Annotated in this window: 38 protein-coding genes (2 of these 38 cut by a window edge); 5 read left to right on the forward strand and 33 right to left on the reverse strand. The window is 50.2% G+C overall.

Going from position 1 to position 57,671, the window contains the following annotated elements; genetic code table 11:
- From EV294_RS11940 to EV294_RS11970, 7 genes are all read right to left on the reverse strand, one after another.
- Window positions 1–592, reverse strand: the start of a protein-coding gene (locus tag EV294_RS11940; RefSeq protein WP_132307012.1) for a DUF5696 domain-containing protein. It extends 1,958 nt beyond the left edge of the window; the window shows 592 of its 2,550 coding nt (coding positions 1–592); its start codon is at window positions 590–592; its stop codon lies off the left edge, out of view.
- Window positions 593–712: 120 nt separating this feature from the next.
- Window positions 713–1,348, reverse strand: coding sequence for a YIP1 family protein (locus EV294_RS11945; protein ID WP_132307014.1), 636 nt, complete (start codon window positions 1,346–1,348; stop codon window positions 713–715).
- Complete coding sequence (locus EV294_RS11950) at window positions 1,320–2,792, reverse strand: hypothetical protein (protein ID WP_132307016.1); 1,473 nt, start codon at window positions 2,790–2,792, stop codon at window positions 1,320–1,322. The genes EV294_RS11945 and EV294_RS11950 overlap by 29 nt, the downstream gene beginning before the upstream one ends.
- Before the next feature lie 14 nt (window positions 2,793–2,806).
- A complete protein-coding gene (locus EV294_RS11955; RefSeq protein WP_132307018.1) occupies window positions 2,807–3,679 on the reverse strand; it encodes a carbohydrate ABC transporter permease in 873 nt (290 codons plus the stop codon).
- Window positions 3,680–3,681: 2 nt separating this feature from the next.
- Window positions 3,682–4,647 (reverse strand): carbohydrate ABC transporter permease, encoded by a 966-nt coding sequence (locus tag EV294_RS11960; protein ID WP_132307020.1) that lies wholly within the window; start codon window positions 4,645–4,647, stop codon window positions 3,682–3,684.
- A 17-nt stretch (window positions 4,648–4,664) separates the two neighbouring features.
- Window positions 4,665–7,559, reverse strand: a complete 2,895-nt coding sequence (locus tag EV294_RS11965; protein ID WP_207918131.1) for an extracellular solute-binding protein — start codon at window positions 7,557–7,559, stop codon at window positions 4,665–4,667.
- 91 nt (window positions 7,560–7,650) lie between these two features.
- Window positions 7,651–9,057 carry an extracellular solute-binding protein gene (locus EV294_RS11970; protein ID WP_207918132.1) on the reverse strand — a complete coding sequence of 469 codons (1,407 nt, stop codon included), beginning with the start codon at window positions 9,055–9,057 and terminating at the stop codon, window positions 7,651–7,653.
- Between the two features lie 259 nt (window positions 9,058–9,316).
- Between EV294_RS11970 and EV294_RS11975 the strand changes: the two genes are divergently transcribed.
- Entirely contained in the window at window positions 9,317–10,081 is a 765-nt protein-coding gene (locus EV294_RS11975; RefSeq protein WP_132307022.1) for a helix-turn-helix transcriptional regulator, read from the forward strand.
- Window positions 10,082–10,245: 164 nt separating this feature from the next.
- On the opposite strand, the gene EV294_RS11980 is transcribed toward EV294_RS11975, so the two are convergent.
- The 9 genes from EV294_RS11980 to EV294_RS12020 form a co-directional block, all read right to left on the reverse strand.
- On the reverse strand, window positions 10,246–12,924 hold the full coding sequence (locus EV294_RS11980; RefSeq protein ID WP_132307024.1) for an endo-1,4-beta-xylanase: 2,679 nt from the start codon (window positions 12,922–12,924) through the stop codon (window positions 10,246–10,248).
- Between the two features lie 61 nt (window positions 12,925–12,985).
- Complete coding sequence (locus EV294_RS11985; protein ID WP_132307026.1) at window positions 12,986–13,873, reverse strand: ABC transporter ATP-binding protein; 888 nt, start codon at window positions 13,871–13,873, stop codon at window positions 12,986–12,988.
- Window positions 13,874–13,876: 3 nt separating this feature from the next.
- Window positions 13,877–16,744, reverse strand: coding sequence for an ABC transporter permease (locus tag EV294_RS11990; RefSeq protein ID WP_132307028.1), 2,868 nt, complete (start codon window positions 16,742–16,744; stop codon window positions 13,877–13,879).
- Window positions 16,745–16,791: 47 nt separating this feature from the next.
- A complete protein-coding gene (locus tag EV294_RS11995; protein WP_243711629.1) occupies window positions 16,792–17,802 on the reverse strand; it encodes an efflux RND transporter periplasmic adaptor subunit in 1,011 nt (336 codons plus the stop codon).
- 4 nt (window positions 17,803–17,806) lie between these two features.
- Entirely contained in the window at window positions 17,807–18,544 is a 738-nt protein-coding gene (locus EV294_RS12000) for an ABC transporter ATP-binding protein (RefSeq protein ID WP_132307032.1), read from the reverse strand.
- A gap of 187 nt (window positions 18,545–18,731) precedes the next feature.
- Window positions 18,732–19,742, reverse strand: a complete 1,011-nt coding sequence (locus EV294_RS12005; RefSeq protein ID WP_132307034.1) for an endo-1,4-beta-xylanase — start codon at window positions 19,740–19,742, stop codon at window positions 18,732–18,734.
- Window positions 19,743–19,784: 42 nt separating this feature from the next.
- Entirely contained in the window at window positions 19,785–21,296 is a 1,512-nt protein-coding gene (locus tag EV294_RS12010; RefSeq protein ID WP_132307036.1) for a glycoside hydrolase family 43 protein, read from the reverse strand.
- Window positions 21,297–21,330: 34 nt separating this feature from the next.
- On the reverse strand, window positions 21,331–21,828 hold the full coding sequence (locus EV294_RS12015) for a DUF1854 domain-containing protein (protein ID WP_132307038.1): 498 nt from the start codon (window positions 21,826–21,828) through the stop codon (window positions 21,331–21,333).
- On the reverse strand, window positions 21,828–24,020 hold the full coding sequence (locus EV294_RS12020; RefSeq protein ID WP_132307040.1) for an ABC transporter ATP-binding protein: 2,193 nt from the start codon (window positions 24,018–24,020) through the stop codon (window positions 21,828–21,830). Before EV294_RS12020 ends, EV294_RS12015 begins: the two co-directional genes overlap by 1 nt.
- 284 nt (window positions 24,021–24,304) lie before the next feature.
- On the opposite strand from EV294_RS12020, the gene EV294_RS12025 reads away from it, so the two are divergent.
- Window positions 24,305–25,468 carry a glycoside hydrolase family 27 protein gene (locus EV294_RS12025; protein WP_132307042.1) on the forward strand — a complete coding sequence of 388 codons (1,164 nt, stop codon included), beginning with the start codon at window positions 24,305–24,307 and terminating at the stop codon, window positions 25,466–25,468.
- Window positions 25,469–25,664: 196 nt separating this feature from the next.
- Here EV294_RS12025 and EV294_RS12035 read toward each other — a convergent pair whose 3' ends face one another.
- The 5 genes from EV294_RS12035 to EV294_RS12055 form a co-directional block, all read right to left on the reverse strand.
- On the reverse strand, window positions 25,665–26,477 hold the full coding sequence (locus EV294_RS12035) for a helix-turn-helix domain-containing protein (protein WP_132307044.1): 813 nt from the start codon (window positions 26,475–26,477) through the stop codon (window positions 25,665–25,667).
- Window positions 26,478–26,553: 76 nt separating this feature from the next.
- Window positions 26,554–27,984 (reverse strand): glycoside hydrolase family 43 protein, encoded by a 1,431-nt coding sequence (locus tag EV294_RS12040; RefSeq protein ID WP_243711630.1) that lies wholly within the window; start codon window positions 27,982–27,984, stop codon window positions 26,554–26,556.
- Between the two features lie 112 nt (window positions 27,985–28,096).
- Complete coding sequence (locus tag EV294_RS12045) at window positions 28,097–29,740, reverse strand: response regulator transcription factor (RefSeq protein WP_132307048.1); 1,644 nt, start codon at window positions 29,738–29,740, stop codon at window positions 28,097–28,099.
- Window positions 29,733–31,481, reverse strand: coding sequence for a sensor histidine kinase (locus EV294_RS12050; protein WP_132307050.1), 1,749 nt, complete (start codon window positions 31,479–31,481; stop codon window positions 29,733–29,735). The genes EV294_RS12045 and EV294_RS12050 overlap by 8 nt, the downstream gene beginning before the upstream one ends.
- A gap of 4 nt (window positions 31,482–31,485) precedes the next feature.
- Window positions 31,486–33,123 (reverse strand): extracellular solute-binding protein, encoded by a 1,638-nt coding sequence (locus tag EV294_RS12055; RefSeq protein WP_243711631.1) that lies wholly within the window; start codon window positions 33,121–33,123, stop codon window positions 31,486–31,488.
- A gap of 291 nt (window positions 33,124–33,414) precedes the next feature.
- Here EV294_RS12055 and EV294_RS12060 point away from each other — a divergent pair, with 291 nt between their 5' ends.
- Together EV294_RS12060 and EV294_RS12065 are read left to right on the forward strand one after the other, a co-directional pair.
- Window positions 33,415–35,121, forward strand: a complete 1,707-nt coding sequence (locus EV294_RS12060; protein WP_132307054.1) for an RICIN domain-containing protein — start codon at window positions 33,415–33,417, stop codon at window positions 35,119–35,121.
- A 194-nt stretch (window positions 35,122–35,315) separates the two neighbouring features.
- Window positions 35,316–36,137 carry a helix-turn-helix transcriptional regulator gene (locus EV294_RS12065; RefSeq protein ID WP_132307056.1) on the forward strand — a complete coding sequence of 274 codons (822 nt, stop codon included), beginning with the start codon at window positions 35,316–35,318 and terminating at the stop codon, window positions 36,135–36,137.
- Here EV294_RS12065 and EV294_RS12070 read toward each other — a convergent pair.
- From EV294_RS12070 to EV294_RS12090, 5 genes are all read right to left on the reverse strand, one after another.
- Complete coding sequence (locus EV294_RS12070) at window positions 36,106–37,644, reverse strand: carboxylesterase/lipase family protein (protein WP_132307058.1); 1,539 nt, start codon at window positions 37,642–37,644, stop codon at window positions 36,106–36,108. The two genes, EV294_RS12065 and EV294_RS12070, sit on opposite strands and share 32 nt — an antisense overlap.
- Window positions 37,645–37,671: 27 nt before the next feature.
- Entirely contained in the window at window positions 37,672–39,453 is a 1,782-nt protein-coding gene (locus tag EV294_RS12075) for a type 2 periplasmic-binding domain-containing protein (RefSeq protein ID WP_132307060.1), read from the reverse strand.
- A gap of 42 nt (window positions 39,454–39,495) precedes the next feature.
- Window positions 39,496–40,407 (reverse strand): carbohydrate ABC transporter permease, encoded by a 912-nt coding sequence (locus tag EV294_RS12080; RefSeq protein ID WP_132307062.1) that lies wholly within the window; start codon window positions 40,405–40,407, stop codon window positions 39,496–39,498.
- Complete coding sequence (locus EV294_RS12085; RefSeq protein ID WP_243711632.1) at window positions 40,404–41,135, reverse strand: ABC transporter permease subunit; 732 nt, start codon at window positions 41,133–41,135, stop codon at window positions 40,404–40,406. The genes EV294_RS12080 and EV294_RS12085 overlap by 4 nt, the downstream gene beginning before the upstream one ends.
- 551 nt (window positions 41,136–41,686) lie before the next feature.
- Window positions 41,687–42,532 carry an AraC family transcriptional regulator gene (locus tag EV294_RS12090; RefSeq protein WP_132307064.1) on the reverse strand — a complete coding sequence of 282 codons (846 nt, stop codon included), beginning with the start codon at window positions 42,530–42,532 and terminating at the stop codon, window positions 41,687–41,689.
- 171 nt (window positions 42,533–42,703) lie between these two features.
- Between EV294_RS12090 and EV294_RS12095 the strand changes: the two genes are divergently transcribed.
- A complete protein-coding gene (locus EV294_RS12095) occupies window positions 42,704–44,974 on the forward strand; it encodes a glycoside hydrolase family 127 protein (protein ID WP_132307066.1) in 2,271 nt (756 codons plus the stop codon).
- A gap of 68 nt (window positions 44,975–45,042) precedes the next feature.
- Here EV294_RS12095 and EV294_RS12100 read toward each other — a convergent pair whose 3' ends face one another.
- The 7 genes from EV294_RS12100 to EV294_RS12130 form a co-directional block, all read right to left on the reverse strand.
- Window positions 45,043–49,968, reverse strand: coding sequence for an Ig-like domain-containing protein (locus EV294_RS12100; protein WP_243711633.1), 4,926 nt, complete (start codon window positions 49,966–49,968; stop codon window positions 45,043–45,045).
- Between the two features lie 61 nt (window positions 49,969–50,029).
- Window positions 50,030–50,767, reverse strand: a complete 738-nt coding sequence (locus EV294_RS12105; RefSeq protein WP_243711634.1) for a carbohydrate ABC transporter permease — start codon at window positions 50,765–50,767, stop codon at window positions 50,030–50,032.
- A gap of 91 nt (window positions 50,768–50,858) precedes the next feature.
- Entirely contained in the window at window positions 50,859–51,743 is an 885-nt protein-coding gene (locus tag EV294_RS12110; protein WP_132307070.1) for a carbohydrate ABC transporter permease, read from the reverse strand.
- Window positions 51,744–51,822: 79 nt separating this feature from the next.
- Window positions 51,823–53,190 carry an ABC transporter substrate-binding protein gene (locus tag EV294_RS12115; protein WP_132307072.1) on the reverse strand — a complete coding sequence of 456 codons (1,368 nt, stop codon included), beginning with the start codon at window positions 53,188–53,190 and terminating at the stop codon, window positions 51,823–51,825.
- Window positions 53,191–53,390: 200 nt separating this feature from the next.
- Entirely contained in the window at window positions 53,391–54,998 is a 1,608-nt protein-coding gene (locus tag EV294_RS12120; protein WP_132307074.1) for a response regulator, read from the reverse strand.
- Window positions 54,999–55,053: 55 nt separating this feature from the next.
- Window positions 55,054–56,868: a cache domain-containing sensor histidine kinase gene (locus tag EV294_RS12125; RefSeq protein ID WP_132307076.1), complete on the reverse strand. Its 1,815-nt coding sequence runs from the start codon at window positions 56,866–56,868 to the stop codon at window positions 55,054–55,056.
- Window positions 56,869–57,031: 163 nt separating this feature from the next.
- Window positions 57,032–57,671: the 3' portion of an alpha/beta hydrolase gene (locus tag EV294_RS12130; RefSeq protein ID WP_132307078.1), read on the reverse strand. Its footprint extends 431 nt past the window's final position; only the last 640 of its 1,071 coding nucleotides appear in the window; its start codon lies beyond the right edge, outside the window; the stop codon is at window positions 57,032–57,034.

Genomic DNA, 57,671 nt, shown 5'->3' on the forward strand with positions numbered 1-57,671 from the left:
TATTTTCTTTATAAGCAATCTTCAACGCGCGCTGTCCGGTTTTATCCAGCTTCTTGTTTAAAGCCTCAAAGCGCTCTTTGCTCATCATCTTCGGCATATCTTCCAGCGTTTTCTCCACCTTGCCGAATTGATAGGTAACGCTAAGCCCATTCGGGAGCTTCTCCATGCTAATCTGTTTATTCGCAACGCTGTCCGTATAGGAATTAATCGAGTTGAGCTGACCGAAATCATTGTAGAAATCCAGCTTAATCTGGGACGATAATAAATCCTTGTTCACGCCGGCGGCAATGGTGTCTTCGCTGCTCCCCGGCGGGTTGCTGCGCCAAACGGCTCCGCTTTGCTTATTAAGAACGGCTATGGCGCCCGTCTGATCATCGGCGAATAAGCGGAGCTGATCATTCTCGGCAACCCCCTTCATGTCAGCAATTAGGGGATCCGTGAAGGATGCGCTCAAAGCCTTTCCCTGCGTGAATGTCATCGCGGCCTGATCAGCTTCTCCCGCCTGCTTGCCCGAAGCGGAATCCGAGCATCCGGCAAGCAGGATCCCAACCAGAGCGCATGCGGTCAGCATGGCCATTCTGGCTTTATTCATCTTCTTGCCCCCTTAAAATGAATGGTGAAGCCATTCATGCTTCGTAAGCACCGGCAAAAGAATGGCCTCGCAATTAGCCGTTTACCGGCAATCGTGGAGATTCTTGCTTCGAAAGCGCCGCTAGCGCCTGAGTACGATTTCTTGGTGTATGACCTGCACAAACGCAACCATCTGCTGAATCAAACTAAAGAACAATAAACATAAGAAAGCCATAAATGCCATTGCCGCAATGGTGAGAATGATGGTTCCGATGGTCTTTGACGGCGAATATTGCTGTACCGTCATATTGCCGACAAACAGCAGGTAGGCGCACCAGAGCACCGACACATTATTGAAGAAATGGTAGAAGGACACCTCATCCAGCGAAATGAGGTTACTCAATCCTATCCACGGAAATTGAATAACGAGAAGCGGTACTAACGCAAAGCAAGTCGAGGTGAAAATATCGGCAAATTTGCCTTCCCCGTCCATTAAGGTAGTCAGCGACCAATTGGCTATGCACCAGAACAAGACGGGCACAACCACGTACAAGCTCTCCATCAGGCTGTTTATGCTGTCCGGATAAACAATGTTGACGAGAAATCCGCTGTACTGCGTCTGCATAATCTTCATGATAATCAGCAGGAACAAAATCGCGAAGGAAATGATCAGGTTCAGCTTCCGGCTGCGTTCATATTTCAATTCCCAGAAGCCGTTGAAGGGATGCAAAATCAGATATAACGGATATTTATACAGCTCTCTGTTTAATGAAGGCAACCTTTTTTCCTCCTCTCCATTTCCGGTATCTGCTTATTCCAAACCAACAAACAAGGAGTAACAGTAACCCTGACATAATGCCGGGGAAATACTCGCGGAGCACTTCCTTCCGATAAAGCAGGAAGGCCTTGGAATATCCTTTTTGGTCCATGCTTTTCTTGAAATATTTCATGGCTTCGCGATAATCGCCTTGACGAAGCAGGGCTTTGCCAATCCCCGCATAGGCAAATTCCAGATTGGCGTTCATGCTGATGGTCTCTTGGTACAAGGTAAAGGCTTTATCCTCGTCGCCATCGTAATAAGCTCTGACAGCGTCGTTTAGCGTGCGGCCGTATTCGGTCGACTGGAAGACGGTAATCTCGCCAAGCGCTTTATCCAGTACGAGGAATTCGTCGCCAAGCCGCTCAATGGCTACCGGCGTATTGAATTGTCCTAATTGATTACCCAGCCCGCCAAACACGTACAGCAAATGGCCGTCTCCGTCATAGGTGAAAATTCTTCCCCGCTTGCCGTCAAGTATGGAGTACATCTCGCTGTCGCCAACATCGATATCGATCAGTCGGGATGGTCCGGTTGCGTTCGTGTAACGGATATCGCCTTCGGGGGCAAAGTAGCCTTCCCGCCGCAATATGTCGTTGCCCTGGGCGTTCAGCTTTTTGACATTCCCGCTGTCCTGTCCGTTCGTGGCGTAAATAAAGCCTTCCCGGTCAATGTCCAGATTGGTGAACTCCGTTGGCGTAAACATAACCATCTGGCTGCGCTGCGCTTTGGTCGACAGCATCTTCCATAAATAATCCGTTGGATTAAAGGAGACCCGGTTCGCGCCAACAAACGAAGTAAACGTGCCGTCCGGACTAAATTCCATAAAGCCGTCATAAACGCCGGTGGACATGACATAAACCCGCTGCGCCTTATCGACAACAACCCGTACCGGCTGAAAATCAAATTTCTCGGACAGCATATCCGATTTGGGCGCCTCGATAACTTTTACCAGATTGCCGTTCCGATCCAGTTGAACAATCCGTTTATTGCCGGTGTCCGCGATCACAAGCTGTTTGGCGTCGGTTACGAACAGCCCCTGGGGATTATTGAAGGTCTCCTCTTTGCCGTCTCGGACAAACGAGCTGACCGTCCGTACCGGATGAAATTTGTCGTCCAGCACAACAACCCGGTTGTTGCCCGAATCAAGAACATAGATTTGTTGATCCTCGGTTACTTGGAAGTCGCTTGGCTCTTTAAAAGCGCCCGCCCCCATGCTTTCCCCGTTCCACAAAACGTTTGCCTGATACGCTGCCGGTGCCGCGGTCGTTAGCCCCCAATAAGAATAATTATAGGATTCTGCCCCGTCCGCAGCCTGAACCCTTGTGCCGCCTGCGCCTACGCCTATGCCCAAAAGAAAAGTTAAGGCAAGGAGGAGGTATATGTTTTTCTGTATTCGCAACATGCTTTGGCTCCCTTCTACTCTTTCATCCCGGAAGTTGCCATCGTCTGGATGACACTGCTCTGGGACAGGATGAAGAGCGTGATGGGAACGACCATCAGAATAAGCGCTACCGCCGCGCCAACGCCTGCCCTGGCAATGCCCCCAAGCGCGATTTGACCTAATGCATAATGAAGGGTCTTCAGGTTCTCGCTATAAATAAAATTGCCTCCGTCGGAGCCCCACAGCATAGGGAATTGCAGAATCATAAGGGTGAGCCAGGCCGGCTTTACGTTCGGCATGACGATTTGCCAATAGATCCGGTACTCGCTTGCTCCATCAATCTTGGCCGCTTCCACGAGCGCGTCCGGAATCTGTTCCATGAACTGCTTCATCAGGAATAGTCCAAGCGGGAAAGCGAGGGATGGAATAATAATCGATAAATGCGTATTGATCCAGCCAAGCCATGACATCATCATATAGTTCGGAATGGCCGTAACCGTACCGGAAAACATCAGCGACAGAACGACTGTCGAGAAAATAATCTGGGAGCCCGGAAATTTATGCTTGGCTAGCGGATAGGCCGCAGCCGAGGCGAGCAGGATATGCCCGAACGTTCCTACAAGCGTAATAACGAGCGTATTGGCAATATAGCGCGAAAGCGGAACCCAGGAATTGCCCATTAACGAGAACAAGTCGAAGAAGTTATCCAGCGTCGGGTTATTGACCATAATCCGCGGTGGGAAAATAAACAGCTCGTCAAGCGGTTTGAACGCATTGTTAACCGCGTACACAAGCGGGATGGCCATAAACAGGCCAAATACGGCAAGGAGCAGAAATAATAAAAAGCTGACGGTAAAGGAGCGGTTAAGCTTTCTCTGAATCTGGAAAACCGCTGTCCAACTGTTCAACGTTACTCACCGACCTTTCTAAGCAGCTTCTGGGTCAGCTTGTTGGCGCCCACCATGATCAGGAAGAGAACGGTTGCGATGGCCGATGCATAGCCCATTTCAAAGCGGATCGTGCCGTAATCCATCAGATGCGTGACGATCGTATGCGCCGCGTAGTTCACGCTCGGGAAGCCCGCCAGGGCAATGGAAACATCCGCAACGGCGAAGGACGCCGTAATTTGAAGGACTGCGCCGAACAACAGCTGCGGTCTCATCGACGGAAGCGTAATGAACCACAGCTCCTGCCACCGGTTGCGGATCCCGTCTACCGTACCTGCTTCTACCAGAGACCGGTCAATGGTCTGTAGCCCGGCGATAAAAGCAAGGAAGCTGGTACCGAGGCTCAGCCATAACTGAACGATAATGACGATGGTCAGAATATACTGCTCATTCGTAAGCCATTGGATCGGCTCCAGAATAAAGCCGAATTTGATCAGAAAGCCATTCAAATAACCATACCGGTCACCGGAAAAGACAATCAGCCATATGAAATACACGTTTCCCGAGATCGACGGCGCGTAAAAAATTAAGGTCATGACAGCCCGGATCTTCGGAGACAGCTCATTTATAATCCACGCGAACAGGAAGCAGGCGAAATAGCTGATCGGCCCTGTAATAACGGCGAACATGAATGTATTTCGCAAGGCTATCATAAAGACGTCGTCATTCAGAAACAGCCTGGAATAGTTATCCCAGCCAACAAACCTCGGAAATTCGAGCATATTGAAATAGAAGAAACTAAGACAGATCGAGAATACAACCGGAATGATCGTAAACAGGGTGAAAATAATCATGTACGGGCTCATCAAGATATAATTATGCTTGTTTCTCTTGATCTCTTTGAACAGTTGCGCCCATCTGGATACCTTGGCCGGCTGCCGGATAAGATCCGGCGCGGGCACGGGTACGGATACGGTTTGTTCAGGCATCGGCATTCACCCCCAAGCTAGTTCGGTAATTTAAATTCTTTACGCTTAATCGCGATTTCGTCATTGATATACAACAGATAATCCGATAACGCCTCGCGGGGATTCTCATTGCCGTTGACGACTTTGCGGAAGGCATTGTCCAAATGGCGACCCGTGAAATAGCCGCCTGGAACCTGAGGAATTCCCTCTACCCATTGCCACTGGCTTTCAAGGTTTTTATAATCCTTCACCGGCCAAGGAAGCTCCTCTAACGCTTCTATATTGGCAGTCGGATAACGGGCGGCTTCCCCGAGCAGCCCTTCCATCTCGCGTCCGTAAGCAATTTGCGTCTCCTTGCTGGTCCACCATTTCATGAACGCCCATGACGCATCCTTATCCTTGGCATTCTCCAGCATCATTACCGCGGTTGTATGGCTGGCCACTTCATGATTCACCGTGCCGTCCGGCAATTCCGTCCCGGGCACCATCGTAAAGTCCCATAACCCCTTAATTTCGGGCGCCATTACCGTCAAGTTGTTGTAAGTCGTGTAGTCCGCAATCCCAATCGGCATCTCTCCGGTACGGAAGCGGTTCGGGAAATCCGCCATCAGCGGGAACTTATAGTTGGTATAGAACTGCGTCCATTTCTTAAAGACCTCCATCGAGATATCCGAATCGAGCGCGCTTCTCTTGTCATCATCCGTATAGAACTTGCCGTTATTCTGATAGAGAAGCATCGAGAACGTAGCATTCGGAATGAGATTCGCATTGTTCGTTACCGTGTCGATCGGCAGATAAAACTCCATGTTGTGCTTCTGAAGCACCGAGATCATGTTGTACACGTCCTGCCAGGTTTTTGGCGGGGTCAACCCGATTTCCGCCAGAACGTCTTTCCGGTAAAACAGCATCGGAAAGGTCTGCTGCTCCGGCAAGGCGTATGCGCCATTGCCGTATTCATAAGGAACCAAAGCGCTTTCGTTGAACCTGGAAGCCACTTCCTTAAAGTCGGGGAATGCGGACAAATCCGCTGCCGCCTTCCTCATCGCATAGTTGACCGGTACGTCTTCCCCAATCTGCATGGCAACATCCGGTCCTTCATCGGCCAGCGTCGCAGGAAGCAGAATATTGGCCGGAACAAGCCTCAGCTTCACGGATATATTCGACTCCGGCGTAAAGCTTTCATCGATCATGCTCTTTAATACCTGGGCCTGGTCCCGGCCGGTCGTAATCCATACCGTAATCGACTTGTCGCTTTGCTTGGTATTGCCAATGCTGTCATAGTCCTCCGTATAAGAAGCGACCAGGCCACCAAGCTCATGCCTAATCTTTTGGAACAAGGTAGCGCTTGCCCGCGGAAGCTTGGCTTCCGGAGAAGAGACGACTAAATAATCCAGCGTAAGCGGCTGTACTCTTACGTTTAATATCCACGTGCCAAGTCCGCCGACATTGGTCTTGAAAGCGGTCAGCCGCTTCGCAACCGTCTCGGGCTTTGCAGCCATCTCTTCCAGCTGATTGACCATCGTATGGAGAACCGCTACTTTATCGCTTTGCTCGCCTGTCGATTGTTCGAGATAATCGGCCACGCTCTTGATCGTGGCAGCCTGCGTCTTGAACACCTCCGTCATCTCCGGAATCCGCTTCTCCAGCTGGTAATCGCGGTAAGGATCGGGCGAGTTGGAGGTAATGATCAGAATCTTTCTGTATATCTCATTAAGCTGCAGGACGCTTGATTCAATCGTCTGGAGCAGCGGAGCGATCTCGCCCAGGGATACGGACAGACGGAGCGTATGCTTGCCTTTGCTCAAATGGAACTGGTAGGGCTCATCGCCGCCCATGACGTCCATCTTCCAGTCCATATCGAAATTAAACGGAATCTGCTTCATTTCTTTAAACGGATATTCTCCGTCGATCATCAGGCTGCGCGTGCTGTAAACGCCGCGAAGCTGATCCTGCTTTCTTTTTAATGCGATCTGATACAATCCATCCTCTTGAACATCCACTTCCCACTCCAGCCACTGCCCCGGCAGCTTCCAGTTCACGCCGCCGATTGCGTTAACCCTGATTTTGGACACATCATACGGAATAACGGAAGGACTTGATTTGTCGGACAACGGATATAGGGTCGGAGACGATTTCAGCACCGCGTCCTCCGCCTGAATCATCATATATTGATCCTTCGCGGGCTTTAAGCCTGCCGCTTCATAATCCTTCTTAAGATCCTCATAGGACTTGACGGTCTGATCCTGATACAGCTCGATATAGTCGATGGCCATCGGCTCCCGGGAAGCCGTCAGCGTAAGCTTCTGCGTCCCCTTGTCGAAGTGGAACAGATAGGGCTCCGCAAAATAGCCTTCGCTGTCCATGAATGATTTGAGCTGCCAAGCCGGTTTCTCGATCTGCCTTGGACGAAGATCATTTCCCCGGTCGTCTCTCTGAATTCCGGCATCGCGATTGCCCCAAAGCCGGTCAAACAATAAATCTTCAGCCCCCGTAAACGGCTGCTCGTCATTAATCGTGAGCTTGCGTTCAATGGCGGAGCTTTTCCCCTCCAGCGGATAGTAATGAATCCGGATATTGTAAAGTCCGGCTTCTTGAACGGGAACGTTCCAGCTGATCGAGCCGGCATCCGGCGTCATGACGGCTTTTCCGTCCAGCCCCTCCGGACGATCGGCCACCTCAAAGCCTTCCCCGACGGTACCGGCGAAGCTTTCGCCTTCGATGCGGATCACTTGAGACGGTCTGTCGTCGGCGGAATAGCTTTTCAAATACTCGTTATAGCCGCCTTTGTCATCGGAGTCGGTAACCGCCTGAAATCCGCCCATTGCCTGAGCGCGTCCGTTATTCGGCTGACCCGAAGGGTAGAAAGCCCATATGGACAAAAAAAATACAAGTAGAACCAGTATGGCAATTCCGTAGCGCTTTTTGCTGCTCAACTTTTCTCCCCTCCTGCGGCAAGAGATTACGCTTTAGCAACAGTCCCCCTTGTAATGGTTCGAATGGGGACTGTCGCTAAAGCTTTGCTTGTTACTTTTTGTAAACCTCATCAATAGCGGATTGAGCTTGCGCTTTATACTTGTCGATTACGGTTGATACCGAATTGCCCGAGGTCAGCTCGCCGATCATTTCGTAGTAAGGGAATTTCGGGAATGTACCGCTGTCAAGCACCAGCATGCCTGCGCCTGCATCGCGGGCGTTCTGGATATCATTCTCGTCGGTGAAGTTGCTCTCAAGCGATGCTTGGTCGGCATAGTCGTAGATCGAATCGATATCGTTGATTTTTTCCCAGATGTACACCAGCTGATCCGGATTCTCGACACTCTTCGGAATGGTCAGCGCCTGGAATGCCCCTTCGGCGGAATGGTATGCGGTTGCGCTTGGACCTTTCGGGAACGGCACAAAGCCGATATCGTAGTCCTCCATATCCGTCTTCAAGCCGCCGATCTCATACATGGCTCCGGCATACATAAGCGTATTGCCTTGACGGAAGAACTGCCCCGGTTCCGTCCAGTCCCCGCCTTCGGTTGGGCGTGCCACTTTCTCGGTTGCCAGCTTGGAGAGGAAATTAAAGACCTCAACGGTTTTCGGATCATCCAGATTTTGCTTATCGCCGCTCGTCAGGCTCGTTTCATTGGAGACGAGAGCAGGATCCATAAACCCGGCGGACGCAAGTCCCCAAGTATCCAGCTTGCCGTCGTTATTCGTATCTTTGTTCGCTTCCTTGGCCACTTGAGTAAAGGTATCCCAGTTCCAGTTATCCTCGCTTACGTAATCTTGCGGAGACTTGATACCAAGCTTGTTAAGAAGAGTACGGTTATAGAAAATGCCGGTAATCAGGTTGCCCTGACCTTCTGAGAAGGCGTAACCGCGGCCGTTGTACGACATGAATTCGGTAGCCTTTGGATTGAATACCTTTGTGTTTTTCGTGTATTCGTCAACCGGCCATAACAGGTCTTGCTGAACCAGGGAAGGAATCGTGTAGTTTTTGCCAAGTCTCACAATATCGCCAAGCGGTTCGCCCGCAAGGAGGGACGCGACGACCTTTTGCTGGTATTCGCCATAGTCAACCGCTACGAACTCCATCTTGAAGTTATGCTTCTTCTCAAGCTCCTCCAGGTTTTTCTTGCGCTGGATATTGTCCGGGTTGTCCTCTCCGATTGTCATATCCCACCAGGAGACGACCTTGATCGTTCTGCCCCCCATGTCGAAATCCATCTCCGGCGATGAAGCATCCTCTTCCGCATTGCCGGCATTATTCGAGGCCGCGGCATTGTTGGAGGCTGTCGCATTATTGCTTGCAGGCGCATCCGTATTGTTGCTTTGGCCGTTCCCGCTTTCATTGCCTTTGCTGCCGCCGCTTCCCCCGCTGCATGCCGTTAATGAAGCCGCTAACATCAAAGTCGAAAGCATCATAACCGTCTTTCTCACTCTCACATTGGTCCCCCCTAAATTGGTTTACAGGAAAAAGTGTAGCGCTTACATTTCTGGCCAACAACCTGCCTGCAAATAGGTCAATGACCTGTCAATTTATAGGTTTCCAGGAATAGCGCGGATTGTCACGCAGCTGCTAACCCAAGAGGTAAACAAATGGATGATGGATAAAGAAATGCACATTGTCACCCGCCCGAGTCATGAACAATAATAAAAACCATATCCGTCAGAGACAATCCTACAGAAAGTGAGGTTCAGCTTTATGTATAAAGCATTACTTGTTCATCCCGACATGATTTCGAGAGAAGAAACCAGATTGCTGCTTCCATGGGAGCAGCATGGCTTCCAGCTTCATGCCTATGCGGATTCTCTCTCTGACGCTCAAGCTCTACTTCGCACGCAGATGTTCGACCTCATTCTTATAGATCTTAAACCTTCGCAGGCTGCCGGAATGCAGATCTGTGAACAAATCAGAGAACTTAGCCGCGTTTCTATCATTCTTTTGGGAGGCAGTCATGATTTCCAGCTGCTGCGGAAAGCAATGGCCCTTCAAGTAAGCGATTACATTGCGGATCCGGTGCATCCCGGGGATCTGGCTGCCAGCCTCTGCAAGATAAAGAAGGAGCTGGACGTTCAATCCGTACATTCCAAACGGTTAACCCTAAGCTACGAGAATAAAAAAAGTCAGAATCCGTCCATCATTGATCTGGTCAAGCAATACGTCCAGGAGCATATGCATGAGAATATAACCTTGAAAAAAATCTCAACCATGCTGCACTTCAACTGCGCCTATCTTGGCCAGAAATTCAAAGACCAGGAGAACATGTCGTTTAACGAATATCTTCTTCAACAGCGAATGGAGAAATCAAAGCTCCTTCTGGAGAAAACGGATATGAGGATCTACGAGATTGCAAATGAAGTAGGCTATACGGAAATTGACTGGTTCTACAAGAAATTCAAGGAATACACGGGCGCGAGCGCTAATGAGTACCGCAAGCAAAGTACGATTTACATCATGAACGGATGAGGATTGTCATTTTCGTAAGCGCTTGCAAACGAAAAGAAGCCGGCAGCGTCTTGGGACTCTTGCTTAATTCCCGGGACTTTGACCGGCTTTTCCCACATGTCTCCTTGAAGTCGCAAGCGAAAAAGCTTTCCGGATTAACGGAAAGCTTTCTCGCTTGTGCTCGTCTACTTTGTATCCGACAGCTTCAGTAATCCGAAGCCGGAGGTGTTCGTGTAGGACAGCCCCGATCGGTCATTCCAAATCGCTACGCTGTCACGATCCCCATCGCCGTCTTCATCGTTGTTCACCTGAACGTCAAAGCCAATAACGTCTCCGGCTGCAGGTGGCGTGCCATTCCATTTCAAGGAGGCTTCAACCAGATAACCAGTGGCGGTACGTTTTACCGCGGATACCAGATTTCCGCTTAAAGAGCCCGGATTCACGCTTTGCTCGTTGTCGAAGTTAATCCTGTACTGCCCGTCGTCTGCTTGATAGCTCGCCGTTCCGGCTTGGTTCTGATCGACGAATAGTTCTACCGAATCCTGCTCCCACGCATTAGGGCTTTGCTTCGATAACAACGAATCCGTCACTTCCGCGAGTACGTATAAACGTCCTGCATCCCACAGCGTTCTAACCTTCGCTTTTGCTCCGTTTGTCCCTTGCACCCAGCGGTCTGTCGTAATAATGTTTGCGCTGCTCCAGAGGGAATCCATATTGCCGTCTATAACCGGCGAACCCGCCCGAGCTTCCGCAAATTGCGGACCTTCTATTAAGGTTAAAACGCCATATTTGGACGTATCGGTATCTTGCGATCCCGTTCTGTCATTCCAGGAGGTTCTCGTTACCGCGCTGCCCGCTTTGTCTGCAATGCGCACATCAAATCCAAGCTTGTTATTCAGCGATAAGCCATCAAGCGGAATGGCCGCTTCGATCCGATAACCGTCTGTAAGCTTAACCGCTTTGTAGGCAGCCGGTTTACCCGGATTAGCACCGCTCCGACGGAACGTGTATTTCTTGTCATCCGATTCGTATGCGGCAGTTTTTCCGTTATTGCCGTCGATAAATACTTCCACCGCATCATTTCCGTTCGTGCTTGGATCCGTCACGTCAACCGTAAGATAAAGGTTATGCGCATCCCATAGCGACTTGAACTTGGCGACAGCCGTTCCTTCGCTCTTAACGGAGACGTAAGGCGACCTGTTCCAAGCATCCTCCAGCTTCCCGTCAATGGCCGCGCCGGCATTCGCCGCCGTTGCGTTCTGAATATCCACCGGAAGCTTGCTTGGATCCACTAATGCCCAATAGGCATATTTCGCCTGCAGCCGTTCATCGAACAGGAGCGGCCAGTTATTGCGGTCGACCGGGAAGGTGCGAAGCCACGTATTCAAATCATCCTTGCCCCAGAAAATAACGGCGGTCAGCTGATCCGCGTGCTTCCTGAATACATCGAACAGTTCCTTATACCGCTTCGCCTGCTTCACTTGAAGCTCCGGAGGAAATGTCTCGTAAGCATCATTGTCATTGGTATAGACGCTCATATCCAGCTCTGTTACCTGCTGCTCAATATTCAAATCCGTGAAAGCTTGAATCATGTCGTCGAGCTCTTGAATCTGCGGATATTCAATGCCAATATGCGTCTGATGGCCAACGCCGTCGACGGGAATGCCTTTATCCTTCAGGCGTTTGATTAAGTCATGCAGATCCTGCCGTTTTTCCGGCATATTCGTATTGTAATCGTTGATGAACAGCTTCGCATTGGGATCGGCTTCATGCGCGTATTCGAATGCCTTCTCAATAAATTCTTCTCCAGCGATCTTATACCATAAGCTGTTGCGGAGACCGCCCGGCTGATTATCGCCTGGCTCAAGCACCTCGTTCACAACATCCCATGCATAAATTTTGCCTTTGTATCGGCCGACGACCGTATCGATATGACGCTTCATCCGTGCAAACAGAAGTTCTTTGCTTGCAAGATTCCCGTTCTCATCGTAAAACACCCAGTTCGGGGTTTGGGAATGCCAGATCAACGTATGACCGCGCATCGCGATACCGTTATCCACCGCAAAATTAACAATCTTGTCCGAGCGCGTGAAGTTGAACTGTCCCTCCTGCGGCTCCGTAGCATCCCACTTCAGCTCGTTGCCGGCAGTCAAGCTGTTGAAATGCTTCTTGATCAACTGCGCATCGGGACCGCTTGGATCCTCGATTTCATTAACCAATACCGCTGCTCCCAGCTTGAAATCATCGGCAAAGACATCCTTCAACGAAGGAATATCCTGCTGTATGACAATCGGTTCCGGATCAGGAAGCTGTTCAATGGAAAAATCATCTACATAGAAATCCAGCGTTGGGCTAGAGGATGCTTCAAAATAGACGGAGAGACTTTGGATCGGCTGCTTTAATTGATACTGACCGCTAAGCTTCACCCAACCGTCCGCTGTAACATTTCCGGAAGCAACCCCTTCATAATTCGTTGTCCCGTCCGTCGTTCGCTGAACCGTCATCGATACCGATGAGGCCGCTGTGCCTGCCGGGAGCTTGACCCACGCGGCAAGCCCATAGGTTTTCCCTTCCGTCATCATGGAGGTTACATCGAGCTGCGGGCCATTCCAGCCTTGCGTTCTTCCCGTTACCTGCAGACCGTATGTCCCTGTGTGGGCAGCGACTTCCGAGGCTGACAGCACTTCATTGCCTCCGCGGCCATGCCAGCCTTGAACCGTGCCATCCTCAAAATCCGTTGCCAATTTCACTGTGCTTGCTTCCGCTTCCGCCTGTTTGGGCAGCACGCTTAGCGACAATGACGTCAGCATCAAAGCGATGGCCAGCACGCCCGAAAAAGAGCGCTTCAAACCTTGTTTCTTCATCCGTACACCTCACCTTTCGTTTTTCTTGTATATTCCATTAAACCGCCCCTTGAGGGGCGGATTATGGCGTCATTTCCTGCGGATAAAGGATGATGCGCCCTTCCTCCAGCTCAACGCGTACCTTGTTGCTGTCCTTGAAGCCTTCGGCATCCAGATAACCGGCGGGAATCTGGAGACGCCCTGCCTTATCGAGAACCGCATATTCGATATGGCTTTGCCGCTCGGCCTGCAGGTGCTCGGCATCCAGCCGTGCCAGCTCGTCGGCATACGATTCTCTGCGGATCATCTCCGCGGAGGTTTTGCCGTCCCGGATCTGCACGACCCGGTTGACCTTGCGGGCCAGCAGCGGGTCATGCGTAACGATTACAACGGTAATGCCAAGGGTATGGTTGAGGTTCCGGAACAGATCCAGCACCTGATCCGAGGTCTTCGTGTCCAGCGAGCCGGTTGGTTCGTCCGCGAGAAGCAGCCTGGGCTCATTGGCCAGTGCGATGGCAATCGCCACCCGCTGCTGCTCGCCTCCGGACAGCTCGCTGAGCTTGTTTCTCAGGCGATGACCAAGCCCAACCGCTTCCAGCAGCTCGATAGCACGCGCTCTGCGCCGCCTTCCCTTCAAAAGAATGGGCAGCTCTACGTTCTCCAAAGCCGTTAGATAGGGAATGAGGTTGCGGGCGTTATTCTGCCATACGAAACCAACGGTCTCCCGCTTATACTTCACAAGCTCCTTCTCGCCAAACGCAAGCAGATCCTTGCCGTCTACAAACAGCTTGCCTGCGGACGGCTTATCCAGGCCCCCCAGCATATTCAGCAGCGTCGACTTCCCGCTTCCGGAATTGCCGATGATCGCCATTAACTCTCCGTCCTCCACCCGCATATCCAGCCCTTGCAAAGCAACCACCTCCAGATCGGCGGTTTTGTAGATTTTGACGAGCTCCTCGCATCTGATCATGGTTTATTCCTCCCCCAGCTTCAGCGCCTGCGCAATCCGCGTCCGGGACAGCCGGTATCCAAGTATTAGCAGACCAACGGTGAGAGTAAGGCCTACGATACTGTAAAGCTGCAAATAATCGCTGAGCTTATAGACGATCTGAAATGGCGGAACCTGCTCGGCCGTTGCAAACGACATTTCGAACAGCGGGACGAACAGCTCGCTGATCCTATTGCCGATTAACACGCCGATGATGACGGCTGCACCGGAGGTAAGAAGCTGCTCGCTGAGCAGCATGCCGATAATTTGCGGGAAAGGAATACCCATCGCCCGCAAAACCCCGTACTGCAGCGTTCGGCCGGATAAAGCAAGCACCCAGAACAACAGGAAGCCAAAGAAGCTGATCAGCATCGATATAACAAAGCCTAGCGTCATGACTCCGTTAATGGCCAGCCGGAACGGATCATTTTTGGAAGCGATCAGCTCCTGCTTCGCGTCGTGCAGACCGGTCACGTTGATTTTCGCTGCGGTCAGCTGATCATAGATGGACTGGCTGGAAACGCCGTCCTTCAGCTTAAGCCACACTTCATAAGGCTCAACTGCCAGCCGGTTCTGAATCGTGCTCAAATTGCCGACGATAAGATTCGGCTTTGTTGGTCTCTCTTCGCCGCCCGCAGCAGGCAGCGGATTCCAGCCCGGCCAATAATCGATAATGCCGTAGACGGTGAACAACGCTTCATCCAGTCCGTCCCAATAAAGGCTTATCGGATCCCCGGGCTTGACCTTCGCGGCGTCGGCTAGCGATCGCGAGATAAGAACGGCCTTCGGATTGGTCGCCATAAGATTCAAGTAACTGTTAATTGGATAATCGAGAAGTCCGTCCTTCATCCAGGCGGTTTCACCGAAATCCTTCGTATCGATACCAACCAGCGTGGCTGCGCCGTTTGTTTTCTTCGCGCCGCCCGCGCTGAATCTGGCCCCTTCCTTCCGGAATACCTTGGCCGATGCTTCTAACCCGCTAAGCTCCCGGAAAGGCTGGAATGGCGGTTCCGTATATTGCACCCGCTTCTCGCCGGACTCTTGCGCAGTCTGATTCGGAGGCTCGGCTCCCTGCTGGATTGGCGGAGGAGCGTCGCTTTCCCAACGGGTAGTCAGTGTCATATCCGCGCCAATGTTATATTGGATCTTGCTTTCCATATTATCGTTGATGGTCCTTGCTGCGTTGGCACTGAACAATCCGGTTGATACCGTCAAAATCAGGAACACTTTAATCGTCAAATACTGGCCAGACGAACGGCTGATCTGTATAAGCGTGTTGTATAGCGCCGGCGGCCACCACTTGCGCCCGGCCCAGTAAACAAGCCGAATAAACCATGGATAAATCCGAAGCACCAATAGCCCGGCTCCCAGCGCAAACAGCGCGGGCATCAGAAACAGCAGCGGATCCACCTGCAGGGCATCCGAATCCAGGGCCAGACGCTTTAAATCCTGCTGCCGGTTATTGAAATTGTAGAGAAGATACAGAGCCAGACCGACTAGCAAAATATCGATGCCCGTCTTGTGCCAGAAGGACATCCTGGTCATTCTTGCCGCCTGCTGCTTATGATTCACGATCGATACCCGGGTCGCCAGAAACGCCGGAATCAGGATCAGCACGATCGCTCCGGCAACTGCGGCGGCCGCTACCTTATACGCATTGCTGGTCAAGCTGACCTCGAGAGCCGAGCGCTGCACGAATTCAAGAAATCCGCCCGATGCCCCCAGTATTTTCGTAAAGGTAACGCCAAGAAAAGGACCAACCGCAAGCGCGCTTATTCCAAGCATCAGGCTTTCCAGCGTATAAGCCGTCATAATCTGAAGCCGGCTGGCTCCTCGGCTTCGAAGCACGGATATTTCCGTTTTTTGCCTCTCAATGACGAGATTTGCCGCCATAAACAAATAGAAAGCGAGCATGAGCATCACCGGAGAATACAGAGACAGCATCATCACGTCAAGCTTCTCTTGCTTGCCTTGATAGGAGACTATCGTTTCATTCGCGGGAATATTAATTTCTGCTGACCCAAGCCGTCCGCGGAAGTAACTTCGAATCGCCCGGTTGGCTTCGGTGAAGGCCCCGATCTTATCGATGCTCATCTGTTTGTAATCCAGCGCATAACGCCATTCCAGGTCGGATACCCTTACCTTGCCGTCCTTTGCCATAAATTCGCGTTCGAATTGCCGGAAGGGAATGAGGAAGCCGTCAGGCTCATCCGTCGCCAGAAAAGGCAAATACGGATCCGCTGCCGGATCGGTATCGATAATCCCGACCGGGATGACCCGGAACAAATGCTTATCCGCCGTCTCTGCCAGAAGCTCCTCCCCTAAATCGCGTTTAACGGAATTCAGAAACTTTTCCGTCACAACCGCTTCAAACAAGCCGTCCGTGCGGTCAACCGGCATTCGGCCGTCAATGAGACGCACTCTCTTGTCCATGTCGGACAGCGCCTTGAAGCCTCCCGTCGTCTTTTGCGTCTTCTTCTCCTGCTCCGATGCGTCCGCTCCGTACACCTTCATCTTTTGGGTGAAACGCTGCTGATAGAAGGACAGCGCCTTCAGTCCCATCCGCTCGGGAATCGACTGAATGTATCGGTCCGCGCGTTCAATGGCCTGAGCGGTTTTCTGATCCATCTTGGCCGATGAGACCGATGTGCTGACCCGCACGTATCCGGGAAATACGGAGTTCTTGCTTTGGACCAGCTGAAGCTCCTTCTGCAAAGTCCTCTCGAGAATGGCATCCGAATAAAGCGGCATCGAGCTGAATAGAGCCACGCATACGGTCAGACCAAACCATAAATTCAGCTGAAGCCATTTGTTATTGGCCATTTTGCGGAGAATCATTGTCCATAATGCCATGCGTACACCTCACTCTTGCGCCCTGTCGCCAAGGCTTCGTTGTTACGTCAATTGTTCAGAATGACCTTCTGGCCTTCCTCAAGCCCCTTAACGATCTCCACCTCGGTTGGGGTTGTTAATCCAACCTCGACATCCACTTCTTTTTTGCGTTCGCCGTCTGCAACCTGCACATAGGATCTGCCCATGTAAGATCGGATGGCCTTACGGGGCAGTACAATGGCATTTTCCCGTTTCTGAAGCTCAATCGTCATATCGGCGCTATGTCCGATTTGAATGCCTTCGGGCGGATGGTCGATCCCCATGACAATGGTTACGGCATTGCTGTTCGCTTTTGCCTGATCCGTGCTGACGGGAGTATTGGATGGAGACTGCAGCACTTTACCGGTATAATCCTTTCCCTTGTACTTCAGGTTGACGGGCATCCCCGCCTCCACGCCAAGTACATCCTTGGCATCCGATGCCACGTAAGTCAATTGCATGCTGGAGGGGTCAGCCACCGTCACGATGGTTTGGTAGGCATTTACGCGGTCGCCGGTTTTAATGGCATCAACGTAGATCACCATTCCCGCGATTGGGGACAATAATCGAGATTTATAAAGCCTGCTTTCCATGGCTTGCAGCGATATCCGTTCCCGTTCAACGTCGATTTCCTTCAGCCGCTTGTCAGTTCCGGACGCTCCATCCCTCACGGCTTCACTGTACAGAAGCTGCACCCGCTCTACGTTCAGCTTTTGCAGCCGGACCTGCAACGCCAGATCCTCTGTTTCCAGCTCGGCCAGCAGGTCGCCGGCCTTTACCTCTTGCCCGAGCTTGACGTTAACCGATTTCAGCTGACCGCCCGATTCGGCAAATGACAGCGTCTTCACGTTCGAGGAGACAAAGGTGGCCGTCCCCTTCAGCGAGGTTTGAATATTGCCGCGGGTTACGGCAACCAGATCAAGCTTTTCCTGAACCGGCTGAATAAGCGGAGGCTGCAGCACCGCTTCCTCTTGGGGAAGAAGAGAACAGCCGGAAAGCGTTAACGCCGTAATCGCGAAGACGGCTGCCCGCTTTGCCATCCTGCTAGATAAGAGGCGTATGATTCGTTGTTTCGGATACAATTTTTCCATCCTCCAATGCAATAACATGATCGACGAGCTCCATAATACCCGGGTCATGCGTAGTAAGCAGAATCGTCATCCCGGAACGGTTAACCAGATCCCTGAACACCCGCATCACCTGCAATCCCATTCGGCTGTCCAATTCCGCGGTTGGCTCGTCTGCGATCAGAAGCGCAGGTTCATGCGCAATGGCGCGCGCAATGGCCACCCGCTGCTGCTCTCCCCCGGACAATTCCATCGGACGATGCTTCATCCGCTCCCGCATGCCTACCCGCTCGAGAGCCTTTTCGGCCGCATCCTTATTCCCCTTCACCGGTGTTCCTGCAATCCGAAGCCCAAACTCCACATTCTCGTAAGCGGACATAAGCGGAATCAGCCCGAACGACTGAAAGACCAGTCCGATCTCCTTGCGGCGCAAGGCATTCCTCTCTTTGGCTGATAAGCCGGTAATTTCTCTCCCTTGAAAAAAAACCTGCCCCTCAGTGGGCTCGTCAAGCGCACTTAGAATATTCAGCAACGTTGTTTTGCCGGAGCCTGAACGCCCTTTCAGCGCGACCATGGAACCAGCCGGAATATTGACCTGTATATCTGACAGAGCCGTAACCCCGGCATTCCCTTTTCCGAAGACCCGCTTTATTCCTGTTGCCTTAAGCAGCGGTTCCCCGTTTGTTTCTGTCTGTTCTGCCTGCGTAGCCAGCACGATTCTTCCCCCTTTCCCTTTTACCCCGCTGTTTCCGCCTTCTTTAAAAAGTGTAGTGCTAACGGAATGAGGCAACAACCTGTCGGCTTTTGGTAGAACACCCGCCAAGGTATAGAAAGTGCCGCAGGCTTACGAAGCGCAAAAAAGCGCGTTCCCGATTGGAACGCGCTTTACTCCGTGCACTCTTTTATTGCCCAATGATCGCCTTAACCACTTCTTTTGGGCGCTGCTCCGTATCGAACAGAAGCGGCCAGTTTTTCCTCCCCCTAACAGGAAAGTGATCCAGCCAGGTATAATCGTCCGCCGCTCCCCAGAACGTTACGCTGGTCAGTACGTCTTTATATTCGCGGAACAGCTCGAAAAATTGCTTGTATCTCTCTTCCTGCAGACGCATCATCTCCGCCGTAGGTGAAGTAAGATCGGTACGTCTATCGTCAAAGGCGAACATGGATACGTCCATCTCGGTCATTTGCAGCTTTAAGCCAAGCGATGCATATCGCTCGATAGCTTCCCGGATCATGTCCATGGACGGATCAAACAGATTCCAATGCGCCTGGAGTCCAATGCCGTGAATGGGAGTGCCCTTCTCCAGCAAGGATTTCGCCAAGGAGTAGATCTTTTCTCTTTTGCCAGGGTTGCATTCATTGTAGTCGTTATAGAACAGAAGGGCATTAGGATCGGCTTCATGCGCAAAGCGGAAGGCCTGCTCGATGTAATCTTCTCCGATGCCGTGCAGCCATTTGGAAGGACGCAAGCTTTCTTCGCCGGCGTCCGTTACGGCTTCGTTCACGACATCCCAGCAATAGATCGTATCCCGGTACCGTTTCACAACCGTCTCAATGTGAGACTTCATCCGGGCAAGCAGCAGCTCGCGGCCGGCTATTCCTCCATTCCCGTCCTCGAATACCCATTCTGGCGTCTGATTATGCCATACAAGCGTATGCCCCCTCAGCTTCATGCCGTTCTCGCGGGCGAAGCCGGCGATCCGGTCGGCCCGTTCGAAGGTATACAGATGCTCCTCCGGATGAAGGCTTTCGAATTTCATTTCATTCTCGGCGGTTAAGCTGTTGTAATGCTGCTGCAGCAGTGTGCTTTGACTGACAATCGTCCGGTGATTGACGGCCGCCCCAATCAGGAAATCGTTTTGAAACGCACCGGCTAACGATTGCTCATCCTGCTTTTTCATTGTATTCTCCATTCTTAATCGCACCTCTTTCATCCTTCGTATTTTCGAGACATGCTAAACGGTTTTCGTATATCGGAAATAATCAAAATCAACATAACCTCCGGATTGCCTTGTTGCATAATTGAACAAGCCAATCCGGTAGCCCATGAAATGGTCCAGCGTATACTTCATTTGCAGGGGACGTCCGATCGATAGCCATTCCGTACCGTCCGCCGAATAATAAAAATAGGCCCGATCCATACTGTCCCGGAAATCAAAATCAATTTTCACATGAATCCGGCTGCCGTTATATTTAAGCTTTTCCAAGGTTTCCATTCCGCCGTCGCCGCGGTTTATCCCCATTACGACATAAAGCTCGCCATTGTCTTCCGCTTGTATGCCCACGATGCCATACTCGCTTTGCAGCGCGACAAGGCCGGCATGATCCCCCGCCTTCATATGAGATAAATCCAATACCGTCGTTCCGCAGCACGCCGGCCCTTCCGTTCGCTGAGTCAACGTGTTGCGCGCCAGAACGACACGGTCAACGATACGGCCGGTCTCCAGTCTCAAGTAACCCGGCCGGGCAGTAAGGGACCAGAGCGAATTGTCCGGATTATGATTCCACTGCCAGTTCAAGGCCAGCTTGTTCTCTTCATAATCGAATTCATCGCTGATCACCAGCGGCTTGGACACCGACTCCGGTAAATTCGCCGCAAAAGATACCGGCGCTTTGGCGCCATCGCCTATTACCGGCCAGCCATCCTCCCAAGCCATCGGCAGCACGCACGGAATCCTTCCGACCGCATCATGATCCTGGAACAAGAAGGCATACCATTCGCCGGAAGGCGTGTCGATGATACCGCCTTGCGCAACGCCCTTGTTGCGATAACCGAGGTCATCGTCCAGAATGACTTTGTATTCATACGGACCAAGCAGTTCCTTCGAGCGGTAACACAGCTCCCTGCGTCGCCCATGTCCGGTTCTTGGCCAGTCGATAAAGAACAAATAGTAATAGCCGTTCAGCTTGTAAGCATGACAGCCTTCGATACGCAGTCCGATGCCATCCCGTTCTCCTTCCAGCAGAAGCTGGCGGATTCCGTCCGGTTTAATTGCAGCTGCGTCCGCGGTTAATTCAGTTATATAGATATTACCGTTGCCGCTGAACACAAAAACACGGTCTTCGTCAAAGAGCAGAGCCGGATCATGCAGCAGACCGTTGATCACGGAGCGCTCCCAGCTGCCGTTCTCGATATCTTCTGTCCGGTAAATATAGAATTGCTGCATATCATTGCTAGAAAAGCAGACATAGAAGGTTCCGTTATGATAGCGAAGGCTGGAAGCCCAAGAGCCCTTTCCGTAAATCCCTTTGCCATTCGCTAGATTGTGAGCCTCATTGTCTTCGAACGTATCAAATACGTAATTGACGATCTCCCAGTCCTTTAAATTAATGGATCTCATAATTGGACAGCCGGGCATGGAGTGCATGCTGGTGCTGACCATGTAAAAAACGTCTCCTACGCGAATCATATCGATATCCGGTATATCCGCCCAAATAATAGGGTTTGTCAGAACGATGCTGCTCATGTGCAGTTCCCCTCTCCATTCATATTCAATCGACTTATAGGACGTCTTCCAGTTGCCGCCTGCTGTGGGCATCAAGAAGATGCCAGTCCGCAATCTCGCAGCGTTTGCCGTGCATATCCGTCAGGACGATTCGGTTTCCTCCCGGAAATTGAAGATGCTCGTGCAGATTTCTCATCGTCAGCCGGGTGTCGCCGAGATGGGTCTCAAGCTCCCAAATCCATAAATCCGATTTAAATTTCACGCTCGCTACGCGTTGTACCTTTGGCAGAAAATATCGGTACTGAAGCTCCTTTTCCAGCTCAGCTACGCATTCGGCAGACAATTCCGCAATATCGCGGATGATGCCAAGCTCTTCCCCGCCAGTCGTTCTCACCGAGATATATTCGGAAGCATAGCGAAACGGAAATGTTCGGAAGATAACCAGTTCTTCATAAGGTTTGCCGTCCACAACGCCTTGCAGCACACCGCCCTTGCCCCGGCTGAAGTAGATCTCTTCCGGCTTGAACAGCCGGATATCGTAACGGTCTGCCATCAGCCTTCTACCCCCTTGATTTGAGACAGCTCTTTCTGCGCATCCACAAGCTTGCGGTAAAACCCTTTTTCCTTGCCCAGAAGCTCTTCATGCGTGCCGACCTCAACGATCTTGCCATGATCCAATACAACCAGCCGGTCCGCATTGCGGAGTGTAGAAAGCCGGTGGGCGATGGCGAAGGTGGTCCGGCCCTGGATAAGCCGGGAGATTGCCTCCTGGATCTGCTGCTCCGTTTCCGTATCAACGGACGCTGTCGCTTCATCCAGAATCAAAATGCGGGGATCATGGATAATGGCCCTTGCAATGGCTACGCGCTGCTTCTCGCCGCCGGAAAGCTTATGCCCCCGTTCCCCTACTCGTGTATCGTAACCATCCGGCAGACGGACAATAAACTCATGCGCGTTTGCAATTTTGGCTGCCCGCATAATCTCCTCGGGCGAAGCATCCGGCTTCGAATACGCAATATTATCGGCAATGGAACCGTCGAACAGGAACGTCTCCTGAAGCACAACGCCGATCTGCTTCCGCAAATCGGATTGGCTGATCTCTCGTATGGAGATGCCGTCGATATAGATATCTCCCTCATCCGTGTCATAGAACCGGCAGATCAGATTAATAAACGTCGACTTGCCTGCTCCGGAATGTCCCACGAGGCCAATCATTTCGCCCTGCTTCACTTGGAGATTGATGTCTTTCAGTACGGGATGATGCTTTTCATAACCATAGGTGACCTTTTCGAATCTAACCAGACCTTGAATGGTGCCAAGAGCTGCCGGCCGACGAGCTTCCGGAACTTCCGACGGCGTATCCATGATTTCGAATACCCGGTGGGCGGCAGCCATGGCATTGCTTGCCCAGTTGATCATTTGACTGACCCATTGCAACGGGCCAAACAACATGCCAAGGTAAGCAACAAGAGCCATAAGAACTCCAAGCTGCATCCCCTCATGAAGCACCTTGTTACCGCCGTTATACCAGATAAGCAGCGTCCCTATTCCCGCAATAAAATTAAACGCAGGGAACATGAACTGCCATAGTCCCTCCATCCGGATATTGTTTCGTACCACTTCAACGTTGGCATTGGCATAACGGGCCATCTCCTCCCGCTCCCGGCCAAAAGCTTTAACGACGCGGATGCCCTGCAGCGAATCACCGACCAGCGTATTCAGGCGGAAGATGGATCGCCATTGCTGGTACCAGCGGCGCCCAATCTTCGGCCAGATCGTCATCGACACCGCGATCATGACCGGTACGGGCAGCAGCGCGAACAGCGACAGCTTCCAGTCCAGGCTCAGCATAATAACGAATATCGCGACGATTCGCAACGACTCTCCGCATACAAAGACGACCCCGTCCGTCATGAACTGCCGCATCGCTTCCGAGTCGCTGTTCACGCGGCCGATAAACTGCGAGGTTTGCCGGCGGTCGAAGAAGGAGATGGAAAGACGCATCAAAGAACCGTATATATCTTTGCGGAGATCCCCCATCAGCTTAGAGCCAACCCATACGCCGATGTATCCCCTTACCGTCTGCATGACCGACAGCATCAAGGTTGTAACTCCCAAGCCGAGAATAAGCAACAATAGAATGGAGCCCTTATTCTGAGCCTGAAGCACATCGTCGATAATGACTTTTGTCAAATAAGGCGGCACCAGCTCCACGAACGTGGTCAGGATAAGCATGCAGGCTGCCGCCGCCAAATGTCCCTTATAAGGCTTGGCGTAGCGCAGCATCCGGGCAGCGGCTTTGCCGCTGTTCATGCACAGCTGGCATACCTTCGTGCCTTCATGAAGCGGATTGCCGCAGGTTGGACAATGCTTCGGAATATCCCGCTCCGATAATGCCGGCAGCTCTTCCCTCTTGGCCAGCGCACTGATCAGCTTTGCCGCAAAATTGAATACCGGCGTCATGGCTGCCGTATAGCGGGCTATAACAACGGGAGAATCATGGGTGTCTGCTACCAGCATGCCTCCCCCTACCGCTCCGACAGCGCGCGCGTCTCTCAACTCGCTTACTTCAAATTTAAGGGCCAGCGAACCATCCTTCTGCCAGACCCGGATATCCCGGTCTGTCACTGCCAGCCATTGTTCCCCAAAGCAGCCATCGAACAGCAGATCGGACTTGATGCTAAACAGCATTTCTCCCGTTACCTGCTTCCTCAGCTGCTCAGGCAGTTCATCCATGATGGACATAGTCCCCTCCCGCTTCGTCAAACCGTTATCGGTAAATGGTAAACAAGGAAAGTTTAGCTCTATGCAGCAAGCTCCAACAACCTGCCGGATTGCGGTTCTATTACCCGTCTAGTTATAGATATCCGGCCTTCGCGTTTCCTAGCTTCATCGGAAACAACAATTATCCATATAGAAGCAACTTCAAGCTATAGGCTACGGAAGATCCCCTATGATTTAATACAAACAAACGATTCATATTCACATCCGGCCTTGTTGCCGGTCACGCGAAAGGATGCAAGCAATAAATGGACAAACCTCTTCTTGGCCTTACCCCCGCAATGGGATGGAACTCGTGGAACACGTTTACCTGGGACATTAATGAGCAATTAATTCGGGATGTTGCCGATCGTTTCGAATCGGACGGTTACAAGGCTGCCGGTTACGAATATATCGTCATTGACGATTGCTGGAGCTTGAAGCAGCGGGACCAGCAGGGGAATCTGGTAGCCGATCCCGCCAAGTTTCCAAGCGGAATGAAAGCGCTCGCCGATTATATCCACTCCAAAGGCTTGAAATTCGGCATGTATTCCTGCGTCGGCACCCACACCTGCGCGGGTTATCCCGGCAGCTTCGAGCATGAGTTTCAAGACGCCCAATTATTCGCCGAGTGGGGCGTCGACTATTTGAAGTACGATTACTGCTTCAAACCCCGGCATATCTCCGGAGAATTGCTGTACAAACGGATGAGCCTTGCTCTTAAAAACAGCGGACGGGAAATCCTCTTCTCTGCCTGCAATTGGGGCGAGGATCATGTCTACCAGTGGATACGCGAATCGGGTGCCCATATGTACCGGTCAACGGGCGATATTCAGGATCACTGGGAATCTATTAAGAATCTGGCACTCTCGCAGCTGGACAAAGAATGCTATACCGGCTCCTTCTGCCATAACGATATGGACATGCTGGTCGTCGGCATGTACGGCGGCAGCAATAATTCGTTTATCGGCAGCAAAATAGGAGGCTGTACCGATAACGAATACAAGACCCATTTCTCTTTGTGGTGCATGATGGGCTCTCCTCTCATGATGGGCTGCGATATCCGCACGGCTAATCAGGCGACCAAAAACATGCTGCTTAACCCGGCTCTCATAGCCATTAATCAGGACATCGAAAGCCGCGGAGCATACCGGATCAAGCCGGAGCCGCAGTGGTTCCATACCGAGGACGTCTTTATGCTTGTAAAGGTTCTTTCGGATGGCGAACTGGCGATTGGCTTCTTTAATTTAAGCGATGATCAGCGGGAGCTTTCGCTGCAATTCTGGGATATCGGACTTCCCTACGCCTCCGGGTTCTCCTTATCCTTATACGACTGCTGGGAGCATAAGGAGCTTGGAATATTCAAGGAACGGTTCGCACCCGTTGTGCCGGCGCATGACTGTCTGATCGTCCGGGCCAAGCTGGTTAAATAATGAACAGCAAATCCTGCAAGACCTGTCAGGCCCCCCTCCAAGCCGATGATCGGGCGATTTACATGAAGCTTGTTTCAAGAACGGCACAACAATTTTTATGCATCGATTGCCTGGGCGTTAAGCTAAGCTGCGGACGCGAGCCCCTGGAGAAGCTGATACGCTACTTCAGGGAATCCGGCCATTGCGTCCTTTTCCGCTAAAGGATTTCGGTACGGCCATGCAGCGTCATATACTCGGAGGGCGTATATGACGTTGCTTTTTTAAATACTTTGGAGAAATACAACTGATCCTTATAGCCGACCGAGTAAGCAACCGATTTGACGGACAATACGGAGGACTCCAGAAGCTCGCGCGCCCGTTCAATCCGGTATGCAGTCAGATAGCGGGATACAGACATACCGGCAGCTTCCTTAAACAAGCGGAACAGGTAGCTTCTCTCCAGGCTCACCGCGTTTACAATATCGGACACCGTCAGGTTTGCCCGCCAATAATTAATGATGATATACTCCTTGGCCATCTTCACATAATCCGCCGGCTGAGATTCTCTCGGATAAAACTCCAAATAATAGGACAGCAGCAAACGCAATTGCGCCCCCGCTCTAATTCTCTCAAAAGGCCTCGCATCCGCCCTTGGCGCCGCGGGGAAATACGGCTTCAGATCATGCGGGCTCGCCCCGGCCACGGGGTTATCCCGTTCCATTTCGGTCATTCCCACCAGACGCCCGGCTTCATCGCCTTTAAATTCAATCCATATATATTCCCAAGGATCCTCAGGATCCGGATAATAGTAAATTTCCGTTTGCGGGAAGATCATAAAGCTATCGGCCGCCTTTAATGAAAATCGCTGATTGCGCGTCTCGAGCGTTCCTTTCCCGCTTATAATGAAGTGCAGCGCGTAAACATCGCGTACTCCCGGCCCCCACTTATGCATGTTGGCCGGCTTATAACCGCTGTAGGTGCAGATTAACTGACTGTTGTGATAAGCGTCGGAGGCTCGAACGGGCTTCATGCAACATCATATCCTTTCCTGCTCTAAAAAGAGACCGCGGCCATTCTCGCCGCGATCTCCCTTCACGATACCCTGCTTACTGGCTGAACTGCCAGCTATGCAGCTTGAACAGCTTGCTGTCAGGCTTGCCTTTGAACACCAGATACAGGTCATGCGTACCTTCGGCGCCCGTTACATCCGTTTGATATTCTGCTTCTTCCTCTCCCGCAGGCTGGACCTGTAAGGCTCCGATCAGTTTGCCGTCCGCGGAATCCAGCCGCAGCTCAATAACAGCGGCAGAGCCTGCCCCGGATACAGCCGCGGCAAATGTACGAGCGCCTTCGCTGCCGAAATCAACCTTCGATAATGCGATCCAATCTCCGCTGTCAATATCGGTGACGGACATGCCGCCGTCAGGGGAAGCCTCCGTCGCGATTCCCGCGTTCCATCCCATCGTTGCCGCTTCTACGCGCTCATAAGGCTGAAAAGCTTGAATTTGGGGAACTCCTTCGTAATTCGCCGTAATCTCTTGAATGGACTGATCGGCATCCTGGAACTTCACTTCATTCAGATGAGTGGAACGATACCCCTTAGGAACCCCCATTGCCTTCGATAAAGTCTGGGCATGGTAAGCCATATACCATGCATCGTTAAATTCGAACATGGCATGATGGTTATTGCCGCCTACGCCAAAGAAATGCCCGGGATTCTTCAGAATCGTCCCGCGGTATGTCCACGGTCCCATTGGACGATCGCTGGTCATATAAGCAATCTCGCCTGCCGGTGGACTGCCTTCCGGACGCTGGCCGTTATAAAAGTTGGAACAATAAGTGAAATAATAAATGCCTTTATGCTTATTAATCCCGGCATCCTCGAACATAAACGGCGCGGGAATAACCTGCGCTTCGCCTACAACGCTGACCATATCCTCGCCGAGCTCCATCACCCGGGCCGTATCCGGCCATTCGTCCTTTCCTTCCGGCACTCCGCCTCCGAAATAAATATAAGCCTTGCCGTCATCGTCAACCAATACAGCGGGATCGAATAACCAAGTCACCTTCTCAACGCCGGGCGTCGACCTTAGAATGAGTGCTTTTCCGATAGGATCACGCCAGGGTCCGATTGGACTGTCGCCCTCCAGCACGCCGATTCCACTGGCATTATTGGCGAAGTAGAGGAAAAATTTATCTTGTCCCTTGATTACTTTATGAGCAATTGCGGGAGCCCAGGATTGAGTTGCCCATTTGGCTGCCCCTTCGGGACCCGCAACCGTAATGACTCCATGATCGGTCCAATTGACCAGATCCGCTGAGGATATAACACCGATCTTGTTAATATTGCCGTACGTATTATCCTTCACGCTTCCGTCCTCGCCGTATTCCAGGACGTCATTCGTCATGTAAAGATAAACCCGTCCGTCAAATACTAGGGCGTAAGGATCCGCTCCAAACTTATGGGATACAAGCGGATTGCCTTGAGAAGGGATTTTGCCAACCGCATTCGCAAGCTTAACCTGTAATTCTTCCATGGATAATTCCTCCCGATTCGAATGATGAGATGTTATTAATAAGGCAAGAACTGCCGCAAGGAAACCAAACCGCAGGACTGACCTTAAGAGATGCCGTGTCATAAAACGCCTCCTAAACCGGAGCTAGGGCATCCCGATACTCCTGCGGCGTCATGCCGGTAGCCTTCTTGAAAAATCTTGTAAAGGAATGAGCCGCTTCATATCCGACTTTAACCGCGACCTCCCGTACCTTAAATTCGTCCCCCTTCAGCAGCTCCTTCGCTTTTCTTACCCTGCAGGTGTCAATGTATTCGGATAGATTGACGCCGCATTCCTGTTTGAAAAAGCGGGATAAATAAGAAGGATTGAAATAGTTAAGTTCCGCCAAGCGGACAAGCGACAAATCCTCGCTTAGATGGTCATTGATATACTCGCAGATTTTTTCGATTACGCCCGCTGCATTTTCTTTGCTCTCCGGGCTTTTGGCCCGAAACAGCTGTTCGGTTATCTGCTTTAAGTATTGAACCGCCTCTTGCATGGTGGAATGCTCCTCCAGGCGCATCAGCTTGCAATAATCGCTAATCTCCCGGCAAAGCCCATTTCGGTTAATATACGTAAACAGAGTAAGAGCGATTGAATAATAGATTTCCATTTTCCGCGTGACCGTACTGTTTTCGTGCAGCATGACCATGCTTAAATCTTCAAATGCTTCGATGAATTTCTCCGCTTTGCCAGCTTCAAGAAACCCGGCAAGCATTTCTGCTTTGGAAGAAACCTGTCCTTCTTCCTTGGTTTGCTGCTCTCGAAGATCTTCCAGCGGTTCCCCGCGATCCGTTACAATAATGGCGATGCCTCTACCGCCGATTTTCATCAGCTGCAGCTGACGGAGCCGTTCGTATTGCCGATTCATCTCATTCCATTTGCATAAATTTCCGCTGAGCGTGAAAGCGAGCGTTAGACCTAGCGATTGCAGGCAGGTCTCCTGAATCAATTCCAATGTACCTTCCAGATAACGAACAAGATGATTATTGAATTTCTCTTCCTCATGCTCATAAGGCTGAAGCAGATATAATAAGTCCCCTTGCTTGTCTATAATACCGATATGCCTCGTCTTCTCGGACAAATAGGAATTGCATACGATCCTTGCCTTCGTAAGAATCCCGCTTCGCAAGATGTAGGAAGCATGCTCCGGATACGTTAAATGTCCCCTTACAAGAAGAATGGGAGCGGCAGGATCAAGCCCGATGTTCATCTTGCCGAATTCATCCCTTAGTCTCTCCTCGCATAAGCCATGCCCGCTGCTTTCTTGAAGCAGATGGCGAATGTAGTCTCCTTGTGCGGCCTGCTCTATCGCGTAAAGCTGCTCTTGGGATTGCTCCAGCATTTTGCTCATCTGATTCTCGTACTCGATTTCCTCCATGACTTCCCGTACGGTTGCCGTAACCTTGTCATAGCCCTCCGTCTTCAGCAAATAACGAACCTTTGGCATTTGAATAGCCTTGTAAGCATAGTCAAACTCGCTGAAGCCCGTCAGGAAAATGACTTTGCTTCTTGGCCAGAAGGCTTGAATTTCCTCGGACAGCTCTAAACCGTTCATACCCGGCATACTGATATCGGTCAGCACAATATCGATTCTTGTCCTTGCCATCCACTGCAAAGCTTCCTTGGCGGAATAGGCTTTGCACACATCAAGCTTCTCCGGCATCAGCCGATGAAACACCTCGTACAGCGAGTCCGTAATAATGTCTTCATCATCCACAATCAATAATCTATACAAGTCCACCGGCCCCCTCAAGCTTGATTCTGATTTCCACCCTCATGCCATTGAGCTCGCTTCTGGACAAATGAAGACCGCTGCCTTCCCCATAAGTCAGCATAATTCGCCGATGAATATTGATCATGCCGGTCATTTCGCCGGATTCGCCTTTGCTGTCCAATCTCGCTTGCAGCTTTTCCAGCTGCTCGTCATCGAGGGGAAAATCGCCGTTATTCTCGACAATAACTCTGGCTTCCTCTCGATCCATATCGAAGGAAACACGGAGGAAACCCTCATTGGTCATTTTCTCCAGGCTATGTTCATAGGCATTCTCGATAATGGGCTGAATAATCAGCCTTGGCACACGTATTCGTTCCATATCCTTAGGCAGTTCATCAAACTCAACCTTGATTCTTCTGGAGAATCGAAGCTTCTGAATTTCGGTATACATTCTGGAATGCCGCGTTTCTTCGGCCAGCAGGACGTTATCCTCCCCGTTCCGGGTAATAAAACGATAATATTCGCCAAGCATATTCGTAAAAAGCTCTACCCGCTCCAAATCGCCGGTTTTTGCCAATGAGTTCAGAATAAAAAAGCTGTTGTACAGAAAATGCGGTTTGATCTGGGATTGAAGCTGCTTAAGCTCTGCCTTTTGCATCATCATCGTTTGTTTGAAATCCTGATCGATCAGCGTCTGCAGCTTACTAATCATCTGGTTGAACCGGTTATACAAATAGCCGAATTCATCCTTCTTCTCATGGTCAATGTGAATGTCGAGTGCACCTCCTTCCATCTTTCTGAAGCTCTGTACAAGCAGCAGCAAAGGCTTATGAACAAACTTGTATGTAGAAAAAGCATAAATGACAATAGCGCAGCAAGAGGTCAGCGCAAACACCCATGCCCAGTTGTTGAAGCCGTTCAAAGGCTTCTTTACCACCGATTCCGGCAGATAAGTTACGACGGTTAATCCAAGCGGCTCGGAATACGCTTTGTCCAAATGATAGTTTTTGTTGTCAATACGCGTAACCAAGGTATTTTCCTTTGTTCGGATAGCCGCGAACACATAGCTCTTCAAAGCGCCGGATGTGCTTGCGTTGCTGGCGAGCGTATAACCCGTACGGTTTGAAATAAGAAAAGAACCGCTTTCGGGATAGACGCTGATTTGCTGCAGGGACTCTCTCAGTTTGTCCATATCCAGTTCAATCTGGACGATATAAATAGGCTCTCCTTCCTTGCCTCCGTATTTAGCCGCGCTTAAGTTCAGAGCGTCATTGTACCGAATCAAGCGTCCTTCCTTCTTATCCACTTCATCGTGGAGAAAATCAAAGCTAAGCCGATCGAATTCATCCACTCCGTTGCTTGAAGAAATACTCTTCTGAATGGTACGTATATGCACGGATATATCCTTAATATAAACACTGCTATTTTTAATAGAAGTAAACCGGTGAAGCAAGTAATCGATACCAGCCTTCTTATCCGCGTTGTCCATCAAGCTCCAAGTTACCGCCAGTTTATTCAAATCGTTATCCTGCAAAATATCGTATTGCTGAATCTCCAGCCACTCAATTTCATGATTCAAATCTTCCAGATAGTAGGAGAGCTGGGCAGTCGTATTTTTCGATATTTCATTGCTTGCATTTGTATAACTCCAGTTGTACAAATAAACGCCTAGCAGAATAATAGGCAGAATAACAACCAGATTCGTAATAATAAGCCGGACGAATAAAGCATTGCGCCATGAATTAGCGGGCAGTCTTAACAAGTGATTACCTCCGTTGTTCATACCACTGATTAACCTCAGCTGTTATTTTGTCGCCGCCCAGCTTGTACCAGTCCTTTACGAATTGGTCGAAGTCATCGATTGGTCTGCCCAAAATAATATTCATGTAGGTTTCATTTTGCAGATCGTAAAGAATTTGCTGCTTGTCAATCATCGTATCCGTAGGAGCGCCAACAAAGCTCTCGTACAGCAGCTGATTGTTTTTCTCGTATTCGTCAATGATCGAAAAAGCGCCCGTCGGACCATAGGTCTTAAACCAGCCCCATCCGGATTCGCCGGCTTTGCCGGACAAATAATCATCCATTCTCTTCTTGATGTATACCGCTTCGTCCTTCAGCTTCGCGTAATTACCCGACTTTCGGGACTCCTCAATCTGCCGGAAAGCCTCCAGGTTTTTTCTTGTCGGAGAAGGGGTAACCGGCGATAACTGCCATACCGCGTAAGTGTTGTTGTAAAATTTCTCGTATTCCGCGGTTTGTCCCCAGTTCTTCTCCAGATGCAGATTAAACAGCTTGACGATAGCCTCAGGATGCTCATAGCCCTTTCTAACGGCGAAGAACGTGTTCGTGTTGAATTTAAGCGGTACCTTAGGTGCTTGCCCCGTAGCAGAAACAATGGGAAACGCCTGCCAATCGGCATGGGAATCATTATCGTGGCTTGATTGAACCAAAAACGAGGCCCATTGTTCCCCATAGATCATGCCAATTTTTCCCCCAGCAATCAGTTTGCCGGCCTTGTCCCCGTCCTTCAAGGCAAATTCGGGATCAAGCTGTCCTTGACTATATATCCCCTGAATCACCTTCAATGCCGTTTTGACTTCCGGTTGGATACCTCCGTACACCAGCTTTCCTTGCTTATCCTTAATCCATATATTCGGAAAAGCATCGTAACCGGCCATAAGATCTACCAGCCCCATCACCGGATCTCCTAAATATTTGGTCGCCGCAAGGCCGTAGGTATCCTTTTTGCCGTTTCGATCGGGGTCCTCTTCTGTAAACGCTTTCGAAATTGCCAGTAAATCGTTCATGCTTTTTGGCGGTGCCAATCCCAGCTCCTTGAGCCAATCCGTTCGGATCCATAATAAATCGGCATCTTCAATCGACGAGCCGGTCTGCGGGATGCCCATCAGCTTGCCGTTAATCATAGCGGTGTCAAAGGGACCGTTGCCTTCTTCGCTAAGCACTTTTTTCGTTAATGGAGAAGCGAAGTTGTCATACACCTCCGTCAGCTCTTCGATTAAGCCCGCATTGCTGAGCTCTCTGAGCTGCTGGGCATTTACCTGAATCACGTCCGGAATGTTGCCGGAAGCAATGGATGCGCCAAACTTCTGGCGGTACAAATCTCCTTTAGCCGTCCAGTCATACTTAATTTTAATCCCCAAAACTTCCTCGTAAAGCCTTGTCCAACGGTTATCCTCAAGCGTTTCTCCCGGCAAGCTGGCAATTAAATCTTCTAATCCTTCACCCACTTCGCGGACAAAGGAAAGCTCAATCGGGGGATCAAAACGGCTTAACGAAGGATCCGTATACGTGACCGAAGCCGGCGCACGACTTACTTCCGGCGGCGTCAACCGGCTGTCTTTCTTGCATGCAGATAAAGCCGATAAAAGAATCAATGCTGTCATTAATAGCTTTACCTTGTTTAATTTCGGTTTTGGCATCCGCAACAGGATTACCCCTTTTCACTCGGGCGCAGCTGCGACGAGTCGTATGATATTCATTATCTTGGTTGGAACCTGATAATACAATAAGCATCTTTTTATGTCGTTACCCGTTGTTTACTTCTTCTTTAATCATATCATCCATCAGGTTAACCCCCATAATAAGACAGGTGTTCAATACCTTTACCCCAGTAGTACACTCGTTTATGGAAGCGCTTTCCAACAAAAAAATAGAACAAAGGAGTTGGTTTATTAGTGAGTAAAGGCAAATCTAATTGGCTTTTAAAATTATTCACCGTGATAGCCCTCATGCTGACGCCATTATTACTGAACAATTCCCCCGCCAGTGCATGGTCCGGAATGACCGCGTCAAAGCTTCATGTCAGCGGCAATCAGTTGGTGAACGGCAGCGGGCAGCCGGTAGTCCTGAGCGGTTGGCATCAGCCCTCCGGATCTTACTGGACCTACCAGGACAGCAGCTACTATCTGAATCAATACGGCGGAAACAGGCATGCCGCGGTGCTGGCTTATTTAAAGGATATTACCGATACGTTTACCGATACCTCCAGTAAATACGGGAATAATCACGGATGGTATATGAATCAGGTCCGCCTGTTTATCGACCGCGAGGATATGGGTGACGTTGCCTCCGGAACCTATAATTTCGCAGGGCTGCAAGCCGTTACCCAAGACGTCATCATGCCGTACATCAACTATGCCAAAACCAAAGGAGTTTACGTTACGCTTGGACTTGATTTCACAATTCTGAACAACCAGGCGACAACGCAAGCCAATCTGGACAAGTTCAACCAAATCTGGGGCTATTTATCCTCCCAGCCGGCGATCAAGAGCGCGGATAACGTCATGTTCGAGCTCATTAACGAGCCCGTTCAGGCGTATGCCAACGGTACTTGGGGAGGCAATCCCGCTCAAAGCGACTTTGTTGCGTACTGGAATTCCCTTAAGAATTTCCAGAACTCTATCATTTCCACCATTCGCGGCAACGGAGCAGATAACGTCATTTGGGCTGCGGGACTGGGCTGGGATCAGTATTATCAGCTTTGCGCCGCCTATCCGCTGACGGATCCGCTTAACAATTACGGTTATGCGGTTCACTGGTATCCGGGTTACGGCGCTCATGACGACTATGCCGCTTTGCAGCAGATATGGGACGATACCATCAAGCCGTGCGCGAATAGCTATCCGATCAATATTACCGAGACCACCTGGTTTAAAACGCAGCCGGGAGACTCTTCTTATTGGGAGCTGTTTAACGGTTCCAACGAAGGCTTCGGCAAAAATACGAAAGCGATTTTCACCGCTGCCGGCAATGTCAGCATCGCCGTTCACATGAATGGCTTCCTGCTGGAGCCTGGAGCAAGAAGCTCGTTCGCGGATCCAACCGCAGGGCTGAAATACGACGGCAACACCGCACGGGACGGCATGGCCCGCTTCCTATTCGAATGGTATTACGAGCGGGCGCAATGGCATCCATGGAACGGGATTTGGAACGGGCTGCAGTCCGGCTCGACTTACAAAATCATTAACCGGGCTTCCGGCAAAGCGCTTGAGGTGCCGGGCGGCCAAAACACAAATGCGCTGCAGCTTCAACAATATACGGATAATGGCGCTACGGCACAGCAATGGGTTATTACGGATCAAGGCGTCTATAACAATTACTACAAGCTGAAGAGCGTCAGCTCCTCCGACGGCAAAGTCATGGATGTACGCAACGGCACAAAAAACAACGGAGAAGCCATTCAGCTCATGTCCGATTTAAACAACACGGCGCAGCAGTTCCGGCTGATCAAATTAAGCAGCGGGTACTGGAGCATCATTAACGTAAATAGCAATAAAGCAGTGGAAGTTGCCAATTCCTCCACCGCCAACTCTGCCGTCATTCAACAAAATCTATACCGGGGCAACCTGAATCAGCAGTGGCAGCTTGTGAAGATTAATTAAGAAAAAAAGAACCGAGTCAGGAAGCCCTGGCTCGGTTCTTTCATTTGTGACAGCCGAGGCCGATTAAAAACTTACATTAGAATAGCAACTCCTAAAGAATGTATATTTCATTCTTGGAAGTTTACGGTTATCCTATTCCATTATGGATCTTTCTTACAATAGGAATATGCCGTTTTGAAAGGAGAGGCTAACGGATGAACCATATCCACTATGTGGGAAGCGATGCTGAGCATGACCGCCATTTTATTTTCGATATTCCTCAAGGTCATCACTGCTGGCTGCTCGTCATTACCAAGACTCCTGCACAATTTTGGGTAAACGGGGAGCTTCGACAATACCCCTCTCATAGCGCAGTCCTCTATCGGGCGCACCAGAAAATCTATTATAAGGCTTGCACCGATAAATATGTAAATGACTGGATACGCTTTGAATCGGACGAACCGTACGTTTCAAACACATCGCTGCCGTTTGGCATTCCATTCTCCTTGGATGATCCGGATTACTGCCACAAGCTGTTCGAACTGCTCGTCATCGAGCACAACTTCGATAGGGATTGCAAGAAATCCTCCATAGATTGTTTACTTCGAACCTTGTTCAATAAGCTTCTGGAGTCTTATTGCCATGAAGGCTTTACAACGCAATACTACGATATATTAAGACTGCGCGCCGCTATTCAAAATAACCCGGGGGATCATTGGACGGTTCCGAAGATGGCGGAACGCCTCCGGATCAGCCCGGGTTATCTGCAAACCCTTTATAAAAAAACCTTCGGAATATCCTGCATGGAAGATGTCATTAGCTGCCGTATTCGTCTTGCCAAGGAATATTTGTTTCAAGGCTCCCAAACCATTAACGAAGTTGCGCGCCGCTGCGGTTATCAGAACGTGGAACACTTCTGCCGGCAATTCAAGCAAGTGACAGGATACTCACCTCGAAAATTCCAGGTGCATGCCAGCCCCTCCGAACAGGTTCAGGGCCATCCGGTTAATTTGCCCGAATCATCCGATTGGCTTTGAAATATTCCGTTACGAGAAACTTCATCGTGTCATTAGGCTGCTGCTCGTCGAACTCTGCTGCATCCGCGAACTTCATCCCAAACGGGGCATCCGGCGTAAAGGGCTTCCAGTACGGCATTTCCTCGCCCGTTGAATCTAACCCGTTTGGATCGCCGGTACGGATGAAGTTCGCCCAGTAATTGCACATTTGCCGGGCGAGATCGTAATGTTTGCCAACGAACGGCCTCCAGCATTTGGCCAGGGTTTCGAAGAAGAACCACAGATCGACCGAATGGAACGTTCCGGGATTATCCCATCCGGGAATCTCGGCATCGAAATTGTAATAATACAGCGGCGTCTTGCCGCCCGTATCGGCATTCGCCTGGCCTGCAATCCGAATCGCATATTCAATGCCGTTTACCGATGCCTTCTTGACGATTTCTTCAAGGTTCCCCGATTCATAATCGCATAGCTTCAGGAACGTCTCGGCGTCGTCACCGAACATGTCTTCGGCCAGCTGTTGAAATCCCTTCAGCGAATCCGATTGCGGAATGCTGAAAAACTCCGACGATGTATGGCCGAACATGACCGGTACTTGCAAACGTTTGTTTTGAAGGAATAACTCGAGTGAGTTCCCCACGTTGAATTTATGATCTACGACGGTCCCCCAGAAAGCTTTATATTCCACTATCTTGTCCCGTAGATAGACCGCATCCAGAGTTCGAGCTTCATCAAGCGAGGTTACCCCAAGATAGTTGAAGAACCGGATGCCTTCCTGTTCGGCTTCCTCCAGCGTGCGCAGAAACCTTGGCATTCCGGCGTTCGGGTATAAAGGGGCAAACAATCCGCTCTGAACTATCGCTCTTTGAAAAAGCTCGTTGTTCTGCGGTGAAGTGAGCTGGTTCATGACGCTGCCGCCGCCGGCAGACTGTCCGCCAATCGTCATGTTGTCCGGATCGCCGCCGAAAGCCGCGATATTGCGTTTAACCCATCTTGTAGCGGCCTGCTGGTCGAGGTGGCCGAAGTTTGCGGGAGCATCCGGCGCTTCCGCGGTAATTTCAGGATGGCATAAAAACCCGAACGCATTTAGACGATAATTGACGGTAACGACTACGACGCCTCTTCTAGCGATGCGCTCGCCGTCAAATTCCATTTCGGACGGATGGCCAACCTGAAGGCCGCCGCCGAAGTACCATACGAATACGGGGAGCTTTTCATCCGTGCTTTTAGCAGGGGTCCATACGTTCAGGTAAAGACAATCCTCGCTCATCGCAATATCCGGCTCCACGGCCCATTCCCTCGTATAAATATTGTTATCGTCGAGTTCCTGTCTGACCTGCAGCGGAATCGGCGAATATTCGTAGGCTTTCAGCACGCCATCCCAATCGTTGGCCGGCTGAGGAGCGCGCCAGCGGTTTTCTCCTATAGGCGGTGCGGCAAAGGGAATCCCTTTAAAGCTTGTGATTCGGGGATCTGCTGCCGGCAGTCCTTGTATGATTCCCGTTTCGACCCTCACAACTCTAAGCATGCTTCATTTCCCCTTCCTAAAGTTCCTTTATTTGCTTGCCGCTGCATCGGCACGCATTTTAACGATTTTTTGCGCTCTTTCCGCATCCACGGCATTTACGTCATTCCAACCGAGTCCTACTACATCGCTCTTCATTTTTGTCCACAATTGATCGAATTCTTCCTGATTCTTGGCGAATACCATCTTCCAGGACGTATTCTTTACGTAATCCGAAATCTGGCTGCGTTTGTTTTTAATGTCGGATGAATCGCTGCCCAGGCTTGTGTTAATATTCGGAACGATGTCGATCATATTGTTCTTCATGTAATATTCGGTTGCGTTTGTTGCATTATAGGTGTTCTGCCAGTCCGTCGTGAGTGCCGTCTTGTTAGCTTCTAAAGTGCTGCTCCAATAAGTGCTGTTATAAAATTCCCCCGTTTCCGGATCCGTGACAAAATCGCTCATAATCATGCTGTTAATCTTGCTTTGCCCATCCTGGTATCCGCCGCCACCGTACTCATCCGGAACGGGTGTGTTTTTCTGGAAAGCGGTTTGTCCAATCTCGGTCAGCTTAAACTTGCCGTCAGATGTCTTCTCATAGTTGAAGCCTTCAAATCCATTCGTATAATAACGAAGTCCTTCAGGCGAGACCATCCAATCCAGGAATTCCATAATTCTTTCAGGCTCCTTGGCTTTTGAACCGAGGGCGAATACTCTTCCGTTGCCGTAATAAGCATCGCTGTTCTGTAGGATGTGTGTGTCGGCAATCGGTACGGCCACATTGCCGTCGCCGTTTTTGCCTCTTTCAATCGAGTTGTAGAAGCCCCGTTGCCAGGAGTACCACAAGAGAAGAACCTGCTTGTTCGTCAGCTTTTCCGAAACCTTGTTCCAATCCTGCGAGGCGGAGTCTGGATCAACAAGCCCCATCTGATTGGCTGTAAAATAGAATTGCAAAATCTTCTTGTACATACTGTTATCGTCTATAAGCGGAACGATATCGCCTTTGGCATTCAGCTGAATAGTCGACGTTCCGTCCGGTTGCTCGTAGCCGTACCAGTTGCTGAGCCAACGGACATTCTCCATGCTTCCGCCATCCCAGTCCTTCCACAAGGTAATCGGAACGATCTTTTTCCCGTCGGGCGTAGTTGGATATTTCTTTTGCATTTCCTTCAATACATTCAGAAGATCGGTCAAATTATTGAGCTTGGGAGCTCCCACTCCCTTGTAATAATCCCAAGGCATTATCGGACTGGAATAAGGAATTTCCTCCGAGAAAGTAGTTGGGGAGGTATCCGCTTCAAATGTCGGCATCGCGTAAATTTTCCCGTCCGGGTTCACTTTATCGAAGGCCGCATTAAAAGGTTTAAAATGATTATCCACGTATTTGGACAGGTATTGCGTGTTCTTAACCTTGTCCGTGAGATCCATGACCAGCCCCGCCGGAATTAATTCCTCCAGCTGACTGTTGTCGACGATCAGAAGATCGCCCAAATTCCCCGCTGCCGTTCTGGTCTTGTACAGCTGATCACCGGCAACCTGAGGAGCGAGAATGTTAAGCGTGATATTAAACTTATCCTTGATAAGCTTCCCATACCACCCTGTTTGCTCTCCTTGGTAATTGGCCGCATTATCGTAGACGGTAATGGTCAGCGGCTTGCTGTGGTCGATGCCTTTGCCGGACTCCGATGTGCCTGCCCCATTACTAGGCTCTGAGGATGTGCTTGGCGATGAATTGGAGCTTTGACACCCCGTTAATGCGGTAGACAATAAGACGATCCCTGCTGCCGATACCAACGACCATTTTTTAAATACTGCATTGCTGTTCCTCATTTACAACCCCCCGAATCAATTCATGTATTATAATGGCGCAAGTTAACCTTTTACTGCGCCGATCATAACTCCTTTTACGAAGAACCTTTGGAATATCGGATAAACGAGTAAGATAGGCGCTACGACAATAATGGTGACGGTCATGCGAATGGAAGTCGTGGTTTGCTTTGTCGCCAAGCTTGCCATGGCTGTCGAACCGGCATTTTGCAGGTTGACCATGGTAGATAAGGAGCTTGCCTGATTAATGTAGTTATAGAGAATGAACTGCAGGCTATAGAGCTTGCTGTCCGTAACCAGAAGCAGCGTATCCTGAAAGGAGTTCCACTGATCTACGGCCGAGAAAATAGCAACGGTTGCTAGTATAGGCTTGCAAATAGGAAGCATGATTCTGAAAAAGAGAGTCATAATCCCGGCTCCGTCGATACTTGCCGCCTGCTGCAATTCCTTTGGGGTCGATTCTACAAAGGTCTTTACGAGAATGATGAAAAACGGGGCTACGATGGTAGGCAGAATATATGCCAGAAAGTTGTTGGTCAGATGCAAGGATTTCATGGTCAAATACCACGGAATAACTCCGGCGTTAAAAAACATCGTAACAACCGTAAACCGGTACCAAAACTTTCTGCCCCACATATCCCCTTGGGTAAACATGAATCCCAGAAAGGCGGATGCGCCAACCGTCAACGTTGTGCCTATTAAAGTTCGGCCAAGAGATATTACGGTTGCATCCCATAGTCCCGGTATTTTAAACACATCCAAATAGTTCTGGAAATGAATATGCTTGGGAAGAAACACGACATCGCCTTTGGCGCTAATATCGTTCGCGCTAATCGTGTTGATAATGATCGAGTAAAAGGGATAGACGCATATAAGAGCAAACAGGGAGAACACCGTATAGATCAAGACGGAAATCATCTTGTCGGTTGCGCTGGTCTGTACTTTGACTTTACTCATACGATGCTCTCTCCTCTCAGCAATTTGGACAATCGGTTCACGGAAAAGAGCAGCACCACGCTAATCAAGCTCTTCAGCATACTGATCGCGACGGAAACGGAATAACTGCCGCCCCCCATTGCGAGGTTGTATACATATAAGTCCAACACCTGTATCGTGTCTTTGTTAAAAGCATTCTGAAATACGAAATACTGTTCCAGACCATTGTTCAGGAAGCTTGCGATTTGCAGCATCAATAATACAAAATAAGTCGGCAGCATGCTTGGCAATACCACATACCAAATAATCTGCATGCGCGTCGCGCCGTCTACATGGGCCGCTTCATAAAGGGAATCATCGATTCCCATAATGGCCGCAATATACAAGATGGCGGACCAGCCCAACGCTTTCCAAGTCGACCACATCCACATCGTAATCCAAACGTGGTCGGAGTTCTGCAGGAAGAGTATCGGTGAATCGATAATTCCCAGCATCTTCAGGAGGCCGTTAATGATCCCTTCACTAGAGAACATGGAAAACGCCAAGGAATAAACCAATACCCAGCTGATAAAGTTCGGAAGGGTCGTCACCGTCTGTATAAACTTCCGGAATCGTACCGCCTTCATCTCGGTCATGAATATGGCAAAGATCATGGGAAGCCAGGAGAAAAGCAAATTCAAGCCGCTCATGCCAAACGTGTTTTTAATAATCTGAAGAAGTTGATCGATCTTCACTTGGTTTTCGACCAAAGAACGAAACCATTTCAGGCCGACAAAAGGCGACTGGGATAAAGGGATCGGAGGCATATAATCAAAGAATGCATATACCCAGCCATACAGCGGGTAGTAGGCAAAGATACCGAGCAAGATCATAAAAGGCAGTATGTATAGAAATTTAAGGAATGAAGTTCTACTCTTGCTGTAATGTATTCGCACCTTCTTACACCACCTAAATAAATTTATAATTCTTAATATTCAGAATTTAAAGCTTAAAACGGATATAAGCACCGCTCCCCCCTGTAAAAAATCTTGTAATTTTCACTATTAACTGTTATTGGCAGCGCTTTCATGCCTCTTATTGAAGCTAGTATAGAATATCTATTTATTCAAAACAATGACCTATCCTCATTGATTATTGATCTATTCTTAGATGCTTAAGCAAAAAAAAATCCCCGGCTGATGCGTTAATCCCGGCAGTATAAGGCGATACAATCATTATCGATGTGGCTTATAGAAACAAGACATCCCTCTTCCGACCGCCGTGGAAAAGAGTTGTCCTGTTTGTTGTCCATACAAGCTATTCACCTATAAAACAGCAGCCGGTTCGCGTAAGCGTTGCGATAATCCGTTGGCGTAAGTCCTGTCATTCGCTTAAAGCTGTGCATAAATTGATGGCTGTCGGAATAGCCCAGCTGCTCCGCTATTTCCTTGATGCTCTGATTCGTATCCGTCAGCAAAGATTTAGCCGCATCCATCTTCTCCTGCAGCATGAATTGCTTCAAGGGAATCCCCGCAATCTCCGAGAACAAGAAGGACAAATGCTTGGCATTATAACCGAAATGCTCGGCCAGCTGGCTCACCTTCATATTCTCCTGCCTGTTCCATTTAATATAGTCAACGATGTCGTTGTATAGCTGCCGCTGCTTAAGCTTCTTTCCCGATTGATTCTGGACGAAAAACAGCTGGTTGTACAATTCGCATAAAATGCCGGTCGTCAAATAATTGTTAAGCGTCTGCTCCCTGTAGCTTCGGACGGAGTCCTGCAGCTGCTTCATCATGACAATCAGCTTGTCCGGACTGCGAAGCGTCCCCTTGTCGGGGATCGTTAATACGCCGGGTTCATACTCCGAATTGCCCTCCACCGACCTGTACCCGTCTTGAACGGAGAAGTGAAGCCAATAAAAGCTGCAGTCGGATTCCCTGTAGCCGAATTGCACGGCTCCCGGCGGCATTAGCAGAAAATCTCCTTCATGCAAGGCATACCGTTCCTTGCCCCTTGCCATATACAATGTGCCGCGGGTTTGGACAAACAGCTCGAATTCGAGCAGCACCCGTTGCATATGCTTCCACTCCGGAGACGGAGCGATAAATTTGCCGGTCATCACAAGGGAGACCGGCGTATCGACACGGAAGCTGTAATAAGTCATAAGCCGCCACCCTTTCCGCCTTTTTTACACTATATTGTAGATCAGAATAAGCGAATCCGGGAAGAACTTTTAAAAGAACTTCCTTTTTGACACATAATCAAACCTTACGCCATTTACCGGGGCCGCCAGCTAGTAATAAGCTTTTAGCATATTGACGAGAGGGTGATGATCATGAAGGCCTTAACAGGCAATACGTCGTTGAACCATTTCGGACTGGATCGCGTGAAGCTGTACGGTGATTACCAAACGAACGCCTTTCAGAAAGAATTGGATTATTTGCGCAGCTATGACGTGGATCGGCTGCTTGCCGGATTCAAGGAGACTAGCGGCCTGCAGCCAAAAGCGGATAAGTATCCCGGCTGGGAGAATACTGAAATCCGCGGCCATACGTTAGGTCATTATTTAACGGCCGTATCCCAGGCCTATGCGCAAACGCAGGATTCCGGGCTGCTCGAGAGGCTGAAATACATGGTTGCAGAGCTGGCGGAAGCCCAGCTGGACAACGGTTATCTATCCGCTTTTCCCGAGACGTTGTTTGACAATGTGGAGAATAGGAAGCCGGCATGGGTTCCTTGGTACACCATGCATAAAATCATTGCCGGACTTATTGCCATCCATCAGGCGACCAAGCTGCAACAGGCTTACGAGGTTGTCAGCCGCCTGGGCGATTGGGTCGCAGACCGAGCTTGTTCGTGGTCGGAGGAGCTTCAGGCCACCGTACTGGCGGTAGAATACGGCGGCATGAACGACTGCATGTATGATTTGTACAAGCTCACCGGCAACAATCGCCATCTGGATGCCGCTCACAAGTTCGACGAGATCCGCCTGTTCGATGCTCTTCGGGAAGGACGGGATGTGCTGAAGGGCAAGCATGCCAATACGATGATTCCTAAGTTTATCGGTGCCTTGAACCGTTATCTCACGCTTGGGGAAAGCGAGCGCGGCTATCTGGAAGCGGCCGTCAACTTCTGGGATACGGTCGTCTATCATCACAGCTATCTGACTGGCGGCAACAGCGAATGCGAGCATTTCGGAGAACCGGATATCCTGGACAGCAAACGCTCCGACGTAACCTGCGAAACCTGTAACAGTTATAATATGCTGAAGCTGACCAAAGAGCTGTTCATGCTGACGCAGGACAGCAAATACGCCGAATTTTACGAGAGAACGTATATTAACGCCATCCTGTCTTCGCAAAATCCGGAGACCGGCATGACGATGTATTTCCAGCCGATGGCTACCGGATACTTCAAAATTTACAGCTCGCCCTTTGAACACTTTTGGTGTTGTACGGGTACCGGAATGGAGAGCTTTACCAAGCTGAATGACAGCATTTACTTCCACTTGGACCATAACCTTTATGTCAATCAATTTTACAGCAGCCGACTGGATTGGTCAGAGCAGCAAACCGTTGTCACGCAGACAACTTCGCTGCCGTATAGCGACCTTGTCCATTTCACGGTAAGCACAAGCAGCCCGAAACGGCTTGCCATTCATATTCGCGTCCCTTATTGGGCTGCCGGAGAAGTCGAAATCGCACTTAATGGGGAAGCTTTTATTGCTTCCGTTCAGCAGCAATATGTTGTTCTTGACCGGATCTGGAAGGACGGAGATACCATTGAAGCCCGCATTCCAATGAAGGTTGCTTTCTCTTCTCTTCCCGATGCCCCTCATGTCATTGGCCTGCAATACGGTCCTATCGTTCTAAGCGCTGCGCTTGGCCAAGAAGATATGGTGGAATCTAGAACGGGGGTTATCGTTAACATCGCGACAAGAAGAATCGCCGTTAAGGATTATATCGTACCTGAAGGGATGAGCGTGAAGGAATGGCTCGGCAACTTCGACAAGCATGTCGTACGTCTTGGGAATGAACTGGCCTTTTCGCTGAGAAACACCGATATGGATGAACGGTTAATCTTTACTCCCCACTATCTGCAGCACCGGGAAAGATACGGCATTTATTGGAGCCTACTGGATGATGGATCCGAGGAACTGCGGCAGCATACGGATGCCGTGGACCGTGAACGCAGATTAAGAGAAGCTACGATTGATTCTGTTCAAGTTGGCAATGATCAATATGAATTGGAGCATCAGATCGAGGGCGAGCGCACGCATGGCGGTACTTGGGAAGGATTAAACGGAAGGATGGCGGAAGCCGGAGGATGGTTCAGCTACCGGATGAAGATCCAGCCGGGAGCTTCCTTGGCGGTAACCTTTAACCGTATGCATACGAACAGAAGCTTTGATATTTATATCGACGAGCAGCTGCTTGCAACCGAGGATTTTCCGGACGCATGGAAGAGGAGCTTCTATGAAAAACAGTTTGAACTCCCCCATGCCTTAACAGCAGGCAAAACATACGTAACCGTTAAGTTTATTCCGAATGGGAAGATAAACGGCATCTATGGCGTCCTAAGAACAATTAAGCATACGGCTGATTAAAAATAATCACAAAGCAGCGTGCAGGGCTATCTCCCGATCCTATTGGATTCGAGAGATAGCCCTTTCGACTACCGACCCGTTATAAGGAGTGCATCCCGAAGTAAATAGTCTGCCGCTTCTTCGGCGATATGCTTCCCGCGCTGCGCTTTCACTTCATTTATAAACGCCTCAAGCTGGCCAGCCTCCAGCTTCTTCAGCAAGCTGTTGGAAATACCGTGCGAATCGATCGACCCGTTGTCAGCAAAAACCGTCACTAGCTCCTTGAGGGTTTCCTGATCGACATCAATCGTGAAAGTCATCGTTAGCGTGGCGGTATTCCCCGCCAAATCGGTTGAAGTCACGGCAAGCGCGTGTGAACCCGGAGCCAGCGTATACAGCGGCACTGGCGAACCCGGCACATAAGGATTCGCATCCAGCGTGACCGTCGTCTTGCTGCCGTCAACTCCTGACAAATTGTCGGTTAAGGCAACCTGTACCGAGAACTCGCCGGCATTGCCGAGCGTACTTCCGTCTGTAAGTCCGATTACGGTGATCGTCGGCGCGGCGGAATCAATCATCACCACGCTAGAGCCGCTCACCCCGGACCCGTCGCCTGCGGTGGCCGTTACCCGGACGTTACCATCAGAGACTGCCGAAAGCAGGCCGGTGCCGTCGATCGTCGCAGCGCCGGTCGCAGTGCCGTCAAGTCCGGAGACCGTCCATGTGACGCTTCGCTCCGTCGCGTTATCCGGTTTCACAGTTGCGCTCATCCGCAGCGTGCCGCCGATCCGATTGATGACGGACGCGCCGTTCTCCCCGCTGACGGTAACTTCCGTTACGGGAACGACCAGTTGAAGCGCTTTGAACGCGTTACGCAGCGCGTAATAGGAATTGTCAGCTGCCTCCTGCCCGATTCCGCTATTCGCAACGGCAGCTTGAGCCTCGCTTAAAGCGCTTGCAAAAGTGTTCCATGAATCGGTGGTATAAAGCGTATCGTCCAGGTTATTGACAGTCCCTATGAAGGAGGTCAGCAGCGTTTTGTCGACCGCCGCTGGCGTAATCGGGTTCGCGGAACCGCCGCGACCGGCTTTGACCTCGTTAAAGTAAGCTTCTACTTTCGATATTTCTTCTGCCGTCAGCACCCTGTCGTAGATCAGAATCTGTGCGACTCTGCCCATGAAGCGGAAAGGAGTTGCGGCAGCCATCGAGTAGCCTACGCCCAGATCCGATTTATTCCCTTTAAGCGCCTTCGCATTGGTTCCAGGGGTTCCGATGACGTTGTTATTCACGTAAACGGCTCTATTCGTTCCGTCTAACTGAGCGCGAACGCTGACCAGACCGTCCGTGGCAGTTGTCGCAATTTGCTGCCCGCCGCCCGATACGCTTCCATCCGCGTTACCAAAGCGGATGTTAACTCGGTTTGTGCCTACGCCGAGATTAATGCCGCTCCAGCCGTCGTTGGCAGCCCATGTTTGGTAAGCTTCATTCAATCCGAAATAAACAAGGCCGTTTTGGTCGCTGGAGTTATTGGCCGTGGTTGTTGGTCTAACAAGCGTGTATATCGTCATCTGCGTGCTGCCGTTGTAATCTTTAAAGCCTGCGGCCTTCAGCGGCCTGGAGTTCGCGGCAAAATCCACATAATCGTATACATCGCTCTTTAATGTAGGGTTGCCGGTTGGCGTTCCAAGATTATCGCCGCCGCTGCCGGGAACGTTCGCCGGGACAAGCTTCGCCGGCACGCTTCCCATATTGGTCCATCCCGTTACGTTGCCGCTGCTGTCTTTTTCAACGCCCTCATCGGCTTTTAGCCATAAGTCAAGACCGTTTCTAGGAATATCGGCAGGCGTTTTATCGCTTACCACAACGCGGGCGTGCGATTGACTCAACACTTCGCCGTCCGCCGCCAGTACGTAAATAATGTACGGACCAGGCAGCATGGGCGCGGTCATTGCGAGCATATCGCCTGAAGCTACGGTTTCATCGTCGCCTCCATCGAAATGTCCGCCGCTCGACGAGGAAATCCATATCTTCTTAGTCGAGTCGTCCAAATCGATAGCAAATCTCACTTGCCCGCCCGGAGCTACCGACACATCCGCCGGGAGCAGCCTGTTGGCCACCGATACGGACGTTGTAAAGTTGATCGTCATGGAATTCGGCTCGGTCGGCGTGCTGGCGACTAGGGTCCAGCTTCCTTCGGTGGCGATTTTGTAACCGCTCATCACGGGATTGCCGTTAAGCGTATAGGTGTAGTCTTTGCTCAAAGTCAGTTCAAGAGGCCGTACCGCCGAAACTTCGTAATTTTCCCCGTCCGTCACATTGATCGCGGACGCGTTCTGGTCGACGTAGACCGTATACTTGGATGTGGCCGTATCCCTGCCGTCTCCGTATTGAATATAGAGCTTGTATTCACCCGCGGCAGACGGAGCTTTGATTGACTTCTCGTTGCCTGCAGCTTTTGTCATCGTATTGCCTTCGCTGAACACCGTTGTGTTCGCTGGCGCAAGCCAGACCGTGTCTTGAGCATTTAGCAGGCCTCTGCGGTTCAGCTTTTCGCCTTTACCCATAATGACATTGGAAGCGAGCTCAAACTCGGTATCCGCAATGAGGCTTCTTGGGATCATATGGGTGTATTCATTGGTGAGCCCCGAATTCAGCACGATTTCGTTGCCTTTTAACGGCCAAATGCGGGCTTCGCTTTTGTAATTGTCGTAAGTAATCCTAGGAGCGCCATTCTGATTGTTGTTTCCGTCTACGTAACCTCCGACGGCAATCATATCGCTTTTACGCTTCCAGTTGTTAAATTCGAAGAGACGGCTTTGTCCCGGTGCATGGGAAAGCTTTGACTGCACAACGTTGCCGATCATCTTGATGAACGTGCTGCCTTCGTCGGGATGGAATCCGTTTGTCCAGTTGTTGGAGGTTGTAGGCTTGTCGGTTGGATTCGGGTTAAGGAAGTTGTAGTTCATTTCGGTGAAATTCGTCCAGTTGTCGGGATTCCAGTTGCTGTTCTTGTCGGTGACGGGGTCGTTGGTCAAATTGTTGACGGTGTCCCATGTTCCTCCGCCCGGCAAATTACCCGGATCCCCTTGGCGTCCCAATGAGTAGATGGCTCCGGAGTCGTTAACGACCGTACAAATTTCCTCTATCCGGTTGTAGTTTATTTTGTTGTTTCTTGAGGTTGTCGAAATGATAGGAGATCTTGCGACGCTCGTTTCATGCGTGCCATGGTAAGGACCGCCGGTCTTGTTCGTGCCTTGGGCGGTAAAGCCGAACCCGTCGTACTCGTCCCAGCCCCAGCCGATGCTCATCGCGCCGTAAGTGGTGTCGTAAATGTAGTTGTGCAGAACTTGCATATTCGTTGTGTAGAAAGAGGCTAGCGCGTTGGCGCCCGGAAATCCGTAGCAGGTTCTGTACAAGAAGTTATTGGTAATATAAATGTTTTCCGGCACCGCTTCCGTACCCGCCGCAAACTTTTCCTTATCAACGCCAGCCCAGTTCCTGATTGGCGTACCGGAGACGGAAACGCTGGATTCCTGCTTAATCGGCTCATCGTTTTCATAGATATGCTGCGGATGTCCGACCACTACGCCGGAAGCGAGCGTATCCACGATATAGTTGCCCGTGACCTCGATGTTCTTGGCATCGTTTTCGATATGAATGCCATTAAATCCGGCAAGCCCGATCTCGCCGTTCAGTACCTTAATGTTCCTCGCCGCGTTGATCATGACGACAGCTGGCGGTATGTCGTACCCCCGGTAGAAGGTCTCATGCCAGTTAATGCTGCTTGGGAAATAAACCTTGTTCACGATTGAGCCTTGAACGGATGCGTAGCCGCGGGAGCTCGTCGTTACCGGACCGGATCCGTCGCTAAGCGTGTAGGTGCCCGTCAGTTCAAACAGCTTGTAGTCGGTATGGGCAAATGTCAGCCCGTTGAAGGTGATGTTTTTGACGCGTCCGTCATCCGAGCCCTCAATCGGATTCAACCGATCTCCTACCGGGATTCCTCTAATGTCGAGGACCGTCTCAAGCTTTGGAACAACTACGTCGGCGGTATTGATATCTTCACCGGCAAGCGGGATGTAATAGAGCGTGCTTTCCGCCTGGTCGAAATAGAAATCTCCGCGTTTGTTGAGGAACTCGAAGGCATTGCGGATAACTTGATTGTTACCCGGATTGTATTGCGTGTTATTGCCTAAGGATTGTGAAATCGCCCCATACGGCATCTGGAACCGGAGCATGACGCCGCCGGGTTTGTTGCTGGCTGCCGGCGCTTGCTCGATCGAAGCGAAAGTGACGAAAGGCCTCGCCCATCTGGCCGTAGAGCCGCCCATGCTTTCGGCCTCGATGTTCTGAGGGTTTTTCGTTTCCGTCGTCAGACCTACGCTGGCATCGAATACGATGCCGGCCCGAATGTTGCTGCCGTTCTGCCACGCCCAAGGGTTATCGGCAGAGGTAAAGCTGACGGTGGGGGTGCCCGTAACGGTTCTGTTCGCTGAAGCGATCTGCGGGCTTGTCGTCATGTTGGCGCGCTTATCGTTTACATAGATCGCACGCAGCTTATCGCTCCGGTTAAGGGTCGTTTTATACGCCTTTAAGCCTCCCGTCTGGGTAAGGCCGACGGCCTCCGTCCATACGCCCTTTTCCAGCATTTCGCCGCCGCTGATTACCGGCTTCGCACCTGGTGCCGCTTCATAGCGAATCGTGCTGCTTGCGCTGCCGGAATCTTCCTTGGAGAAGACCAGGGTTTCATTTAGCGGATAATATCCGTCCGCGATTTGAACGACGATATCCCCGCCGGTCTTGGGCAGCGTCCTTACGACTTCTTTTGCCTTGGCAATCGATTTATACGGCTTTTCCTTGGTTCCGTCACCCGTGCTGTCATTGCCGTTCGTAGCCACATAGATAGTCGTACTAGCTGCGCTGTCGGCCGAGACTACCGACCTTGACAAGGGCAGCATGGAAAAAACCATTACGAAAGTCATGACCCAAATGAATGCTCTTTTTCTCACTTCCATAAAACCTCCTTGGATGTAAGCAAAATGTGATGCACATGGCTGCCTGAGCGTATGAGCGAGGCTACTTCAGAATAGCCCCTGCTGTCAAAGCATTTTCGATTTTCTCGTTGCCTACCAAATAAACGATAATCATAGGCAAACTGGATAGCAGCATGCTCGCGCCGATCAACCCCCAATCCGTAACTCCCACATTGACGAAGAAACCAAGCAATCCCACGGTTAGAGGCCGAAATTGATCCTTGGAGGCGATAATAAAAGCCAGCGGGAATTCGTTCCAAATCCGAATGAATATAAGGACGCATTGCGTAACCAATGCCGGCATCACGATTGGAAATATGATTCTTATATAGGTCTGATAGACATTCGCTCCGTCTATGCATGCCGCTTCCTCCAGCTCCTTCGGCAACGAACGGAGAAAGGCATACAGCATGAGGACGCAGGAAGCGATGGCGAAGCCGGAATACGGCAGGATAAGACCTAAATAGCTGTTTTTGATATGCAGCGCTTTAACCAGCTGGAATAAAGGAATAACAACAACCTCGATCGGGACAATCAGTCCCATGGATACGTAAAACAACACCGCCGAATTGAATTTCCATTGCATGCGGCTGAGGCAATAGGCCAGCATGCTTCCCGTCGCCAGCGTTATGACGATCGTCCCTACCGTATAAATCAAGCTGTTCTCGAAATACGTATAAAAATGATATTTGGACAACGCTTCGCTGAAGTTCAGCCAATCCAAGGAAAACGGTACGCCAAACGGATTGTCGTAAGCTTCGCTTTTGGACTTCAACGACATCGTTACCATCCAGTACAAAGGAAACAGAAACGTGCATCCGACGGCGATCCAAAACACCCGGCTTAATACTTTCAGAAGACTCCCCCCTAGCTTAAAACTCTAGTTTTTCCCTAGCTACGTACCTTTGGATGACAAAGGAGATCAAGAGGCATTCCAGAATAAAAATAACAGCGATCGCAGTACCTTTGCCAAACTCGGAAGTATCGAATGCCGTATAATACATCTGGTAGATGACCGTCCTGGATGTGTCCCCCGGGCCTCCTGCCGTCATCACTCGCACATGCGAATAGAAGGCCATCGAGCCTAAGGTAGACAGAATAAGTACGTACTTGATGACATTCTGCAGCAAGGGGATCGTAATCCGCAAACAGACTTGAACAAAATTGGCACCGTCGATCAAAGCCGCTTCATAGTAGCTTTTGGGGATGGTCTTGATCCCCGTATAAAACAGCATCGCGTTGAGACCGATATATTGCCACAGGAATGTCACCCCGATGCTGGGCATGACCGTTTGCTTTTCCGTCAGCCACGAATGCGTCCAGGAGCTCAGACCAAGCGAGTCGAGTATGCTGTTAAACAATCCCCAATTCGGTTCGTAGAAAGCCAGCCAGATCTGGGCAACCACCGTGACCGACAAGATAGCGGGGAACATCGCCGCCGTCTTGAAGAAGCGGCGAAACCTTGGGGTTTGAGCATCCATAAAAAGCGAAAGCATCATGGAGAGGGGCAGCCCCAGCAATAAGGAGATGCCTACGATAAGATACGTATTTTTATGGGCGCTCCAAAAGGAAGGCGAAGCCATCACGTCTTTGTAATTATCCAAACCGACAAATCCCAAATTTCGAAATCCGTCATGCTTATGCAAGCTCATCCAGATCTCCGGCAGCAAGGGGTATACGCAGAATACGGTAAACAGCAGCAAGGCCGGGGAAGCAAATACGAATATGGACATTTTGGTGCTAAAGTACTTGTTCATCGCTCTCTCCACCGTTTAATTTGTGTCTAAATCCCCCCGGTTTCAGCCGAAGGGGATTTAGCTGTTATCCTCGTCTTTTCTACTTGTTAAACCACGTATTCTCGCTCCAAATCTTGTTCATCGCGGCATTAAAATCTTCGGAGGCGTATTCGCCCGTCAATAAGTTCGCTCCTTGCGTAGACAATTCGGCAGAGGTTTTCGCATCTATCGAATTAAGAGCAAAGGACGCGATTTTATTCGGGATCGGATTATACCAGTCAACGAACTTCTGCATGAGCGGACTTCTGTTATTTGCCTGATTGCCGGTCTGCAAGGATATTGGCGCTCCCGTGGATTCGAAGTATAACGCATCCTGCATGGCCAGGAATTCGGCAAGCTTGACGGCCTCTTCCGGATGCTTGGTTTTGCCGTTTACCGCGTATCCGTTAACCGGAGAACCCCAGAATTGCACAGTCTGTGCAGGGTCGTACTTATCGCTTGCGCTTGGGAACGGGAAGAAATCAACCGTTTCGTCTTTTGCCAGATTCGGCAGTTCCCAAGTAAACATCATGAGCATTGCCGCCTTTTTGGACGTGAACATCTCCATCGCCGGACCGTAATCCAGGTTGGCTATGCCGTCTGGGAACACGCCTTCCTTGACCATCGTTTCGATTCGGGCCGCACCTTCCTTGACGGATGGATTGGTAAAATCCGTTTTGTTGCTGACGAGATCCGCCATCGCCTGCGGGTCCCCGATTTGAATCATTTGCTGCAGCATGAAGAGCTTCGGCCCCCATCCGTCCTTGCCTGGGGTTACGGCCGGAACCATGCCTTTGCTCTTGAGCGTCTTCGAGGTTTGAAGCAGCTCGTCGAACGTGGTCGGCACCTTCACCCCTGCTTCCTCAAACATGTCTTTATGGTAAAAGATGACGGGGGTGAAATACGTATCCGCTCCGGAGGATAGGCTGTAAATCCCGTTATCGACATGCTTTAACGCATCCGGCACCGCATATTTGTCAATGAAGCCGTCTTTCGAAATATAAGGCGTCAGATCCAGGATGCTGCCCGTGTTCTTCAGCGGGGTAAAGTAGCCCGCATCGCTCCAGAATACGTCCGGCATATCCCCGGAAGAATTCAGCGTCTTCAATTTGTTTGCCATATCCTCGCCGCCGCCGCCGGGCTCAAACTCGACTTCAAGATTGGGAAGCGCAGCGGCAAGGTTAGGCTTGATGTATTTTTCCATAATGTTATTGCGATTCTCGTCCGTCGTAATCGTGATAACCCTCATCTTGATTTTTTTGCCGTCCGGAGCCGCGGTCTCCTTGTTATCTTCCGTGCTTGCTGCCGACGGCGAAGGATTGTTGGACGGCTTGTTGGAATTTGTGTTGTTCCCGCTTCCGCATGCCGATGAAACCAGTAGAGTACTTGCCATAAGGACCATGGCCGCTGCCTTTGACTTCGTTACCATTGTTATACCTCCCCTATTTGTCGAAACGGATATCGGTTGAATCTAGCCTTGTAAGCGGTATCAACCTTAACCTTGAGCTAATTTTACGAATCTTCCTAAATTTCGTACAGAGAGTATTCTCAGTCCGGCAGTAAAATTAACGGCAAAAAAATAGACGATAGAGAAAACTTTCCCTCTCGTCTAGCTCTGCCTTAAATAGGCTATTGGATTTGATTCACATATTTGCTGGGCGTAATTCCCATATGCTTTTTGAAGCATTTGCTGAAATAATTGGCGTCGGCATAGCCCACCCGGTTCGCTACGTTTTGGATAACCTTCTCTCCTTGATCAAACAGCTCTTTCGCTTTAATGATCCTTATTTCGGTCAGGTAGTCATTGATCGTAAAGGTCGTTTCCTTTTTGAATACGAAGCAGAGATGATTGTAATTCATATGGACGCTTCTCGCTATATCCTCTATTCTTAATTCCTCGTTGCCATAGTGATTCGAAATGTACGCTTTAACCTCCTCTATCACTTTGGCGGCTCTATTGGTTTTGCGGCTATGCACGTGATCCATCGCCTTTAGAATTAAAGCATGTATCCACTCGTCCAATTCTTTGAACGTCTTCATTCGCTGAACGTGCTGGATCATGTCGGGCTGCGTCGTATCCCGGAAAACATCCTCAAAGCTTTGCGAGGCTTCGGCCAAAAATTCAAGGCATGTGGAAACGATCTCGATTCCGGCAAGCAGCAGCATTTCCATGGAGGCTTTTTGATCGCGGGCATCACGAAAAAATCGGACGAGCCATTCTTCCGTCTCGGTGATATTTCCGATCCGCATGAGCATCAGCAAGCCGCTCCTCTTCTCCACCGAGTACAGCCCGGCTTTCGTTCCGGGATCCACCTGCGAGGAATGAACGAAAACCTTGTTGCCGCCCCATACAAACCGATGCCTCAAGGCCATTATCGCTTCCTTATACGAATCCGGGATGGACTCAAACGTATCGCAGCCGGTGCCTAAGCCGATCGTAACCGTACAGGCTGTATCGCTCTGTACGGTTAATCTTATCTTTTCGCAAATCGTTTCCAGATTGTTGAAGGAGCCTTCTGGCTCACCTAAGATCAGAACGAGACGCCCGTCTTGATCCTGGCAACTTACGCTGTGATAGGCGCTTTGCATGCAGCGCTTAGCGATTTCCTGCACCATGGCTTTATGAATGCGCATCCCCTCGTCAGGATGGCTCTGATCGTCTGCATCCAGATCGACGACAACCGCCCGGTAATGCAACCCTTCCAGCGGTATTCCCAGATCGTGCAATCGATCCGGCTGCGGCCGCGATCTGGAGCTGCCGCTGTCTCGCAGCCAACCGCTCAGCACTTGTTCCTTCATGAAGGACAAGCCCTCGCTAGCCTGCTTTCTCAAATCGTCCAGTTCAAGCTCTCCCAGACGCTCCGATCGTATCAGCTCCTTTATATTCAGCAAAGAGCCCTGGAGCTCTTCTTCATTGATCGGCTTCAGCACGTAGTTCACAACCCCCAATTGCACGGCCTGCCTGGCATACGCAAATTCGCTGTGACCCGACAACACCAGAAATTTTGTTTTCTGGTCGCGCTCCTTGGCTTTATGGATAAACTCCAATCCGTCCATGATCGGCATATTCATATCGACTAACACAACATCCGGCTCTACCTCGGGCATCAGCTCCAGCGCTTCCGCCCCGTTTTTGGCTTCTCCCGCTATTTGGAATCCCAGCTCGCTCCAGGGCAGCGAAATCTTCAAGGCTTGCCTGAAGTAGAATTCATCATCGACGATAAGCACTTTGTACACGTTCCGTTCCTCCTGTTCAATTCCATCCTTGGCATGCGAATTATAGAAAAGAGCCTTATGAATGCGGTGGTAGCTCTTGCGGACGAAGAGGCAATAGGATGATAATTTTCGTGTAAACGCCGTATTCGCTTTCAACTTGCAGACCGTATCGGTCCCCGTACAGCATTCGGATCCGATTGGATACGCTCCTGATCCCAAACCCGCCGCCTTCCGAAGAGACGCCGGATTCCGCCATTATCGCCTTCGTCTGATCCTTGTGCATGCCGGCCCCGTTATCGTAAATTTCGATTTCGATATGATTGCCAGAGCGCCTCCCCGTGACGCGTATGATTCCTTTTTCCTGTTTAAGCTTCAACCCGTGATAGATCGCATTCTCCACGATGGGCTGCAAGGTCAGCTTCGGTATCGAATAGGTCAAAATCTCATCGTCGATATCCATCGTGTACGCCATATATTCCACGTAACGAAGCTGCTGAATTTCCAAATAGCTTTCCGTAAGACGCATCTCTTCGCCGATGGATATAATATCGTAGCCTTTGCTTAACGAGATTTTATAAAAGTTTGCCATGTATTGGGCGGCCGTTATGGCCTGCTTCCCCAATCCCAGCTTAATAAGGGAAATAATTGTTTCCACCGTATTGTACAAAAAATGAGGCTTCACTTGCGATTGCAGCAATTTAAATTCGATCTCCGCCTTTGTTCTTTGTTTCTCGACGTTCTCAGCCATAAGCGCCTCAATGCGGTCCATTAGATTATTAAAGCCCTCGCTTAAATATCCGATTTCGTCCGTTGATTGGTACGAGCTTCTGACCTGCATCTTTCCGCTCCGGATTTCCCTCATGGTCTTGGCAAGCCGGAAGATGGGGCGGGTGATCGATCGTGACAATTGAAAAGAGACCATTAATGCCAGCAGCAAGCATGCCGCCCCGATCCCGATGATCAATTGATTAATCTCCTTCCGTTCCGACGTAATCTCATTCATCGGGATAGCGCTTACAATTGTCCATTGCAGCGGTTCGAAGCGATGGGTGAGGATCAGCATTTCCCGACTTCCGCTCCCTTGCGTAAAGCTTGCGTCTTTACCGTCATCGGGGATGCTAATGGAGGCGGCTTCCTTGAAGTCCCGGTATAGCATGGCTTTATTCTGCGCGGAAATAATCCGGCCGTCGGCATCTACGATATAAAATTCACCGCCTTTGTTTTTCCCCTCCTCGTAAATGGAAGCGATTGTCGTTTCTTTGACGTACAGAAAAATTCGGCCGATCGTTTTTCCCGTATCTTTGTGGATGACTGTTTTGGAAACCGCAAATACGTTGTCATCCCCTTCGTATAAGAATCTGAATTTAATCAACCCCGTCCAAATGGGCAAATAGGTCCGGTCATCCGCTCCGTAACCGTATCCAAATAGACGTGCAGCGTAGGCATTGTCGGCGAATCCAACGTCCACCCAATGTTGATTGGAGGTAAGAATGCTGACGGCTTTGATTTTGGTATTAGGCTCGACAATGTTGCTGATCGTCTCGGAAAGGGTTTTGTTCATCGAGAGGTTGTTTAAGCCTTCAACCGGCTTGATCGCATTGGGCTCGTTATTTAATAAGTAATCGTAATAGAGGGCGTTCTGCAATCGATAATCGCTGGCTAGAATTTTGGAATAATCTTCAATGGAGGATAGCAAGGTTTGAAGATTGTTTTTGATGAGCACAAGCTCCCGGGATGAATTATTTGTGGCTTTATCGATAATTGCCTTCTGTGATATCGTGTTGGCAAAGATCGACTGGGTGGAAATAAATACGACAATGATTAGAATATTGGAGATGAATATTTTATTCTTAATGGAAATCCCGCCTATATAATTCGAGAATCCTTTCATTTCGTCATTTCTTCCTTTCTCTTCATTAGGACAAGGAATGTGGAAAGAACAACCGGGGTACATTCAGGATAACAGAGGTTTAATGAGTGTCAACTTGAAATGTTGGAATAAACTTAAAAAAAGAAAGCCGGCAATTGACCAGCTTTCTCCCGGAACCTTGGTTCTAAAGCGTCTTCCGAATAACATCCGATTCTGCATATTCCTCGTTATTTCTAAATATCAAACGGCTAAAATTGTAGGCACCGTTATTCCAAACGTTAAAATCGTGAAAACCGTCCTTAATCAGAACTTGATAAAAAGGACCAAGGTGATTTCCCGCTTGGTCTATAAGCCCCTCTATCGATTTCGCGTAGCTCGTAATGGCAACGCCATCGGCATCTCCGCAGGTCATATACAGCAGCCGGAGCTTATAATCGGATGAGGCCAGGCTTGCTCCAAGAACGCTGCCTTCACTCGACGTGGGAGCATTCGAAAAAGCTCCGACATAAGCGAACAAATCGATCAAGCCTGGCGCAAGCACCGTTTTGTCCAGCCCGTTGTTCCAGGCACTCTCGGTTCCCGTGAATCGCGTCGAATCGTATCTGTAACCGCCGACAATCAGATTCAGAGCCTGCATTCCTCCCATCGAAAGCCCGGCGATCGCTCGATGCATGCGATTATAAAAAATTCCCTCGGGTGTTGTATTATTTATGTTTGCGAATGTTTTGTAGTTTGATTCTATAAACGGAATCAAATCGTATCGCAGCTCGTAATCGAAGTAATAGAACCCCAGCATATTGGTTCCTTCGGTAGTAAAGGAAGCG

The organism is Paenibacillus sp. BK033 (assembly GCF_004345425.1).
GTDB lineage: Bacteria > Bacillota > Bacilli > Paenibacillales > Paenibacillaceae > Pristimantibacillus.

Bases quoted from the DNA above. Each gene is read 5' to 3' on its own strand.
- EV294_RS11950 (WP_132307016.1), bottom strand. From the start codon at position 2,792: ATGTTGCGAATACAGAAAAACATATACCTCCTCCTTGCCTTAACTTTT.
- EV294_RS11960 (WP_132307020.1), bottom strand. From the start codon at position 4,647: ATGCCTGAACAAACCGTATCCGTACCCGTGCCCGCGCCGGATCTTATC.
- EV294_RS11975 (WP_132307022.1), top strand. From the start codon at position 9,317: ATGTATAAAGCATTACTTGTTCATCCCGACATGATTTCGAGAGAAGAA.
- EV294_RS11980 (WP_132307024.1), bottom strand. From the start codon at position 12,924: ATGAAGAAACAAGGTTTGAAGCGCTCTTTTTCGGGCGTGCTGGCCATC.
- EV294_RS11985 (WP_132307026.1), bottom strand. From the start codon at position 13,873: ATGATCAGATGCGAGGAGCTCGTCAAAATCTACAAAACCGCCGATCTG.
- EV294_RS11990 (WP_132307028.1), bottom strand. From the start codon at position 16,744: ATGGCATTATGGACAATGATTCTCCGCAAAATGGCCAATAACAAATGG.
- EV294_RS11995 (WP_243711629.1), bottom strand. From the start codon at position 17,802: ATGGCAAAGCGGGCAGCCGTCTTCGCGATTACGGCGTTAACGCTTTCC.
- EV294_RS12005 (WP_132307034.1), bottom strand. From the start codon at position 19,742: ATGGAGAATACAATGAAAAAGCAGGATGAGCAATCGTTAGCCGGTGCG.
- EV294_RS12010 (WP_132307036.1), bottom strand. From the start codon at position 21,296: ATGAGCAGCATCGTTCTGACAAACCCTATTATTTGGGCGGATATACCG.
- EV294_RS12015 (WP_132307038.1), bottom strand. From the start codon at position 21,828: ATGGCAGACCGTTACGATATCCGGCTGTTCAAGCCGGAAGAGATCTAC.
- EV294_RS12020 (WP_132307040.1), bottom strand. From the start codon at position 24,020: ATGTCCATCATGGATGAACTGCCTGAGCAGCTGAGGAAGCAGGTAACG.
- EV294_RS12025 (WP_132307042.1), top strand. From the start codon at position 24,305: ATGGACAAACCTCTTCTTGGCCTTACCCCCGCAATGGGATGGAACTCG.
- EV294_RS12035 (WP_132307044.1), bottom strand. From the start codon at position 26,477: ATGAAGCCCGTTCGAGCCTCCGACGCTTATCACAACAGTCAGTTAATC.
- EV294_RS12040 (WP_243711630.1), bottom strand. From the start codon at position 27,984: ATGGAAGAATTACAGGTTAAGCTTGCGAATGCGGTTGGCAAAATCCCT.
- EV294_RS12055 (WP_243711631.1), bottom strand. From the start codon at position 33,123: ATGACAGCATTGATTCTTTTATCGGCTTTATCTGCATGCAAGAAAGAC.
- EV294_RS12065 (WP_132307056.1), top strand. From the start codon at position 35,316: ATGAACCATATCCACTATGTGGGAAGCGATGCTGAGCATGACCGCCAT.
- EV294_RS12070 (WP_132307058.1), bottom strand. From the start codon at position 37,644: ATGCTTAGAGTTGTGAGGGTCGAAACGGGAATCATACAAGGACTGCCG.
- EV294_RS12075 (WP_132307060.1), bottom strand. From the start codon at position 39,453: ATGAGGAACAGCAATGCAGTATTTAAAAAATGGTCGTTGGTATCGGCA.
- EV294_RS12080 (WP_132307062.1), bottom strand. From the start codon at position 40,407: ATGAGTAAAGTCAAAGTACAGACCAGCGCAACCGACAAGATGATTTCC.
- EV294_RS12090 (WP_132307064.1), bottom strand. From the start codon at position 42,532: ATGACTTATTACAGCTTCCGTGTCGATACGCCGGTCTCCCTTGTGATG.
- EV294_RS12095 (WP_132307066.1), top strand. From the start codon at position 42,704: ATGAAGGCCTTAACAGGCAATACGTCGTTGAACCATTTCGGACTGGAT.
- EV294_RS12100 (WP_243711633.1), bottom strand. From the start codon at position 49,968: ATGGAAGTGAGAAAAAGAGCATTCATTTGGGTCATGACTTTCGTAATG.
- EV294_RS12105 (WP_243711634.1), bottom strand. From the start codon at position 50,767: ATGTCGTTGAAGTCCAAAAGCGAAGCTTACGACAATCCGTTTGGCGTA.
- EV294_RS12110 (WP_132307070.1), bottom strand. From the start codon at position 51,743: ATGAACAAGTACTTTAGCACCAAAATGTCCATATTCGTATTTGCTTCC.
- EV294_RS12115 (WP_132307072.1), bottom strand. From the start codon at position 53,190: ATGGTAACGAAGTCAAAGGCAGCGGCCATGGTCCTTATGGCAAGTACT.
- EV294_RS12125 (WP_132307076.1), bottom strand. From the start codon at position 56,868: ATGAAAGGATTCTCGAATTATATAGGCGGGATTTCCATTAAGAATAAA.